The 56761-nt window shown below is 39.8% G+C and carries 54 protein-coding genes and 1 tRNA gene (1 of these 55 running past the window's edge); 17 read left to right on the top strand and 38 right to left on the bottom strand.

The genetic code is table 11. The features are described 5' to 3' along the window. Positions 1 to 47: 47 nt before the first annotated feature. Positions 48 to 254 carry a hypothetical protein gene (locus CBW18_RS15210; protein WP_088302167.1) on the top strand — a complete coding sequence of 69 codons (207 nt, stop codon included), beginning with the start codon at positions 48 to 50 and terminating at the stop codon, positions 252 to 254. A 103-nt stretch (positions 255 to 357) separates the two neighbouring features. On the opposite strand, the gene CBW18_RS15205 is transcribed toward CBW18_RS15210, so the two are convergent. The 4 genes from CBW18_RS15205 to pdxH form a co-directional block, all read right to left on the bottom strand. Beyond that, a complete protein-coding gene (locus CBW18_RS15205) occupies positions 358 to 1866 on the bottom strand; it encodes a carbon-nitrogen hydrolase family protein (protein WP_088302166.1) in 1509 nt (502 codons plus the stop codon). Positions 1867 to 2502: 636 nt separating this feature from the next. Beyond that, positions 2503 to 3525, bottom strand: a complete 1023-nt coding sequence (gene ruvB / locus CBW18_RS15200) for a Holliday junction branch migration DNA helicase RuvB (protein WP_088302165.1) — start codon at positions 3523 to 3525, stop codon at positions 2503 to 2505. Between the two features lie 31 nt (positions 3526 to 3556). Continuing rightward, on the bottom strand, positions 3557 to 4471 hold the full coding sequence (locus tag CBW18_RS15195) for a 3-hydroxyacyl-CoA dehydrogenase family protein (protein ID WP_253249055.1): 915 nt from the start codon (positions 4469 to 4471) through the stop codon (positions 3557 to 3559). A gap of 93 nt (positions 4472 to 4564) precedes the next feature. Beyond that, positions 4565 to 5215, bottom strand: coding sequence for a pyridoxamine 5'-phosphate oxidase (pdxH, locus tag CBW18_RS15190; RefSeq protein ID WP_088302182.1), 651 nt, complete (start codon positions 5213 to 5215; stop codon positions 4565 to 4567). Positions 5216 to 5261: 46 nt separating this feature from the next. Here pdxH and CBW18_RS15185 point away from each other — a divergent pair, with 46 nt between their 5' ends. Continuing rightward, on the top strand, positions 5262 to 5825 hold the full coding sequence (locus CBW18_RS15185; protein ID WP_088302181.1) for a YqgE/AlgH family protein: 564 nt from the start codon (positions 5262 to 5264) through the stop codon (positions 5823 to 5825). On the opposite strand, the gene CBW18_RS15180 is transcribed toward CBW18_RS15185, so the two are convergent. From CBW18_RS15180 to CBW18_RS15170, 3 genes are all read right to left on the bottom strand, one after another. Beyond that, entirely contained in the window at positions 5822 to 6955 is a 1134-nt protein-coding gene (locus tag CBW18_RS15180; RefSeq protein WP_088302164.1) for an acyltransferase, read from the bottom strand. The genes CBW18_RS15185 and CBW18_RS15180 overlap by 4 nt on opposite strands. A gap of 17 nt (positions 6956 to 6972) precedes the next feature. Beyond that, the gene (gene purE, locus CBW18_RS15175; RefSeq protein ID WP_088302163.1) at positions 6973 to 7455 is read right to left on the bottom strand and encodes a 5-(carboxyamino)imidazole ribonucleotide mutase; all 483 of its coding nucleotides are present in this window, start codon (positions 7453 to 7455) and stop codon (positions 6973 to 6975) included. A gap of 76 nt (positions 7456 to 7531) precedes the next feature. After that, a complete protein-coding gene (locus CBW18_RS15170) occupies positions 7532 to 8671 on the bottom strand; it encodes a 5-(carboxyamino)imidazole ribonucleotide synthase (protein WP_088302162.1) in 1140 nt (379 codons plus the stop codon). 15 nt (positions 8672 to 8686) lie between these two features. On the opposite strand from CBW18_RS15170, the gene CBW18_RS15165 reads away from it, so the two are divergent. After that, complete coding sequence (locus tag CBW18_RS15165) at positions 8687 to 9916, top strand: NAD(P)/FAD-dependent oxidoreductase (protein WP_253249054.1); 1230 nt, start codon at positions 8687 to 8689, stop codon at positions 9914 to 9916. Positions 9917 to 9931: 15 nt separating this feature from the next. On the opposite strand, the gene CBW18_RS15160 is transcribed toward CBW18_RS15165, so the two are convergent. Then, a complete protein-coding gene (locus CBW18_RS15160) occupies positions 9932 to 10627 on the bottom strand; it encodes a hypothetical protein (protein ID WP_172406544.1) in 696 nt (231 codons plus the stop codon). Between the two features lie 419 nt (positions 10628 to 11046). Here CBW18_RS15160 and CBW18_RS15155 point away from each other — a divergent pair, with 419 nt between their 5' ends. Further along, a complete protein-coding gene (locus CBW18_RS15155) occupies positions 11047 to 11730 on the top strand; it encodes a Crp/Fnr family transcriptional regulator (protein ID WP_088302160.1) in 684 nt (227 codons plus the stop codon). Continuing rightward, positions 11731 to 12306, top strand: coding sequence for a molybdenum cofactor guanylyltransferase (locus tag CBW18_RS15150; protein WP_088302159.1), 576 nt, complete (start codon positions 11731 to 11733; stop codon positions 12304 to 12306). It abuts the gene before it with no gap. Here the strand turns inward: CBW18_RS15150 and CBW18_RS15145 are convergent. From CBW18_RS15145 to nirD, 5 genes are all read right to left on the bottom strand, one after another. Then, a complete protein-coding gene (locus tag CBW18_RS15145) occupies positions 12291 to 13781 on the bottom strand; it encodes a rubredoxin (RefSeq protein WP_088302158.1) in 1491 nt (496 codons plus the stop codon). The two genes, CBW18_RS15150 and CBW18_RS15145, sit on opposite strands and share 16 nt — an antisense overlap. Positions 13782 to 13785: 4 nt before the next feature. Continuing rightward, on the bottom strand, positions 13786 to 14289 hold the full coding sequence (locus CBW18_RS15140) for a nitrate reductase associated protein (RefSeq protein WP_088302157.1): 504 nt from the start codon (positions 14287 to 14289) through the stop codon (positions 13786 to 13788). Positions 14290 to 14299: 10 nt separating this feature from the next. Further along, on the bottom strand, positions 14300 to 17845 hold the full coding sequence (locus tag CBW18_RS15135) for a nitrate reductase (RefSeq protein ID WP_216359248.1): 3546 nt from the start codon (positions 17843 to 17845) through the stop codon (positions 14300 to 14302). A gap of 24 nt (positions 17846 to 17869) precedes the next feature. Next, positions 17870 to 19165, bottom strand: coding sequence for an MFS transporter (locus tag CBW18_RS15130; RefSeq protein ID WP_253249053.1), 1296 nt, complete (start codon positions 19163 to 19165; stop codon positions 17870 to 17872). 215 nt (positions 19166 to 19380) lie between these two features. Next, a complete protein-coding gene (nirD, locus tag CBW18_RS15125; RefSeq protein WP_088302155.1) occupies positions 19381 to 19728 on the bottom strand; it encodes a nitrite reductase small subunit NirD in 348 nt (115 codons plus the stop codon). 531 nt (positions 19729 to 20259) lie between these two features. Here nirD and CBW18_RS15120 point away from each other — a divergent pair. Beyond that, the gene (locus tag CBW18_RS15120) at positions 20260 to 20487 is read left to right on the top strand and encodes a hypothetical protein (protein WP_088302154.1); all 228 of its coding nucleotides are present in this window, start codon (positions 20260 to 20262) and stop codon (positions 20485 to 20487) included. A 288-nt stretch (positions 20488 to 20775) separates the two neighbouring features. Continuing rightward, entirely contained in the window at positions 20776 to 21210 is a 435-nt protein-coding gene (locus CBW18_RS15115) for a DUF983 domain-containing protein (RefSeq protein ID WP_088302153.1), read from the top strand. A 120-nt stretch (positions 21211 to 21330) separates the two neighbouring features. Here CBW18_RS15115 and infC read toward each other — a convergent pair whose 3' ends face one another. From infC to CBW18_RS15090, 5 genes are all read right to left on the bottom strand, one after another. Beyond that, the gene (infC, locus tag CBW18_RS15110; protein ID WP_088302152.1) at positions 21331 to 21900 is read right to left on the bottom strand and encodes a translation initiation factor IF-3; all 570 of its coding nucleotides are present in this window, start codon (positions 21898 to 21900) and stop codon (positions 21331 to 21333) included. 186 nt (positions 21901 to 22086) lie between these two features. Then, positions 22087 to 23064, bottom strand: coding sequence for an MlaD family protein (locus tag CBW18_RS15105; protein ID WP_088302151.1), 978 nt, complete (start codon positions 23062 to 23064; stop codon positions 22087 to 22089). A 2-nt stretch (positions 23065 to 23066) separates the two neighbouring features. Then, positions 23067 to 23840, bottom strand: coding sequence for an ABC transporter ATP-binding protein (locus tag CBW18_RS15100; protein WP_088302150.1), 774 nt, complete (start codon positions 23838 to 23840; stop codon positions 23067 to 23069). Positions 23841 to 23847: 7 nt separating this feature from the next. Next, positions 23848 to 24648: an ABC transporter permease gene (locus CBW18_RS15095; protein ID WP_088302149.1), complete on the bottom strand. Its 801-nt coding sequence runs from the start codon at positions 24646 to 24648 to the stop codon at positions 23848 to 23850. Then, entirely contained in the window at positions 24645 to 25001 is a 357-nt protein-coding gene (locus CBW18_RS15090; RefSeq protein WP_088302148.1) for a hypothetical protein, read from the bottom strand. Before CBW18_RS15090 ends, CBW18_RS15095 begins: the two co-directional genes overlap by 4 nt. A gap of 347 nt (positions 25002 to 25348) precedes the next feature. On the opposite strand from CBW18_RS15090, the gene CBW18_RS21440 reads away from it, so the two are divergent. Next, positions 25349 to 25528 (top strand): hypothetical protein, encoded by a 180-nt coding sequence (locus tag CBW18_RS21440; RefSeq protein ID WP_029288744.1) that lies wholly within the window; start codon positions 25349 to 25351, stop codon positions 25526 to 25528. A gap of 123 nt (positions 25529 to 25651) precedes the next feature. Here CBW18_RS21440 and CBW18_RS15080 read toward each other — a convergent pair. Then, positions 25652 to 25723 (bottom strand) — tRNA-Cys (locus CBW18_RS15080). 445 nt (positions 25724 to 26168) lie between these two features. Then, positions 26169 to 27953 (bottom strand): glycoside hydrolase family 15 protein, encoded by a 1785-nt coding sequence (locus tag CBW18_RS15075; RefSeq protein ID WP_088302147.1) that lies wholly within the window; start codon positions 27951 to 27953, stop codon positions 26169 to 26171. Positions 27954 to 28221: 268 nt separating this feature from the next. Between CBW18_RS15075 and CBW18_RS15065 the strand changes: the two genes are divergently transcribed. Beyond that, positions 28222 to 29640 (top strand): glycogen synthase, encoded by a 1419-nt coding sequence (locus CBW18_RS15065; RefSeq protein WP_088302145.1) that lies wholly within the window; start codon positions 28222 to 28224, stop codon positions 29638 to 29640. A 2-nt stretch (positions 29641 to 29642) separates the two neighbouring features. After that, positions 29643 to 30911 carry a glucose-1-phosphate adenylyltransferase gene (locus tag CBW18_RS15060; protein ID WP_088302144.1) on the top strand — a complete coding sequence of 423 codons (1269 nt, stop codon included), beginning with the start codon at positions 29643 to 29645 and terminating at the stop codon, positions 30909 to 30911. A 170-nt stretch (positions 30912 to 31081) separates the two neighbouring features. Here CBW18_RS15060 and cobA (CBW18_RS15055) read toward each other — a convergent pair whose 3' ends face one another. From cobA (CBW18_RS15055) to CBW18_RS15015, 9 genes are all read right to left on the bottom strand, one after another. Beyond that, on the bottom strand, positions 31082 to 31876 hold the full coding sequence (gene cobA / locus CBW18_RS15055; RefSeq protein WP_088302143.1) for a uroporphyrinogen-III C-methyltransferase: 795 nt from the start codon (positions 31874 to 31876) through the stop codon (positions 31082 to 31084). A gap of 517 nt (positions 31877 to 32393) precedes the next feature. Beyond that, positions 32394 to 32858: a hypothetical protein gene (locus CBW18_RS15050; protein ID WP_088302142.1), complete on the bottom strand. Its 465-nt coding sequence runs from the start codon at positions 32856 to 32858 to the stop codon at positions 32394 to 32396. 168 nt (positions 32859 to 33026) lie between these two features. Continuing rightward, positions 33027 to 34277: a sulfate adenylyltransferase subunit 1 gene (locus tag CBW18_RS15045; RefSeq protein WP_088302141.1), complete on the bottom strand. Its 1251-nt coding sequence runs from the start codon at positions 34275 to 34277 to the stop codon at positions 33027 to 33029. A gap of 82 nt (positions 34278 to 34359) precedes the next feature. Further along, complete coding sequence (gene cysD, locus CBW18_RS15040; protein WP_088302140.1) at positions 34360 to 35265, bottom strand: sulfate adenylyltransferase subunit CysD; 906 nt, start codon at positions 35263 to 35265, stop codon at positions 34360 to 34362. An 81-nt stretch (positions 35266 to 35346) separates the two neighbouring features. Beyond that, positions 35347 to 36090 carry a phosphoadenylyl-sulfate reductase gene (locus CBW18_RS15035; protein ID WP_088302139.1) on the bottom strand — a complete coding sequence of 248 codons (744 nt, stop codon included), beginning with the start codon at positions 36088 to 36090 and terminating at the stop codon, positions 35347 to 35349. A 2-nt stretch (positions 36091 to 36092) separates the two neighbouring features. Beyond that, complete coding sequence (locus CBW18_RS15030) at positions 36093 to 37601, bottom strand: TSUP family transporter (RefSeq protein WP_088302138.1); 1509 nt, start codon at positions 37599 to 37601, stop codon at positions 36093 to 36095. Next, positions 37585 to 38355, bottom strand: coding sequence for a uroporphyrinogen-III C-methyltransferase (cobA, locus tag CBW18_RS15025; RefSeq protein WP_088302137.1), 771 nt, complete (start codon positions 38353 to 38355; stop codon positions 37585 to 37587). Before cobA (CBW18_RS15025) ends, CBW18_RS15030 begins: the two co-directional genes overlap by 17 nt. 114 nt (positions 38356 to 38469) lie before the next feature. After that, on the bottom strand, positions 38470 to 40560 hold the full coding sequence (locus CBW18_RS15020) for a HEPN domain-containing protein (RefSeq protein WP_088302136.1): 2091 nt from the start codon (positions 40558 to 40560) through the stop codon (positions 38470 to 38472). A 559-nt stretch (positions 40561 to 41119) separates the two neighbouring features. Then, positions 41120 to 41566, bottom strand: a complete 447-nt coding sequence (locus tag CBW18_RS15015) for an Rrf2 family transcriptional regulator (protein WP_088302178.1) — start codon at positions 41564 to 41566, stop codon at positions 41120 to 41122. Positions 41567 to 41792: 226 nt separating this feature from the next. Between CBW18_RS15015 and CBW18_RS15010 the strand changes: the two genes are divergently transcribed. Then, positions 41793 to 43010 (top strand): metallophosphoesterase, encoded by a 1218-nt coding sequence (locus tag CBW18_RS15010; protein WP_088302135.1) that lies wholly within the window; start codon positions 41793 to 41795, stop codon positions 43008 to 43010. Between the two features lie 73 nt (positions 43011 to 43083). Next, positions 43084 to 43710, top strand: coding sequence for a M23 family metallopeptidase (locus tag CBW18_RS15005; RefSeq protein WP_088302134.1), 627 nt, complete (start codon positions 43084 to 43086; stop codon positions 43708 to 43710). 13 nt (positions 43711 to 43723) lie between these two features. Here CBW18_RS15005 and CBW18_RS15000 read toward each other — a convergent pair whose 3' ends face one another. After that, positions 43724 to 44842, bottom strand: coding sequence for a DUF808 domain-containing protein (locus CBW18_RS15000; protein ID WP_253249052.1), 1119 nt, complete (start codon positions 44840 to 44842; stop codon positions 43724 to 43726). A 29-nt stretch (positions 44843 to 44871) separates the two neighbouring features. Here CBW18_RS15000 and CBW18_RS14995 point away from each other — a divergent pair, with 29 nt between their 5' ends. Beyond that, the gene (locus tag CBW18_RS14995) at positions 44872 to 45060 is read left to right on the top strand and encodes a hypothetical protein (RefSeq protein WP_140418690.1); all 189 of its coding nucleotides are present in this window, start codon (positions 44872 to 44874) and stop codon (positions 45058 to 45060) included. A 176-nt stretch (positions 45061 to 45236) separates the two neighbouring features. After that, entirely contained in the window at positions 45237 to 45674 is a 438-nt protein-coding gene (locus CBW18_RS14990) for a hypothetical protein (RefSeq protein ID WP_088302132.1), read from the top strand. A 47-nt stretch (positions 45675 to 45721) separates the two neighbouring features. Here CBW18_RS14990 and CBW18_RS14985 read toward each other — a convergent pair whose 3' ends face one another. Continuing rightward, positions 45722 to 46324, bottom strand: coding sequence for a hypothetical protein (locus tag CBW18_RS14985; RefSeq protein WP_088302131.1), 603 nt, complete (start codon positions 46322 to 46324; stop codon positions 45722 to 45724). Positions 46325 to 46553: 229 nt separating this feature from the next. Between CBW18_RS14985 and CBW18_RS14980 the strand changes: the two genes are divergently transcribed. Beyond that, on the top strand, positions 46554 to 47168 hold the full coding sequence (locus CBW18_RS14980) for a ferritin-like domain-containing protein (RefSeq protein ID WP_088302130.1): 615 nt from the start codon (positions 46554 to 46556) through the stop codon (positions 47166 to 47168). 82 nt (positions 47169 to 47250) lie between these two features. On the opposite strand, the gene CBW18_RS14975 is transcribed toward CBW18_RS14980, so the two are convergent. Further along, positions 47251 to 48216: an SDR family oxidoreductase gene (locus CBW18_RS14975; RefSeq protein WP_088302129.1), complete on the bottom strand. Its 966-nt coding sequence runs from the start codon at positions 48214 to 48216 to the stop codon at positions 47251 to 47253. A 194-nt stretch (positions 48217 to 48410) separates the two neighbouring features. On the opposite strand from CBW18_RS14975, the gene CBW18_RS14970 reads away from it, so the two are divergent. Next, positions 48411 to 49589 (top strand): M23 family metallopeptidase, encoded by a 1179-nt coding sequence (locus tag CBW18_RS14970; RefSeq protein WP_172406542.1) that lies wholly within the window; start codon positions 48411 to 48413, stop codon positions 49587 to 49589. Positions 49590 to 49689: 100 nt separating this feature from the next. On the opposite strand, the gene CBW18_RS14965 is transcribed toward CBW18_RS14970, so the two are convergent. Continuing rightward, positions 49690 to 50271, bottom strand: coding sequence for a Crp/Fnr family transcriptional regulator (locus CBW18_RS14965; RefSeq protein ID WP_088302127.1), 582 nt, complete (start codon positions 50269 to 50271; stop codon positions 49690 to 49692). A 201-nt stretch (positions 50272 to 50472) separates the two neighbouring features. Between CBW18_RS14965 and CBW18_RS14960 the strand changes: the two genes are divergently transcribed. Continuing rightward, entirely contained in the window at positions 50473 to 51540 is a 1068-nt protein-coding gene (locus CBW18_RS14960) for an SDR family oxidoreductase (RefSeq protein ID WP_088302126.1), read from the top strand. 100 nt (positions 51541 to 51640) lie between these two features. Here the strand turns inward: CBW18_RS14960 and CBW18_RS14955 are convergent, their stop codons facing one another. The 5 genes in view from CBW18_RS14955 to CBW18_RS14935 are tightly spaced (at most 41 nt apart) and all read right to left on the bottom strand, a layout consistent with a single transcriptional unit that may run on beyond the window. Further along, positions 51641 to 52015 carry a hypothetical protein gene (locus CBW18_RS14955; protein WP_088302125.1) on the bottom strand — a complete coding sequence of 125 codons (375 nt, stop codon included), beginning with the start codon at positions 52013 to 52015 and terminating at the stop codon, positions 51641 to 51643. Between the two features lie 41 nt (positions 52016 to 52056). Continuing rightward, the gene (locus CBW18_RS14950; RefSeq protein WP_088302124.1) at positions 52057 to 52845 is read right to left on the bottom strand and encodes a hypothetical protein; all 789 of its coding nucleotides are present in this window, start codon (positions 52843 to 52845) and stop codon (positions 52057 to 52059) included. After that, the gene (locus CBW18_RS14945) at positions 52842 to 54341 is read right to left on the bottom strand and encodes a hypothetical protein (protein WP_088302123.1); all 1500 of its coding nucleotides are present in this window, start codon (positions 54339 to 54341) and stop codon (positions 52842 to 52844) included. The genes CBW18_RS14950 and CBW18_RS14945 overlap by 4 nt, the downstream gene beginning before the upstream one ends. Positions 54342 to 54348: 7 nt before the next feature. After that, the gene (locus CBW18_RS14940; protein WP_140418689.1) at positions 54349 to 55104 is read right to left on the bottom strand and encodes a hypothetical protein; all 756 of its coding nucleotides are present in this window, start codon (positions 55102 to 55104) and stop codon (positions 54349 to 54351) included. Positions 55105 to 55107: 3 nt separating this feature from the next. Continuing rightward, positions 55108 to 56761, bottom strand: partial view of a hypothetical protein gene (locus CBW18_RS14935; protein ID WP_088302121.1) — the 3' end only. 1985 nt of this gene lie beyond the right edge of the window; only the last 1654 of its 3639 coding nucleotides appear in the window; its start codon lies off the right edge, out of view — the gene reads right to left on this strand; the stop codon is at positions 55108 to 55110.

The raw sequence follows: 56761 nt of genomic DNA, 5'->3' as shown, positions 1-56761 counted from the left end.
AATGAATCAGAAATGAAGATTTAAGGGGTTTACTCAATAAACTAAATATGGAAAATATAGATCCACAACATACGGAATCAGGAGAAGCTCCTAAACCGATTGAGAAAGATTATGAAAATCATAAAGAAGATCCCGGACCAGCAAAGCCAGCTGTGACGGAAAAAGATGAGAATGGCGCAGGTTCTGTTTTAAAATGGATCCTACCGATTGCTGTAATTATCGGATTGATCGTATGGTTTGCTTTAAGAAAATAAGTAGCTTTAGATTAAATTGAATGCCGGTTGTTGATGCAACCGGCATTTTTTATGATGTTTTTTTAGGTTCAGATTAAAGCAGAACGTGAACCTGCAAAAAAAATTATTTTAATAATTTGGTTTGGTATAAGTCTGTTCTTCTGTCTTTAAGGACTTTAACCGTTCCATAATGGTGTAACTCATCCAGTAAATGTAAGTCCACGTCAACTACCAGTACCATTTCTGTATTGGGTGTAGCTTCAGCCTTTACTGCATTGGTTGGAAAAGCAAAATCAGATGGTGTAAAAACAGCTGATTGCGCAAATTGTATATCCATGTTATTTACTTTCGGTAAATTCCCTACACAACCTGCAATGGCTACATAACATTCGTTCTCTATGGCCCTGGCCTGTGCGCAATGCCTTACCCTGGTATAACCATTTTGTGTGTCGGTTAAAAATGGTACAAAGAGGATTTGCATCCCCTGATCCGCATAAATTCTGCTCAGTTCAGGAAACTCCACATCATAGCAAATCAAAATTCCGATTTTACCACAATCAGTATCAAAAACCTGTACTTTATCTCCGCCGATCATTCCATAATATTTCTGCTCATTTGGGGTGATGTGTATTTTCCGATACTCATCTATTTTACCTGTACGGTGGCATAAATAGGTGGCGTTGTATAGTTTGCCATTTTCCAGTAAAGGCATACTACCTGTAATAATGTTGACATTATAACTTAAGGCATATTCATGCATTCTGTCAACAATTTCCTGTGTTTTTTCGGCCAGCTTACGCATGGCTTCAATTTCCGGAAGGTGGTTATAAGGTTGAAGGAGCGGGGTATTAAACAATTCGGGGAACATGATGAAATCAGCTTTATATCCGCTCAAGGCATCCACAAAAAACTCTACCTGCTCATAAAATACGTCCATATCCGGAAACAAACGCATTTCCCACTGAACCAAACCAAGCCTGATCGTCATGGCCGAACGGGCAGAGGCATCTACCCCCTGATAATAGATGTTGTTCCATTCAATTAAGGTGGCAAACTCCTTTGATTCTTTATCCCCGGGCAGGTAATTCTTTAAAACCTTTCTCACGTGGAAATCATTGGAAATCTGAAACGTTAAGGTTGGATCATAAATTTCTTTCGCCTTTACTTTATCAATGTATTGCCTTGGTGTCAACGTCTGGGCATAGGTATGGTATCCGGGGATTCTTCCGCCGGCAATGATACTTTTTAAATTTAAACTCTCGCAAAGTTCCTTTCTGGCTTCGTATAGTCTTCTTCCAAGTCTTAATCCGCGAAAATCAGGATGAACAAAAATTTCGATACCATAAAGCGTATCACCATTTGGATCATGTGTTGTAAAAGAATAATCACCTGTAATAAGTTTGTATGTATGCCGGTCGCCATATTCATCATACTCTACAATAATGGAAAGTGAACAGGCTACCACCTTATTATCAACGGCGATACAGATTTGTCCTTCAGGAAAGATATTCAGGAGTTTGGCGATACTGGTTTTTGGCCATATAGACCCGCCCATACTATCATAGGCCTGCAACATGGATTCTTTTAAGTCGGCGTAATCTTCTAGCGTTAGCTTACGTAATTCAATATTCATAATTTGCTGGTTTTACCCTAACTGAACGGATGGAAGCACTAAATGTTTGGTTAAACAATAATTATAATATTAAAACAGATTCAAAAATGTAGCTCATATCCTTTTCAGGATATTTTACTGATGGTTAATTGATTTGCGAGACCTTTTGAGTGACAGTATTTTCATATTCTCCCGCAGATTTTCGAAGATAAACGCAGATCTTAAGTGATGTTTGGGCATTAACAATTTCAATCAGCGAGAATCCCTATTAATCAGCGGGAACCATCACCATTTATATTCTCCCGCAGATTTTTGAAGATAAACGAAGACATTAAATGATATTTGGGTATTAAAAATTTCAATCAGCGAGAATCCCTATTAATCGGCGGGAACCATCCACATTTATATTCTCCCGCAGATTTTGAAGATAAACGCAGACATTAAATGATATTTGGGTATTAAAAATTTCAATCAGCGAGAATCCCTATTAATCAGCGGGAACCATCACCATTTATATTCTCCCGCAGATTTTTGAAGATAAACGCAGATCTTAAATAATACCTTCAATCAGGGATAAATAATCCTTACTGATCAGCGGGAAATTATTCTGCATAGCATCATTATTATTAACATGCAGCTATAGTGTATATGATGAGGTTAGAATAATTTCCCGGTTTGTGCCGGATAATTCTTTTTCAAGTGTTTGTAGGCAGCTTCTGTTACTTCTCTTCCACGTGAAGTACGCATGATAAATCCCTCCTGGATCAGGAAAGGTTCATAAACTTCCTCAATGGTACCTTCATCTTCTCCAACAGCCGTGGCAATGGTTTTTAAACCCACCGGGCCGCCCTTAAATTTATCGATAATAGTAGTCAGTATTTTATTATCCATTTCATCCAAGCCATGTTCATCCACATTTAGTGCATTTAAGGCATAGTTGGCAATTTCAGGATCGATGCTGCCTGTACCTTTAATTTGTGCGAAATCACGGGTTCGGCGCAACAGGGCATTGGCAATACGCGGCGTACCCCGGCTTCGGCGAGCAATTTCAAAAGCACCTTCATCACTGATGGGGGTATTTAAAATATCTGACGAACGAAGAACAATGGTGGTTAGTAATTTGGCATCATAGTAAGCCAAACGGCAGTTGATTCCAAATCTTGCCCGAAGCGGTGCAGTAAGCAAACCAGATCGGGTGGTGGCACCAACTAATGTAAAAGGATTAAGCGAGATCTGAACAGAACGGGCATTTGGGCCGGTTTCCAGCATGATGTCAATCTTAAAATCTTCCATCGCAGAATATAGGTATTCTTCTACCAAAGGTGATAAGCGATGGATTTCATCAATAAAAAGGATATCGCCTTCATCCAGGCCGGTTAAAAGTCCGGCTAAATCTCCCGGTTTATCCAATACCGGGCCTGAGGTAACCTTAATTCCGGCGCCCATTTCATTGGCAATAATATAAGAAAGTGTGGTTTTACCCAAACCCGGCGGGCCGTGCAGCAATACGTGATCGAGTGCTTCACCACGTAGTTTGGCTGCCTGAACGAAAATGCGCAGATTTTCCATCACCTTTTCCTGGCCCGTAAAATCTTCAAATGCCTGTGGCCTCAGTACCCTTTCAATGTCACGATCTGCAGGTGAAAGCTGGCTTGGATCCGGATCAAGATTTTCGTTCATATTGCAAATATAAAATAAAATACTAAAAAAATTAGGATTTAATGAATTTGTCAGCAACAACTAAATCTTTTGAACCGGCATGATATTTATAAAATCCCTCACCTGATTTTACACCTTTTTTGCCAGCAGCAACCATATTAATGAGTAACGGGCATGGTGCATATTTAGGATTTCCAAATCCCTCATGTAGTACTTTCAGGATGGCCAGACAAACATCAAGCCCGATAAAATCAGCCAGTTGAAGCGGGCCCATGGGATGAGCCATACCCATTTTCATAACGGTATCAATTTCATAAACGCCAGCAACTCCTTCATATAAAGTATAGATGGCTTCATTAATCATGGGCATTAAAATCCGGTTAGCCACAAAACCGGGGTAATCGTTTACTTCAACAGGAACTTTTTCAAGCTTTTCGGAAAGCGACATGATGGTTTCGGTGGTTTCATCACTGGTTTGATAACCCCTGATTACCTCTACCAGTTTCATCACCGGAACCGGATTCATAAAATGCATTCCAATAACCTGTGCTCCGCGATGTGTAACCGACGCGATTTGTGTAATGGAAATGGATGAAGTGTTGGATGCTAAAATGGCACCGGCAGGCGCATAAAGATCAAGATCCTTGAATATTTTTAATTTCAGATCCACATTTTCAGTTGCCGCTTCCACAATTAAATCTGCATGAGCCACGCCTTCACTGATGGATGTAAAGGTTTTGATGTTTTGGAGGGCACTTGTTTTCTGTGCAGGAATTAATAATCCTTTACTCACTTGTCTGTCCAGATTTTTATCAATGGTTCTTATGGCCTGTTCAAGTGCAGATGCATTGATATCGATCAGGCTAACCTGGTAATCAAACTGTGCAAACAAATGTGCAATACCATTTCCCATCGTTCCAGACCCGATTACTGAGATGTTTTTAATCGTTTTGGCTGTTTTGTTCATATATACACTTCCTTTGAAATTATAGCTTATGATTTGAATTAAAGATAGAGATCTTGCCGGATGGGAGATCTCCATTGTATTTTAGATAGATTATTATGGTGCCAATCGGTTTCTAACCCATTCATTTTTAATCCATTCAAAATTCACGCGGTCGTGCAGGCGACTTCTTCTGCCTTGCCAGAATTCGATGCGAGTAGGTTTAACGATATAACCACCCCAATGTGCTGGTTTTACAATGGCTTTATCTTCACTTTTGGCTTTTAAATCCTCAAATTTTTCCTCTAAAAAAGATCTGTCTGGAATCACCTGGCTTTGGGGTGATGCAATGGCGCCAATCTGGCTTGCTACCGGACGGGTATTAAAATAAGCTTCTGAAGTTTCCTTATCCAGCTTTTCTACCGTTCCTTCCACTCTTACTTGTCTTTCCAGCTCTGGCCAGAAGAATACCAGTGCGGCATAAGGATTTCTTTTTAATTCTTTACCTTTTGCACTTAAGTAATTGGTGTAAAAGCGAAATCCATCATCATCCACTCCCTTTAATAGCACAATACGGGCATCTGGTCTTCCTGATTTATCAGCAGTAGCCAGGGTCATCACATTCGGCTCATAAATTTGCGCTTCAACTGCATGGTCAAACCATTTTTTAAATTGTGTAATAGGATTTTTATCTACGTCAGACTCATCTAACGTGGCGCTTTTATATTCTTGGCGCAGGTTTTGTAGATATTCATTAGTAACTTGCATAAAACAAAAATAGGCATCTTTTATGGTGCTACAAATGATTATCATCATGCTTAACAATATAAAACCAAAAACAGGTCGTTTATTGATCTCTGAACCCTTTATGTCTGATCCTAATTTTAAGCGGTCTGTGGTATTATTGTCTGAGCATGGCAACGACGGTTCTGTGGGTTATATTTTAAATCAGGTGGCGAATGTTATTTTGAAAGATGTGATGCAGGATCTATGGGAAGCTCAAAATCATATTTATTTCGGCGGACCTGTTGCTGCTGATACCCTGCATTTTATCCATAGGGCTTATGATAAACTACAAAGCGGGGAGCCCATTGGCAATGGCTTGTATTGGGGCGGTAATTTTGAAACGCTTAAAGTTTTAATCAATACCAATGCCATCGATGAGCATGAGGTTAAGTTTTTTATGGGTTATTCTGGTTGGGATAACGGGCAGCTGGACAGAGAATTGCAACAAAATGCCTGGATGGTAAGCGAAGTATCTGATCTCAATCTTATTTTTGGTAATGATGATGAAAAACTCTGGCGGGATGTAATTGTAAATCTCGGACCCAAATATGCACATGTAAGCAATTTTCCGATTGATCCGAGTTTAAATTAGGCTCTAAATTTTTTCAGGAATTTCTTCTGCAACCAGTTTCGAACGGGTTCATCGTAATATTTCAAACTTAAATAGGCAATACCAATACTTCCTGCAAATAATAATAAGCCCATTGGAAGTCCTCTTTCCACTGGAATTTTATGGTCAATCACCCAGGCCGTGTAAACGTAAATAAGTGGATAATGGGTGATGTAAAGCGGGTAGGAGATATCGCCCAGAAATTTACATATTTTCTGGCTGGTTTTTCCAGCGATATGGCTTCCGGCACCAATAGAAACAATCAGTGGGAAAATAAAAATAATTACAACTGATTCATATAATCCATTCATCCAAAGCTTTTCTTGTCCACCCAACCTCGGAAAGGATAATACCGTAAGCAATAAAACGGCACAGATCCAAAATCCACCTTTTATATGAATGAGTTTCCCAAACCTGCATAACAGCACACCTGCAAAAAAAGGAAATAATAACCGGGTAAAACCTATGGTAAGTTGTTCAGTATTCACAGACCAGCCGCCAATTACATCGCCCTGCTTCCCCAATACGGTGTGGTAAATTAATAAACAGGCAGCCAATAAAACCAGAATGGATAATGCGGTTTTAGAAAATTTTCTTACCAGTAGGGCATATAAAATATTACCAATGTATTCGAAAAATAAGGACCATGCCGGACCATTTAATGGATGCATTTCCTGCCAGCCCCTGATATCCATAGAAGGTAATACGGGGATTACAGTAAAACCAACTAACATAGTTAATATCAGCTGCCAGACAGGCGTTTGCGCAATGGGTGGGAATGTTGCTCCTGCGCCCTGATAAAATAAAACGGCACCAATAATCGTCCCGATGATGACCATGGGCTGTAACCTGATCAGTCTCCGTTTAATGAACGCCCATTTTGTTAATTTTTCCCAACGGTCATCATAAGCATAAGCAATTACAAAACCAGATAACAGGAAGAAAAAATCAACGGCCAGATAACCATGGTTTAACAGCTGTTCGAAACGGTTGCCCATCGCAAATGCTTCCATAATATGAAACATCACCACAAAAAAAGCGGCTACACCACGTAAACCATCCAGAATCTGATAATGGTTTTTAGCATTGAGTACTTCAGTTTGAGCGTTCATGAAATGGAAATAGGGGATTACATGCTTTCAGCGCTTTCTTCCACTTTTCTTTTCAACTCATCTTTGTAGGCCTGCATTTTTAAGGTTAAAGATTCATCTGCCGTAGCTAAAATCTGAACAGACAGTAAGCCGGCATTCTTCGCGGCATTAAGTGCAACTGTGGCTACCGGAATGCCATTAGGCATTTGCAGGATAGATAAAATACTGTCCCAGCCATCAATGGAGTTGGAAGATTTTACCGGAACGCCAATTACAGGCAATGTGGTAATAGAAGCCACCATTCCGGGTAAATGAGCTGCACCGCCAGCTCCGGCGATGATTACTTTTAAACCTCTGGCATGGGCATCCTTCGCATAATGAAACATGCGTTCAGGTGTTCTATGCGCAGATACTATGGTGATTTCATAATCAATCCCAAATTCCTTTAACACATCAGCGGCATCCTGCATAACAGGTAAGTCTGATTTGCTGCCCATGATTATTCCTACTTTTGCACTCATGATATTTATTTTATCGCTTATTGTCCTTAATCCTTAGTCTTTGCTCTTTAATCTTTGTTCCTTGCTCTTTATTTATTTAAGCAATTACTTTAAGAGTCTTTTGTACATATCTTGCTTTTTCAATGGCCTTATCCCTGTCGATGTCAACAATGGTTACGTGTCCCATCTTACGAAAAGCTTTGGTATATTTTTTTCCATAGAGGTGAACAAAAACACCGTCAATAGCCATTATTTTTTCCAAGTTTTCGTATTTGGCAACGCCTTCTGAACCTTTTTCGCCCAACAGGTTAATCATTACGGCATTGGTAATGCTGGTGGTATCGCCCAAAGGCAAATTATAGATAGACCTTAAGTGCTGCTCAAACTGAGAAACATAATTGCCCTCTATGGTATGGTGACCGCTATTGTGTGGTCGCGGGGCAACCTCGTTTACCAGGATTTCTCCATCGCTGGAAACGAACATTTCTACCGCTAAAATTCCGGTAATGTTCATGGCTGATGCGATGTTTTTAGCAATGTTTTCGGCTTTCTGCTGTAGACTTTCAGCATAAGTAGAAGGGGAGATCAGAAACTCAACCAGGTTCGCTTCAGGATTAAATTCCATCTCTACCATTGGAAAGGTTTTCATGTCGCCTTTTGCATTTCTGGCTACAATAACTGCAACTTCCTTTTCAAAATCGACCAGTTTTTCAATAATGCAGGGGGCATCAAAGGCATTTTTCAAATCATCTGCACTGTTTATTCTCATTACGCCTTTACCATCATACCCGTCTTTGCGCAATTTTAAAATATATGGAAAAGGAATCTGGCTGTTTTCAAGATCTTCTCTGGTATTCACAATCTGAAAAGGAGAGGTTGGAATATCATTTTCCTTAAAAAACTGTTTTTGTACACCTTTATCCTGAATCAAACGGATTACCCTCGATTGGGGAAACACTTGCTTGCCTTCTTTTTCCAGTTGTTCTAAAGCTTCAATATTAACTTTTTCTATTTCGATAGTGATGATGTCAGCCTTTTTTCCAAAATTGTAAACGGTGTCAAAATCTGTAATGGAACCATTTTCAAAATAGTTTGCCAGGTGCTTGCAGGGCGCATCCGGATCCGGATCCAAAACCAAACTGGTTACATTATAGTTAATCGCCTGCTGAATCAGCATCCTGCCGAGTTGTCCACCACCTAAAATACCTAATTTTAATTCGCTGATCTGTTTTGCCATGAAGGGTTGAAAATTATGCTAATTTTGTACAAAAGTAACAATTTAGGTTTAATGATGGATGCAGATGCGATTATTATTGGTGCAGGTGCCTGTGGATTAATGTGCGCAGTACAGGCAGGCTATCTCGGTAAAAAGGTCATCGTACTGGAAAAGAATGAAAAACCCGGTGCTAAAATTTTAATCTCCGGTGGCGGGCGCTGTAATTATACCAATCTGTTTGCTTCAGATGAGCAGTTTATTTCTGCAAATACTCATTTTATCAAATCTGCCTTTAATCAATGGACAGTTGATGATACTATTGGTTTTTTCGAGACTTATGGTATTCAGGGAAAAGAAAAAACGCTGGGGCAATTGTTTCCTGATGATAAAAACGCCAAGGATGTGGTGGATGTGTTTACCTCGGTCTGTGCCGATTTTGGACAGGAAATCAGAACCAAAGCTGATGTGAAGGAAATTGAAGTTTTGCCAGATGAATTTAAAGTAACCTACGAGAAACACGGAAAAATAATCTCACTGCGTGCGGAAAAATTAGTGATTGCCACCGGAGGCTTACCAATTCCGAAAATGGGTGCCACTGATTTTGCCTTGCGTTTTGCGAGGAAACATCAGTTAAACATTGTAGAAACTGCCCCGGCTTTGGTTCCTTTAACCATCACAGGAAAAGATGAGGAATGGTTTTCACAGCTTTCCGGCAATTCGGTTTTTTGCGAAGTGAGTAATGAAGCGATATCTTTTGAAGAAAATATTCTTTTTACACACTGGGGATTGAGCGGTCCGGCGGTTTTGCAGATTTCTTCCTTCTGGCGCAAAGGTGAGGTGGTGAATTTAAATCTTCTTCCCGCAGAAAATATCCTTCAATTGTTAGATGAGGCGCGTAAACTCAATGGCCGAACTTTAGTTTCTACTTTGCTGAACCGTTTTTACACCAAAAAGCTGACGGATGCCTTAGGGAAGTTTTTGCCACTAAATAAACCTGTTGCTGCCTTAACCAAAATGGAAATGGAGCTAATAGATCAAACAATACATCGTTTTAAAGTAAAGCCGGCAGGAGATAAAGGTTATGATAAGGCAGAAGTAATGCGTGGGGGAATTGATACGAATGAGATATCTTCTAAAACGCTGGAATGTAAAAAAATTCCAAATCTCTTTTTTGGTGGTGAATGTTTAGATGTGACAGGCTGGCTTGGGGGATATAATTTTCAATGGGCTTGGGCCAGTGGCTTTGTCATAGCACAGCAGATTTAATTTATAAAGCTTATTTCATAAATAAACATTGGGCATGATTTCCCATGCCCATGGCTTTTTAAAAGTTTTGAATGTTCTCAGCTGACTGAAAAATAGTACCTCACTGGTTTTTTGATTGGCGATGTCGCGCTGATGCAGATTGCCTATGGTAGTAAAGAGCTGGCGGCTATTGAAATCGTAAATCCGCTCTGTCATATCTCCAGTATTCTGGTTAAAATAAAGGTTAATTGCACTGGTAAGAAACCAATCCTTTTGCTGGAATTTAAAAGTGTAACCCAATTCCCATCGCCACTCACTACCCCCTCTGAATCTTAAAAATAGCTGCTGATCTTTAATCTCTACCTGTTGTAGTGGATCTCCAAGTTTTCCGCCTTCTTCAGATCTTAGGATAAAATCGTTATTCTGGGTTGATAAATGATAATTACCCGTTGTTTTATCTTTAAAATAAATGGCTAAAATACGTGGTTTCTGTGTTTCTTTAATAATTTCGGAATTGTTATCGCCATAGGTTCGTGTTTCCTCAATGGTTTGGTTTGATTCAAAAACCAATGCCAGATCTGCTGCCTGGTCGTTATTTAAATCGCCCTGAGCTGTTTCAATAACCGTCCAGTTTTTCAGTTGAAGTTGTTCAACAGCAGAACCTTGCAGTTTTACTTTAGGAAACACAAATGATTTTTGAGCGGAGGCGATCTGAGAAAATAAAATTGTCAAAATAAGGGGCAAGAATTTCATTCGGTATCATAAAGTGGATGTATGTATAAAAACGTTGATTAAAGGGTTTAATTACATTTTGTATGTATCAAATCTGTAGTAAGCCTTAGCTGATAGAGATATAATTTAAGCGATCTGATTTGTTAGGCTAAAACATTATCTATGTAGAATACAGTCATTTCGCGATGAAGGTACTTCCCTGTTTTATTTCTATTCTTTAGGACTTGTATCAAGTAAAATGGAATTTAGTTTTATTCAACAAGCTAAAGGAGGTTGAATTTGAAGAATGAGTTTTTTGAAAATAGGAGTCACATCGTTCTTTTCTTTTTAAGGAAAGATACCCACAGGACTTCTGCTACATCATATTTTATAATTAAAATCAATGATGATTGATTACTTTTACCCTATACGTTGAAATTATGAAGAAGGATAGTGCTTGCGACCTTAATACCTGTATGATGTGCCAGCTGGCATTACCTGAATGGCAACCTGCCATTGCGCACCACAGAAAAAACTTTATTGCCAAAAGAGGCGAATCGATTTTTAGTGAGGGTGAACCAGTTAAAGGGGTATATTTTGTTACCTCCGGTAATGTGAAAATCCATAAAAAGTGGGGTGATAAAGAACTGATTTTGCGTTTCGCAAACCGTGGTGCCATTTTTGGGCACCGGGGCATTACCTCAAAAATAGATGCTTACCCCATTTCTGCCACGGCTTTAGAAACTACGCATTTTTGTGTTGTGGATATTGAATTTTTTAAAACCACGCTGAAGGTTAATCATGAATTTTCTTACCAGATGCTGATGTTTTATGCAGATGAGTTACATGCTTCAGAGAAAAAAATGAGAAACCTGGCTTTAATGTCAGTTAAAGGACGCTTGGCTGTGGCCTTGCTGGAGCTGAAAGCACAATTTGGTTTAGACCAGGATGGCTATCTCTCATTGGAGCTAAGCCGGCAGGATCTGGCAGCCTTTACAGGTGCCACTTACGAAACGGTATTCCGCACCATGAATGAATTACTGGCAGAACAGCTGATTAAAGTAAACGGGAAAGCCCTGGGCATTATGAACGAAGCCGGATTAATTGAACTTGCTTCGAAATAAATGTTAGGCATCGTTTGCTGCGGGGGAAAAAGCACCAGGATGGGAACCGATAAGGGGCTGATTCCTATGGGGAATGGCAACTGGGCTACACATGCTTTCCAGAAGCTGAAAGGCCTGGGTATTCCAGTGGCAATATCGGTTAATGAAAGTCAGCGCGAAAATTACCTTCCATTCTTTAAAGAAGAGCAATTCATTTTTGATGATCCATCATTGGATATAGCCGGCCCGGTGCTGGCACTTTTATCGTCACATGCGAAACACCCGTTGGCTGACCTATTGGTGCTGGCCTGCGATTTACCCCTAATGGAAACCAGCCTGTTAACACAATTACTGGGCGCAGAAAATAAATTACCCGCTAAGGAAGCTTTTGTTTTTAGCCATGCCGGAAACCCGGAGCCACTTTGTGCCATTTATAAAGCCGGAAGTTTAGCCAAAGTTATGCTTGAACTAAAGGGGGGCAGGTTAACCAGGCACAGCATGAAACATGTTCTAAGTTTGCTGAAGGTTTGCGAACTCATCATCCCTGAAGGTAAAACAGGGGCTTTTAAAAATTTCAATACTTATGATGGAGTATAAGCAAGGGCGGAATGGCTGATTTTGATAAACTCATCTTTCGTACCTTCACATACCGGGCAACAATAGCTTTCTCCAAGTTGCTGAAAGGCCGTATGTGGCGGGATGTTTGATTCCATTTCGCCAATGGCTTCGTTGTAAATGGTAAAACACCGGCTGCATTGATAAAGGTTTTCTTCTTGCAATAAAGGAGTATTTACTTTAGCTGTGGGCGAAACAGCTTTTTTATACTGGCTGGTTTCCTTTCTGAAAGTATAAAACTTCATAATAACCCTTCTCAACTGCTCGGGCAGCATGGCTTTCAGGTTGCCACTGCTAAAAATTTCTTCTGTACGTTCATTCGGATTAAAATCTTTTGCCCTGAGGATGTCGTAAACGGGGAATAGTTTGATGCCCATAAAATGGACGAGGTAACGTTTGCGAATTAGAATGCTGCTGAATATTTCACTTTTTTTCCTGGTTTTAATACCAACGCAAATCCCGAAAGTACGGATATCATCTATGCTGAGGTATTTCACCAGGTAGTTTTTTAGCTGCAGGCCTTCCATACAGTTATCTTCTACCTGAAAATTCAGTTCATTGGCTGCATGGCGCATGTTGATGTTAAATTCTTCCAGCAAATTGTTCCAGCGGATTTTATCTTGTTCAGCAATACCTTTGATAACGATGCTTTTCCATGAGGTGCAGCAAATTTGTCCCACTTTCGTATCTGTACATAACAGGCAGAGTTTTTTTAAGAAAGCCACTTTAAACAATTCATCCCGCCGGTAAATGCCAAGCCAGTATTTGTTATTGTAGCGGTTAAGACCTTCATAATAGGGCAGGTTAAATGGTACAGTGGAGACCGGTTGTGTGGCTTTTTTTAAGATGTAATCATCGGTTTGCATCAGGCTGAAAAGTTCCGCTCCGCTGGCTTGTATATTATCGATAAAATCTGCAGGCTGTGAAGTAATCAGGGCTTCAATTTGCCTGGTTAATCTGGAAATGCTGTTGGTGTAACATAGCTGATCCCACTCATAAACTACATTGGTTTTAGGGAAGCGGATAATGAGGTGCCAGTAATGTTCGGCCGCTGCAGAAGCGATCCAGTTGATATTGCCGGTGAGCATGGGCGTGAAACTCTGGCTATGATCGCAGATGTTTACCTTTAAGCTGGGTTTAAAATCTATAGCAGCCAGCACATCCTGGTAAACCCCTTCGGTAAGCCAGGAGTTCCGGATAAAAATTTCTTCACCAGGGTAGGAGCTTACGATATTGGGATATTGGCTCTGGTCAATTTCATAATCAATGGCGAGGCGGCTGAGTTCACCAGTAAATGTTGCTGCGTTATAGCTGATGGTATCCAGGTAGAGCTGTTGCCTTAGTCCAAACCTTACATATTGGATTTTTGCCCTTGTGGCCGCCACGAGGATGTTATACAGGTTTCCGGGTGAAATAATCCCGCCGGGAAAATTAATAATAACGGTGAGTGGCTGCATACTGTTAGTTTAATAATCCAAATTCTACAGCAGCCTTAGGGAAGTTTTTATTTTCATGGCCGGGTCTGCAGAGTTTTAGTAAGGCAAACCGCTGGATATCAGTTAGTTTTTTCCATTGTTCCAGTGAAAGGTTCAGTTCAATTTCTGCTGATTTTTCCAGTAACATTTCCGGAATCTGCTGCACATTGGCCCAGGCGGGTGCAGGGTCTATTGCCAGCTTTGTAGCTGTATTGTCCGTGTATTTGGTAATCAGGGCAATCAGGTATTGATGGTAGCGTTCGGTCACTTCGGCGTTATCAATAGACATTAAAGCCAGTTTTACCCGTTCAGTTGCGTTAAATTTACTCCATTCGCTTAACTTTAACTTAATCCCGCAGGCATCCATTTTAAAACGGACAACCATAGGGATGCAACGGATGTTATCTTCCATAAAATCTTCTTCAAAACGGAAATATTCGATGCCCTTTATGTTAATGAATTCTGAAGGACTGGTGGTTTTTCTGCTCATTTTACTTTGATTAATCTTGTTCAACAGGAATTAATGGTTTGGCTTCCTTTGGGATATTGATGAAAGCATCAAGGATGTTTTTGACCTCTGGCCTGCAGCTGCCACAACCCATACCTGCACCGGTTAGCTGGCAGAGCTGCAAATGATCTTTGCATCCTTCTTTTATTTTATTGATTAAATTACCTTCACCCACATTATTGCAGCTGCAAATGGTTTTACCAATAAGCGGCTCAGCCATTTTTCCGCTTCGCAGCAACTGAAGCCTTTTTTCACTTAGCTCCATTTTGGTTTCAATTAAATTCCTGAATTCGAGGAACTCACTTTTATCGCCAATGAGGATGGCACCTACCAGTTTATCCTGGTGTACAATGCACTTTTTATAATAGCGTTTCGCCTTGTCTACAAAAATAATTTCTTCATAACCCTTTCCATTATTCGGAATTTCTGCCAGCCCAAGTGAGCAAAGCGCCAGACTGTGCATCTTCAGGATGTTCATCAGTAAACTTCCGGTGTAATACTTGCCGATGTCGCCACAGAGAAACCTGGCCACTACTTCGGCTTGCTGTTCGGCAGCGGCAGTGATGCCATAAAGCTGATCTTCAAATTCTGCAATTTCGCCAATGGCGAAGACGTCTTTTGCATTCGTTCTTAAATATTCATCCACCACCACGCCCCGTTTACAATCAATACCGGCTTGTTTGATCAGTTCTATATTCGGAACGGTACCAATGGCAATAACCAGCGACTGGCAGGCAATCATACGTCCGCTTTTTAATCGAATGCCTGCTATTTCCTTTTCTCCTAAAAAGCGGTCTACCTCATCATTATAAATGATATCAATGCCTTTGCTCAAAATTTCTTCGTGAAGCAGCTGGCTGCCCATCATATCCAGCTGGCGGCCCATTAAGCGCGAAATTCTTTGTATAATGGTTACCTGCGCACCTGTTTCCTTAAGAGAGGTCGCCAGTTCAATACCCAGTAAACCTCCGCCCACAATAACAACCTCCTTATTGGTGTTCGCCAGGTGTGCTTTAAACTGATCGGCATCTGTTCTGCTCCTCATGGTAAATATCCCTCTCATGTGGGGCATATCTTTCAGTACGAAAGGTCTGCTGCCCGTGGCCAGTATTAAAATGTCATATTGGTGAATAATGCCCCGGCTATCGGTAACGGTTTTTGCTGCGGTTGAAAGGTGGCGGATTTCTATACCGCGGTGTAGTTTAATGTGGTAATGATTTTCTTCATCATCACTCATTTTGATGAGGTTATGCCAGGGCAAAGTGCCTGTAATGTAATCGGGGAGGAGTACCCTGTTGTAAAATGGAAAGTCTTCCTTGCTGAAAATTTCAATATCATCATCCATATTTAAGGTCCGGTAGCTTTTTACAAAACCACAGGCACCCGCACCAGCGCCCACTACGATGATTTTTTGTCTGGGCTTCTGATACAATTTGACTTCAACGGCGCTGTATTTAAAATCAGGTTCCTTACTGATGGGATCAACCAGGTTATTGGTGAGGTTATTGACCCGGTGATGGTCATAATGGTTGATGATGCCCCAGTGCATGGGCATGAACACCACGCCTGGTTTAATGTCCTCATTGTATTTGGCTTTCACCCGTACCTCGCCGCGTAAGCTGGTCACTACTACCAGATCCTGGTCTTTAATTTTTCGCTTAGCGGCATCTGCCGGATGAATTTCTAAAAAAGTTTCACCAAGGTGCTGGTTCAGCTTCGTTACTTTACCGGTTTTGCTCCGGGTGTGCCATTGATCCCTAATTCTTCCCGTAGTGAGGATCAGCGGATGTTCAGGGCTTAAAGGTTCAGACTGGTTTTTATCTGAAAAGGAAAGAATGTTTGCCCGTTCATCAGGCGTATGAAATTTATAGTCGGTGAATAGCCTGGAGGTGCCCGAAGTATTGTTTTTTGGATATGGCCATTGAACGGCCCTCTGCTTTTGAAGGATCTCATAATCCAATCCACTGATATCAATGCTGGTTCCGGCGGTAAGTGCCGCATGTTCAAGGTAAATGGCTGAAGGGTTTTGGAAATCAAAGCCGGCATAACCCATTTTTTTTGCGAAGCGGCAAATGATTTCAGCATCAGGCAAAGCTTCTCCAGGTGCATCAACCATTTGATTTAAATGAGAAATGTAACGGCCTGCATTGGTCATGGTACCTTCTTTTTCCGCCCAGGCGGCGGCAGGCAGAACCACATCAGCATACTTTAACGTTTCAATTTTATTACTGATGTCCTGAACCACTACAAAGCGGGCATTTTTAAGTCCGGCTTCAGCCATTTTCACATCAGGCAAACTAATCAGTGGATTGGTACATAAAATCCAGATGGCTTTGAGTTTGCCCGTATTTAGTTCATCAAACATTTCCGTAGCCGTAAGCCCCGGTTTTGGATTAATACTGCCTAACGGAATATTCCAGAAAGTTTCCACTTCATTCCGGTCTTTTTCGTCAGCCAGGTTGCGGTGTGCCGGCAGCAAATTACTGAGTCCGCCAACTTCCCTGCCACCCATAGCATTGGGCTGCCCGGTTAGTGAAAACGGACCGCTGCCGGGTTTTCCGATGTGTCCGGTAATGAGGTTAAGGTTAATGAGCGAAAGGTTTTTATGGGTACCCACCACGCTTTGGTTCAGGCCCATCGTCCACATGGTGAGGAAGCCTTTGGCATGGCCAATAAGCGAAGCAGCCGTCCGAATATCGCTTTCTGTGATTCCGCAAATTATAGCTGCATCGGCGATGGACGTACGCAATACATTTTCACGATAGGCGGCAAAGCCATTGGTGTGCTGCCGGATAAAATCAGGATTGGTTTTGCCATCAGTAATTAAGCAATTTGCCAGTGCATGATGTAACGTAATGTCGGTTCCTGGGTTTATTTGTAAATATACATCAGCCAGTGCACAGGTTTGAGTCTTTCTTGGGTCGCTGACAATGATTTTAAGCTTTGGGTTTTTCGCTTTAGCAGCTTCTACCCTCCGCCATAAAATGGGATGGCACCAGGCGGGGTTAGCTCCGGCTACGAAAATGCAATCTGCCAGTTCAATATCATCATAACTGATCGGCACACTGTCTTCTCCCAAACTCATTTTATAACCAACAACCGCACTGCTCATACATAAGCGGCTGTTGGTATCGATATTATTGCTACCGATAAAACCTTTAATCAGTTTATTGACCACATAATATTCTTCCGTTAAACATTGTCCGCTGGCATAAAATGCCACACTGTCCGGACCATGTTTTTCTATTAAAGCCTTAAAAACAGCCGCGGTTCGTTCAAGTGCAGTGTCCCAGCTTACCCGCTGTAAAGGCATGTTTTTATTGTAGCGCATCTGCGGATAAAGCAAGCGGTCGCTTTTATCATTAACCGTATAATGCAGATTCATCCCTTTACTACATAACATGCCGCGGTTAACCGGATGTGTTTCATCACCCGCAACTGTGAGGTTATCCTGAGCATCTTTATGTACAACAATACCACAGCCCACGCCGCAGTAGCAGCAGGTAGTGGTATTTGATATATGTTTTCCTGGTTCCAAAGGATGGTTGAGATGGTAAATGAATTATTTTGAAGGATTAAAAACAAGCTCATTGATATTTCGCTGTTTTTGTGCCATAACAGTTCTGAAAATGAATACTGCAATGCCTATGGTCAGAATGATATAACCCAGTAGTGTAAAAGCACTGGTGTAATCAATTAAATCTTTATGTAGGACATGATCTCCGGTCAGGTTTTTAGACAAATGATTGGCTTTTGCTTTAAACATAAAGGCAATGAGCATGGCACCAATGTTTCCTCCGGCACCTACAATGCCGGCTACGCTTCCCACGGCTTTAGGATTAATAAAAGGAACCAGGCTATAGGTGGCTCCATTAGCCATTTTTAAACTCAGGCCGAAAACAAACATCATTAAAATAGCCATGCCGATATTTCCGGATTTTGCAAACCAGATTAAGCCAATGCCTTCTATCAAAAGTAAGGAAGCCAATAACAGTGTCTTTCCATCAAATCCCCAGGTTTTGCCAATTTTATCAGCAAGGATGCCACCCACAGGTCTGGCGAATATATTTATCCAGCCAAAAATACCTGCCACCATTCCGGCGACTGCTATGGTGGCACCGAATGAATCGGTAAAAAAAATGGGCGCAAAATTATCAACTGTAATTTCTACACCGAAGCAGGCCGCATAGGCAATGGTTAAAATCCAGGTACGGTAATCTTTGGCGGCAAGCAAAAAAGTGTTTTCCTTATTTTTCTTGCCCATATCAAGGTTTTTAAAGTCCCCCGCCGGACTGTCTTCGGTATATCTATGATAAAGGAATGCACACAAGAGCAGCATGATGCCCGGAAAAATCATGGCATAGCGCCAGCTGTCAGCCGAGGTACAAAGCCCGATGGCACTAAGCCCTGATGCAATAAGTGGCATGAAGAAGTTGGCCGCACCTCCGCCGGCATTTCCAAAACCACCTGCCGTAGCATTGGCCGTTCCTTTAATGTTTGGCGCAAACATAATAGAGGTGTGAAATTGTGTAATGACAAATGAGGCGCCAATTACGCCGATGGCCAGACGGAAAATAAGAAAAGACAGATAAGACTGACTGGTGCCAATGAAGATGACCGGGATGGCACATAACACGAGTAACCAGGTATAAATGCGCTTAGGACCGAATTTATCAATGATCCTGCCGATCATCAGACGGGCAAGTATGGTAGCGGATACCGATGCAATCTGGATATTCCCTACCTGGTCTTTAGTCAGGTTTAATTGTTCTCTGGCCATTTTCATAAGCGGGGCCATCCCGAACCAGGCGAAAAAGCAAAAGAAAAAGGTAAGCCAGGTAATGTGAAAGGTTTTCATCTGAACGCCTTTCAATGAGAATATATTGAGTTTGCTAAGGGGTTGATTAGTTGAGTTCAACATTTTAAGGTTTGTTTGGTTTGCATGATTAAATTATATGCCTTTGCCTGGCCAATGATCCGCGCTCCACGTGATTCCATCCAATGAATAAAGCATCCATTTTATTATAGTCTTGCTGCTATCGCTTCATCTGATATTGATGTTCAATCAGATCATTATTTGGGATTAATGCCAATATAAACCGTTCCGTTTTCAATTTTAACAGGATAGGTTTTAAGGGCGCATTCATCGCCGCTTAAGCATTCACCGGTTTTTAAGGAGAAGTTTTTCTTATGAAATGGACAAGCTACCTTAGGTTCATCGGTAGCAGTACCAATCATTCCGCGACTTAAAGCCATTTGTTTACGGTGCGGACATTCATTTTGTGTGGCGTACCACTCATTTCTTCTGGTAAAGTAAAATAATGCGATTTGATCATCACCATTTTTTACACATACCCCACCATTTTCTACCGCATCCTCCACCCGACAAGCGGCTAACCAATTATTTGACGTTTCTGTCATTTTATTTGGGTTTAAATTTAAAAATTGAACAATTAATATATTTGGTTAGTATATGTCTTGAAAAAAATATAAATCTTCTTTTTTTTTATGATAATTAAATTAATATATAGAATAATTGCTTTTTAATATGATAAATGATAGTCAAATATAGTATTTAAAGTTATTTTAATTAGATTTTGTATATTAATTATCATTTAATTTGTGTTTTATTTAAAATATTTAATATTTAATTGTGTTTTTCGTTTAAAAATTTAAATTATGTAGTTAAATAATTGCTATTTTTTGACTTTTTTATAATTTAAAACTGAATTTATTTGTTTTTTTTGGTTGTTAATTTTGGTTTTGGTTCTTTTTGAATAGTTTTTTATCGTTTTTAGAAGCTATAGGTTGATTTATTGATTTATAATATATATCTGACTTATTTACAATGGGGATATAGCTGAATTTTTTGAATACCGGGCGTTGTAAGAAATTTATCTTTTTTCTAAACAATTATGGACTGAGCATGCTTATTAATGCAAAATATATTAAATGAGCACACAAAGACCAATAGCAAAAGATTTGCAGAAGTTTATAGATCGTTATGAACCTACAAAATTTAAAGTAATGCGTTCAGGCATAGAAATCAGAGGGGTAAGTAATATTCACCAGGCCATCCAAACGGCAAAAGATATTATAGAAAAGCTTAAGTTAAACTTAAATATTGCGCACAGTGCGGATATGGTAAGCTACGGCGGTTTTGAAGTGAATCTTCGCTAATAAAACTTCAGGAAACTGAGTTGAGTAGATTTGCTGCTCAGTTTCCAATAATTATGACTTCATTAGTTCAGAGATAGCGAAAGTGCTATTCCTTTTCGGATAACATATTGTATTTTCCGATTACCTTTTAAAGGGTGATTTTCTAAAATCAATAGTATAGGATAATAATTGCCAGATTTGAGTATTCCTGATTTCCTTTTGGATACTCGTAAATATTATAAAAAACCAACCGTGATCTTTACTGTTCTAAAATGGTATTCAGTTTGAATAATTAATCATTTTATTAATATGGAGCATACTCAGTTGGAAAAACAAAACAGTACAGAATTTCGGGTTTCTGAATGGTCTGCATTCATCCATGCCAAATGCCCGAGGTGCCGCCGGGGTGCTATATTTACCGGTGCAATGTATGGATTTAAGATTCAGAAGATGAAAGAGGTTTGTGATGTTTGTGAGCTGAAGTTTGAGCGGGAACCCGGATATTTCTACGTGTCCATGTTTGTAAGCTATGCCATGAATGTTGCCGAAATTATTTTTTTAGGCGTGGCTGCTTATGTATTGGGCTTAGATATTGTTTACGAAAACTTATGGTATTTTGTAACCATTATTTTTGCAGGTGTATTACTCTTTTCTCCCTTAAATTACAGGTACTCCCGTTTGGTATTATTGTATTGGCTATCTCCCGGACTTCATTATGATCCTTCCCGAATCAAAAAAACATAATTGAAGTAAAAGATAAGTTTTGTCGTTCTTATTAACAACAAAAGGGTATGGAATACGTATAGATCTGATGCCAGGCTATCAGGCATCAGATCGAATAGTATAAGAAAAACCTGTTGATTATTATTTCTTTCCAGCCTTGGGTGCCAGTGTCAGGAACATTCTTTTTCCCTCAAGCTTTGGAAGCAGTTCTACCTTTCCAACATCTTCCAGTCCCTGAGCAAACCTTAATAATAAGATTTCTCCCTGGTCTTTATAAACGATTGATCTTCCTTTGAAATGTACAAATGCCCGGACTTTTTCTCCGCTTTCAAGGAATGATATCGCGTGCTTTAATTTAAATTGAAAATCATGATCATCCGTGTTCGGACCAAACCTGATATCTTTAATGATGGTTTGCTTGGCTTTAGATTTGATTTCTTTCTGTTTCTTCTTTTGTTCATAAAGAAACTTACTGTAATCTACGATGCGACAAACGGGGGGTACTGCATTAGGCGAAATTTCAACAAGATCGAGTCCTTGTTCATCTGCCAGTTTTAATGCTTCGGCAATGGGATAAATTGCCGTTTCTACATTTTCTCCGGTTAATCTGACCTCCGAAGCGGTGATTAGCTGATTAATTTTATGTTCTGCTTCTTTCTTTCTGAAGGGTAAGCGTGGCCCTCTGTTAAATCCTGCTTTTTTTAATGCCAAATTTTTAAAGTTTTAGTGAATAATAAATTTTTGAGAACAGTTAATCTGAGGTTTTCGATAATATACAACATTCGGTACTGTTGTGCAAGTTTTGTTTATGATCATGACTTTGAACTGAATTTCTATAAAATGAAAATGCATCCAATTCCTATGTAAAATTGAATGCATTTCTAACAATTGATTTGTTTACTGCTGCTGTCTTTTAAGCGAATCTTTTGCTCTCTTTTTAAAGAAACCCCGCAACAGGAAGTTGCTTTGCAAAGCTTCCAGATCTTCATCCAGCTTTTTACTGCTCTTCTCCAGGTTGACCATGATTGATCGTACCTGCTGTGCGGTGGCCGCATCATTTAATAATAATCCGGCAGCATTATCCGAAGTTTTAAGCTTACCGGAGGCGGCTTCCAGGTTAGCAGCCATTACGGATGCCGATTGGGTAAGTTTTTGCAGGCTCTGAGTTGATCTTTCCAGCTTTGCAAAAACAGCAGTATCCGTCATCATCTTATTCACCAAACCATCCTTGTTATTTAAGGTCCGACCAAAGGTATTGAGTTCCAAAGCCATTTTTGAGGTTGCCATTGAGGTTTTATTCAGGTTAGCCACCATAGATTTGAAATTATTTGCCAATTCTTCATCCGACAGGAGTGCACCTGCAGCACCTTTTCCATCTACCAGGTTACGGGAAAGCAGTTTAAAATCAGAAGTTACGTCTACCAGGTTTTTATTGTTTACCTGAAGTGTTTTCATGATATCATCAGTAGATAACGAACTGTTTACCTTTAGCATATCGCCATCTTCCACAAATGGAAATTTTGGGTTACCACCGGTAAGTACAACGATTTTATTGCCAATTAATCCATCCGCTCCGATGCTGGCCCCGGCATCTTTATGGATATATTTATGCATGTCTTCTTCAATGCTTAGCGCAACTTTTACTTGTGATGTGCCAAAAAAATCAATTTTCTTGATTGTTCCGATTTTAACACCTGAGAACCATACATTATTTCCCTTTTTTAAACCCTGTATATCATTAAATACTACATTAAGGGTAAAGCTTTTTACAAAGGTTTTTTTCTGGCTGCCGAGGGTGAAAATCGCCACCACAAATATCAGTATGCCTATGGCAATAAAAATGCCGACTGTTATTTTCTTTTTGTTATCGTTCATGGTTATTGTATAAAATTATAATCAAAAAATGGTTGTGCCAGCTGATCGCCTGAATTAAATATCTGCTCAAAACTTCCCTGCCGTTCAAATCGCCTTTCCATTAGCATGGCAACACGATTGCCCACTTCCTTGGCACAGGTTAAATCGTGAGTAATGATTATGGCACTGGTATGGTATCGTTCCTGCACATCATTAATCAGTTTATTAATTTCTTTCGAAGTAATTGGATCTAAACCTGCGGTAGGTTCATCATAAAGCATAATTTCTGGCTTTAAAATTAATGTTCTTGCAATTCCAATCCGTTTCCTTTGTCCACCGGATAATTCTGATGGCATCTGATTAATGGTTTGAGCCAATCCTACAGCATCCAGCATTTCTTCAATCAGGGCATTCACTTCAGATTTTGTGAGGTCTTTCCGGTTTCGCACCAAAGGAAACTCGAGGTTATCCCGAACAGTCATGCTATCATATAAGGCACTGTTTTGAAATGAGAAACCTATCCTTAAACGGAGGTCTAGTAATTCCTGGTAAGAAATTTCATCTACTTTCTGGCCGAGTACATTTACTAATCCACTATCCGGACGAAGCAGGCCGACAATTATTTTAATCAGCACTGATTTACCCGTTCCGCTTTTTCCAAGTACTACGAGGTTTTCGCCTTTATAAAGATCAAGGTTTGCACCTTCTAAAACCTGGTAAGATCCGAATGCCTTATCCAGTTCCTTGATTTCAATTACTTTTTCTGCACTGAAATCGGTCATGTTTTTTGATGTCATATTTCAGTTATGTATTAAAAAGACTAAAAATCTGAACACAAACCACTTCTTCAACAAAAATAAGGAACATCGCCGTTACTACTGCTGAGTTAGCTGCCTTTCCTACACCTTCTGTACCTTTTGACGAATGATAACCCTGATAACAACCTACAATGGCGATGGTAAAACCAAATATTATCGCTTTAATTGTACTCGCAATGATATCCAGGAAAGTGATGTTTTCTAATGCGCTCTGAAAAAATGTGGTGGCACTGGTACCTTCGTTTACCGAAACATTGAGCAGTGCGCCCAGCATGCCGACCATTGCGGTATAAAAGGTAAGAATAGGCATGGTGATGGTTGCGGCCAGTACCCGTGTAGCTACCAAAAACTTAAACGGATTTGTGGCACTTACCTCCATGGCATCAATTTGCTCGCTAACTTTCATCGAGCCCAGTTCTGCACCAATGCTTGAGCCTACTTTCCCGGCTGCGATGAGTCCGGTAAGTAGTGGCGCGAGTGTTCTTAATAAAGCAATTCCCACCAGGGAAGGCAACCATGAGGTGGCACCAAATTCTGATAAAGAAGGTCTTGATTGTTTTGTAAATACCAATCCGGTAATGAAGCCGGTAGTAGAAATCAGTAGTGCCGAGCGATAACCAATTTCATAACACTGCCTCATCAGTTCTTTAAATTCATAGGGTGGAAGAAAAGCTTCCTTGAAAAACCGGCCTATAAATCCAAATACATGGTACAAAGTGATAAAAAAATTGCCAAGCTTGCTCACAGGCTTCGGTGTATCAGCTGGTTTTTCTTGTTCTATGCTCATTGTTGAATTTTTGTTTTGTTGATAGAATCCTGGAGCATTTCTTTTTCTTTCAATAACCTGTGTTTGTAAATCTCAAGCGTATCTGCCGGAGACAAGCTATTGAATAATACCTTATAAGTCGCCATTAAGCTATTGTTCCTTTCCTGAAAATGATATTGATTGATTTTTCCATTAAGGTATTGATTCTTTAGAGCAACCTGTTGATTAATAATGGCTTTTGCTGAATCAACTATGCCTGAACTGGAAAGAGAAATTTGCCGGTCAACTTTTTTCCCGCCAGAACCCTGTTCAGGGTTGGTATTATGGCAGGCAACAACCAAGAGTATAACAGGCAGCATGAATGTTATTTTCATGCTAACAATACATATTAAGCTGTTAATTGTTTGTTTGACTTAACATTTATTTTTTAGTATATATTTAAAGGTGAAGATGGTAATAGAGATGGCAGCAAGAATGGTACATGCTATATTTAAAAATTGAAATATCAGCATGCCAAATGAGACTAAAAATATGGAAATAGCCATACTGATCTGCTGATAATTTTAATAAAAATAAACAAATCAGATAACCTTTCAATTCTGAAATGAAAGTCTTTGATAGATTTTTTTTGTAATCTGATGGGATTTATTAGTTTTGTGAGCCCCAAAAGAGGGTTAAAACAATTTACAGGTGGATTTATTCATCTTAATTATTCATAAATATGGAAAAATTCAAACAGGTACAAGAAGTTATCGCTTCAGTAGAAGCTGATATTGCTAAATTCTATGATGGTGGAAATGCAGCAGCCGGAACTCGTGTTCGTAAAGCAATGCAAGACTTAAAAGTATTGGCTCAGGAAATCAGAGCTGAAGTTACAGAGAAAAAAAACAGTGCTAAATAAGCATTTGTGAATTTTTTTAAAGCCCTTGGTATTTCAGCTGAGGGCTTTTCTGTTGAATAGTACTATACTAAACAATCAATACAGATTAAAAGAAGCTGTATAGCGTTCTTACCGGTGCTATAGACGTCATGGGCGGATTCGAACCGCCGTAAAAGGTTTTGCAGACCTGTACCTCAACCACTCGGCCACATGACTATTTTTAATTCAATCATTGATTTAATAATTGAATCAGGTACAAATATATAAAAATATATTTCGTCAGGCTCAATGTGACAATGACAAAAAATCCCGCTGATTTAAGAAGATCATCGCAGAAACAAATCAGCGGAAATCTTCTAAAATATCATTTTGTTAGGCGCAATGTGGCAATGACAAAAATCCCGCTGATTTAAGAAGATCATCGCGGAAACAAATCAGCGGAAATCTTCTAAAATATCATTTCGTCAGGCTCAAGGTGGCAATGACAAAAATCCCGCTGATTTAAGAAGATCATCGCTGAAACAAATCAGTGGAAATCTTCTAAAATATCATTTCGTCAGGCGCAATGTGACAATGACAAAAATCCCGCTGATTTAAGAAGACCATCGCGGGAACAAATCAGCGGAAATCCTCTAAATCTGCGGGAAAATTATTTTCATCATTATAAAAATATCGGCCTGTCTAACTTAATCGCGATGCGGTGTGCAGCGTTCATTAGACCAACATGGCTGTAAGCTTGCGGAAAATTCCCCCACTGGCTACCAGTTTTGGCATCAACATCTTCACTGAAAAGCAACAAATGATTACAGTATTTGATAATGTTTTCAAATTCTTTAATTGCTTCATCAACCCTACCCACACAAGCCAATGCTTCCACATACCAGAAAGCACAGATTAAGAAAGTCGTTTTAGGCTTTCCAAAATCATCGGCATGCAAATACCTGTAGAACAAGCCATCTTCAGTTTTTAACTCCTTTTCCAAAGCAATTAAATGATCTTTGGCACGGTCAGAAGCTGGGTCAAGATAGTTCATCATAATCAGTTGTAACGTACTGGCATCTAAATACGGACTGCCAACAGCATTGGTATAAACCTTTCGTTCAGGATCATAGCAAGCTTCAATATGAGCGGCAGCTTTATCTATTAAAATTTGTGCCCGCGCTTCAAAATCAGGATTACCAATGGTTTTGGCCATTTTTAGTGCTGCATGTGCCCCGGCCCATTGAAACAGATTACTATAGCAATGCACATTGGCAATATTTCTGAATTCCCAAATACCAGCATCTTTTTCATCTATTGTTCTTTCAATTTTAGAAAGTACGCTTTCAATCCATTTTACAGAATCACTTCGCTCTGAAAACACAAAACGATGATCAGTGTAAAGCGGTAACATTGAAGTTAAAACCTGTCCATAAATATCGTTCTGAATATGTTCATACGCCTGGTTACCAATCCTGATGGGTTTCTCGCCTTTATAACCTTCTAAATGATCGAGTGTGGTTTCAATGATTTCCCTTTCTCCTGCTATGCCATACAGGGGCTGATAACGTTCATCTTCATTGTGCGAAATATCAGAAAGGTAATTGAAATACTTCTCCATTTCTTCAAAATGACCAATATGATTTAAAGAAGTCAGCACATAATGGGAATCTCTCAACCAGCAATAACGATAATCCCAGTTTCTGGTACTACCCGGAGATTCCGGCAAACTGGTGGTGCTTGCTGCAATGATGGCACCCGTATCCTCATACTGATGAATTTTCAACACGAGGGCTGAGCGGATAACAAGAGGTTGATAGAACCCAGCGATGGTAGAATGTTTGATCCACAACCTCCAGTAGCCAATGGTTTCACGAAGAAAATTTTCTGCCGTACTTACAATAGGTGCCTCGAGGTTTTGTCCGTAGGTCATGACAAGATATTTTGTCTCATTGAGTACAAATGCCTTTTCATCAATAATATAAGTAAGAGAAACATTGGTACTCAACCTGATATTTTCATCACAGCCTAAATAATCAATATGATTGCTTCCGCGGCTGGCCCGCATCCTGCCTTTACCATAATCACATACCGGCTGGCATTTAATGGTTATCCGTGGGTTGCCTTCTAATGGTTCAATTTTCCGGATGAACATCAGGGGTTTAAAGTACCTTTCATGCAATCTAAAACGCGGCGCAAAATCTGTAATGCGGTATTTTCCGCCTTCAGTCGTGATTTCCGTTCTTAATACATTGGTATTTTCGATATAATATTGAGTAGAACTATATTCACCCTGTGGAAGAATTGAAAATTCACCCCCCTTATTTTTATCCAGTAAACTTCCAAATACAAAAGGACTGTCAAAACGAGGCCAACATAGCCAAGATATATCAGTATTCTTATTAACATGTGCCATAAATGCACAATTTCCTATTATTCCGGTTTGATAAAGGTGCTGTTCAGCCATAAGCTATTTTAAGTGTTTATCAACAAACAAGCTTATGCCTAAAATGTTGGCAGGAATGTGAAATACCTGTTTTCTAATAACTATAATGTGCAATTGGATTAAAATAATATTCACATTTAAGGCTTTCTGTTTTTAAAAATATTTGCTCAAACCACTGGCTCACAACAGGCAATGGAAAATCATCTTTTCCAACCCAAATAAATTCCTCAATATTTTCAAATCGGAAAACAATTACTAACTTAACACAGTTATCTACACCAAATATTTGATGGAAATTATACATATAAGCGCCGAGTGTTACCCTGCTGCTAAAGTTGGCGGATTAGCTGATGTAGTTGGGGCTTTACCAAAGTACCAGAACAAAATAGGCCACATTGCCAAGGTGGTTGTTCCTGCGTACGATACTAAATTTATCCGTGAAAGTGAATTCGAAGTAACTTATGATGCCTGGTCTAATTACGGTAATCACCATTTTCAATACCGCATTTTAAAAGAAAAAACCAATAAATTAGGATTCGATTTATATTTAGTCCATATCCAGGGACTTACAGACCGGCCTAACGTTTATGGTTATGAAGATGATACGGAACGTTTTGTCGCTTTTCAGATTGCTACATTGGATTGGATTGCGCAATGGGAGCATCGCCCGGATGTCATTCACTGCCATGATCATCACACCGGACTGGTTCCTTTCATGGTGGCCAACTGCCTGAAATATCAATCCATCAGCAAAGTTCCTACCGTCCTAACCATTCACAATGCACAGTACCAGGGGCAGTTTGGCTGGAATAAGCTTTACTATCTTCCTGCTTTTGATTTATGGAAAGGTGGATTACTGGGCTGGGAAGATGCCATCAATCCCTTAGCTTCTGCCATTAAATGTGCATGGCGGGTAACTACGGTTTCGCCAAGTTATCTGGAAGAAATGATGGGTAATGCCCGCGGACTCGAGAGTTTATTAAGACAGGAACGGTGGAAATCTGTCGGGATACTGAATGGCATCGACAGTGAAGTCTGGAATCCGGAAACAGATCCGATGCTTAAAAAAGGTTACAATTTAAAAACAGTAGAAAGTGGAAAAGCCGCAAACAAAAAAGCGCTATGCGATGTTTTTCAGTTAGATTCTTCCAAGCCACTATTCACCTTTATTGGAAGATTAGTGGATGAAAAGGGTGCAGATTTACTTCCGGATATTTTTTATTCCGCTTTACATCAACACGGTGACAATATTAACATCCTGGTTTTGGGCTCTGGAGATAGTTGGGTGGAAGGAAGATTAAATCAAATTAAAGATTACCACAGTAGAAATTACAACGCATACATTGGTTACAATGAACAGGTTTCTCACGAAATATATGCAGGTGCAGATTTTCTGTTAATGCCATCAAGGGTGGAACCCTGTGGTTTAAATCAACTTTATGCCTTGCGGTATGGAACAGTACCTATTGTGCGTAGGGTTGGCGGATTGAAAGATACAGTTGTTGATATTGGTGATGGCGGTTTCGGAATTTGCCATGACCAAACCAGTGTATGGGATGTAACCCATGCTATAAATCGAGCTGTTGAATTATATACTGATAAAAAAGCTTTTAAAGCCGTTCGGAAAACCATGATGAAAATTGATCATTCATGGGATAAGGCTGCTACAAATTATATAGAATTATACCAAATATTAAAACAAGCTTAAACATGACTGACAAAGTTTTAGGCGTTATCCTTGGCGGTGGCCAGGGCTCTAGATTATCGCCACTTACACAAACACGTTCTAAACCTGCAGTTCCAATTGCTGGTAAATATCGTTTGGTAGACATTCCTATTTCAAACTGTCTGAACTCAGGGATTCACCGCATGTTTGTGCTTACACAGTTCAACTCGGCATCCTTAAATAAACACATTAAAAACACTTATCACTTTAGTCACTTCAGTACGGCTTTTGTTGATATTCTGGCTGCTGAACAAACCGTTCAGAATGCAGGCTGGTTTCAGGGAACGGCAGATGCAGTACGTCAATGTATGCATCATATTGTTTCTCATGAGTTTGATTATATCCTGATTCTTTCCGGTGATCAATTGTACCAGATGGATTTTAAAGATATGATTGAGAAACATATCGAAGCAAATGCAGAAATTACCATTGCCACCATTCCGGTAACAGCAAAAGATGCGACGGATTTCGGCATTTTAAAAGCCGATGAGGAAAACATGATCACTTCCTTTACTGAAAAACCTAAAGTAGGTTTGGATGCCTGGGTTTCAGATACAGGTGCAGAAATGCAGGCCGAGGGCCGTAATTTCCTAGCCTCTATGGGGATTTATGTTTTTAACAGGGAATACTTAATCAATATCCTGAACGAAAACGAAGATGAAAAAGACTTTGGTAAAGAAATTTTACCAAGGGCAATTACTGAAAGCAGGGTATTGAGTTATCAATATGAAGGTTACTGGACAGATATTGGTAACATCTCTTCATTTTTCGAAGCAAACTTAGGCTTAACGGACGAAATTCCGAAGTTTAACATGTTTGATAGCAACCACACCATCTTCACCAGAGCGAGGATGTTGCCTCCATCAAAAATTTCAGGCACGACATTGGAGAAGGCCATTATTGCTGAGGGTTGTATTGTACAGGCCAGCAGAATTGAACATGCTGTTTTGGGAATCAGGGCCCGTATCGGAAAAGATACTGTTGTAACCAATGCTTATGTGATGGGTAGTGACCGTTATCAAACCCTGGAAGAAATTCAGATGGAAACAGAAATGGGAAATTCCCTTATTGGTATTGGCGACAGATGCTATATCAATAATGCCATCATCGATAAAAACTGCCGCATTGGCAATGATGTAAAAATTAATGGTGGTGCTCATTTAGAAGATGGCGACCATGAATTATACGCGGTTAAAGATGGAATTGTTGTAGTGAAAAAAGGTGCAGTATTGCCCAGCGGAACCATTATTTAAAGTAAAACTTTGTTATAATAATAAGACCAGTATCGGATAGCCAATACTGGTCTTGTTTTTTACAGCCAATTCTAAATAAATGAGATTTATTTAAATCTATACACATGAAAAAACCGCAATGCTTTCGCACGCGGTTTTACAATAAAACAAATAGTTGGTTATAGTTGATATTAATACTCTTCAGCCATGATTTCATAAAAATCCCTGATGGGTTGAAACTGGGGATGTAAGGAAACCACATCACCAAACACCAGTAGTGCCGGCGCCTTAATTTTTTTATCTTCTACCACTTCTGCAATGGTATCTACAATTCCGATTGCAATTTTTTCATCTTTTGATGATCCATTTTGAATAACGGCCACAGGCAATAATCCTTTGTTTTCACCCTGAAAAATCGCAGCGATTTCTTTTACCTTTTCTATCCCGTTTAAAACGACAATCGTAGCTTTAGTTTTTGCGGCAATGTACAAATCTTCAGAAATTTCTCCTTTTGAGTTGGTTCCGGTTACCGCCCAGAAACTTTCGCTCAAATCTTTATAAATCATGGGTATTTTCTGCAGACTTGGTGCACCGGTTGCACTCGAAATACCTGGAATAATTTCAGTAGGAATACTGTAAGACTCTGCGGCATCGATTTCTTCGTAACCTTTCGCAAAGAAAAACGGGTCGCCGCTTTTTAAACGAACCACATGACCGTAATTTAAAGCATAATCTACAATGAGTTTATTAACCGCCTCCTGCGAGAAATCTTCATCATCGGTACGTTTACCAACATAAACTTTCGGAATACCCTCTGGCGCATGACACAGTAAAGCCTCGTTTACATTTGCATCATACAAAACAACATCAGCTGTTTTTAATGCTTTAACACCTTTTAGACTGAATAAATCCGGGTCTCCGGGACCAGCACCTATTAATGTAATTTTTGGTTCAATGTTCGCTTTTTCTACTTTACTTAAAATCATGTCAGAAAATATTAGCTCGTGATCATTATGATTAATTACACAAATATATAAAGTCTATAGATATTGTAGTAATTTATTTTAAAATATTTTTATTCACTGTTTAATAACTGATTATAGCATTAAGAAATATTTCAATCACCTACATTCAGGCAGTTATTCAAGATGACAAATTATTAAAATATGGATATGAAAACATTATGAGTACAGGAAACTCAACTGGCATGATTCAAAATCTAAAATTGCAGATTTATGCAGCTATAGCAGTGAGATTGCTTATTACCTCGCAATGACGGCAAGAGGTGTCGTCATTGCGAACTAGAGGGCAGGGCTTAGTAATGGCGTGAAGCAATCTGATTCGCGAAAATAGATTGCTTCGTCGCTGAAAAAGCTTCTCGCAATGACGATGAGGCGAAGAGTTCATTTTCTTCTTTCGTTCATCGTTGATTATTTTAAGTTTGCTGCTTCAGATTCGTTTTTCCAGCATTCAGCTTTGTCTTTAAGCTTTAGTCTCTCACTTCTATTTACAAGGCACTTCTATAAAAGTAAATTTTCCCGCATCGTAATTGATGGGTTTCCCTTTTACGAAGTAGGATCTGCCCAATGTAGTCTCAATTTGCGCGACGCCCATGATCAGTTTACCATCCTTTTTCAAAAATGCCAGTGGATTGGTGAATGCTTTGGTGGTATCCTTACCCGTATTAAACCGATAGTCGACTAAAAGTGTATCCCCATGAAACTTACCATTTATTTCGCCCTTATTCTGAGGCTTTTCTGCATATTTTACCAATAATGAACCAGTCACTTTTCCAGAAGCCATTGTTTTTACAATCATGGCTGCACTGTCTTTTTCAAATGATGAGGCATAACAGGTTTCATTTATAACGGAATCTTTCTTTGCTGAATCAGCTTTTTTCTCAGACTGGTTACAGGCAAAAATAAATGGAACCGCAGCGAAGGCGATGTATAAAAGATTTCTTTTCATAATTATAAATTTAAAGTTTCTGAGTAAATTATACTAATCTGATGAAAACTTTTAAGTATTTCCATAAGCACTGACCTTAAAATAAAAAGCAGGCCCATCTTAAAAGATGTCCTGCTGAAAATATGTATCTGAAAGACAGAGTCAACCTATAACATGACGGCAACAAAGTTATTCCACTGCTGCCCTGAACATTAAGGCACCAACGGTCAGATTGGTACGGCTATCTACCAAAATGGCTGAACCATTTGCACGGTTATCATCATATAGATCAAAAGCCAAAGCGTCAGCCGTTTTAAGAATTACCCTTCCGATATCATTCAGTCTGAATTCATCTGCGGGGTGTTTTTCCAAGGTATTGATATCTACTTTGTGCAGGATTTCACTGATTTTACATTTTGTAACCTTACTGTTATGTTGAATCAGGTACATGACAGTGGTATCCAGGGCGCGTCCATCCATCCAGCATAAATCGGCTTCAATTAATTTAGTATCCTGCGGCAATGCCGATGCATTTACAATAGTATCTCCCCGGCTGATATCCACATCATCTTTTAAATGAATCGTAACCGACTGTCCCGCATGTGCGGCATCCGGTGCCTGATCGAAAAATTCAATTTTTTCGATGGTTGAACTTGCTCCTGAAGGCAATACTGTAACTTTATCATTCAGGTTAAATGTTCCACTCAATACCCTACCTGCGTAACCACGGTAATCATGAAATTCATCTGTTTGCGGACGGATGACCCATTGTACGGGCATACGCGCCAGCTGAGATTTATCCAGGTTATCCGTATCTACCTGTTCCAGGAAGTGCAATAAACTCTGGCCGCCATACCAGTGCATATGCTCCGAATGCTGAACTATATTATCGCCTTTTAATGCACTAACCGGAATATAGGTTACATCCTTTAATTTAAGCTGCTGCGCTAAAACCTTATATTTTTCAATGATGGAATTATAAACGGCTTCATCATAATTAACCATATCCATTTTGTTGATGCAAATCACAATATGTTTGATCCCCAGCAAAGAAACCAGGTAAGAATGACGGATGGTTTGTTCTACTACCCCATTCCGTGCATCAATTAAAATGATGGCCAGGTTCGCGGTAGAAGCCCCGGTAACCATGTTTCGGGTGTATTGGATATGTCCGGGTGTATCTGCGATGATAAACTTGCGCTTCTCCGTCTGAAAGTATTTATAGGCAACATCGATGGTGATGCCCTGCTCCCGCTCGGCCCTTAAACCATCTGTTAAAATGGCTAAATCTATTGTTCCATCATCATTTTTACGGTTAGCGCTTTGCAAAGCTTCCAACTGATCAGCTAAAATAGAATCTGTATCGTATAACAAACGGCCGATTAAGGTACTTTTACCATCATCAACACTGCCTGCTGTGAAGAATTTTAATATGTTCATGTTTTTTAGATATGAGATAATAGATGTGAGATATTAGACAAATGCGAGGTTCTTAAATCTCACATCCCAATATTTAGCTCTCTTAAAAATAGCCTCCTTTTTTTCTGTCTTCCATGGCGGCCTCAGAAACTTTATCATCCAGACGTGCGCCACGTTCAGAGATTTTTGAGGCACTGATTTCGTCAATAATGTCATCAATCAGTGTCGCTTCTGATTCAACTGCAGCCGTACAAGACATGTCTCCAACAGTCCGGAAGCGCACCTGTTTATGGAAAACCACATCTTCATCATCCATGTTTAAGAAGGGAGATGCCGCCATTAACTGACCATTTCTGGTGATCACTGCCCGTTCATGTGAAAAATAAATACTTGGCAATTCAATTTTTTCTCTCCGGATATAATTCCATACATCAAGTTCAGTCCAATTGCTGATTGGAAACACACGAATGTTTTCTCCCTTATGGATTTTACCATTGTAAATATTCCACAGTTCAGGTCGCTGGCGTTTAGGGTCCCACTGTCCGAATTCATCCCTGACAGAGAAAATACGTTCCTTTGCCCTCGCCTTTTCTTCATCTCTCCGCGCCCCGCCGATACAGGCATCAAACTGGTGTTCGGCAATGGTATCCAATAATGTAACCGTTTGTAAAGCATTTCTACTGGCATTTTTACCGGTTTGTTCTATTACTTTACCCTGATTTATGGATTCCTGAACGGAGCCTATAATTAAGCGTTCGCCTATTCTTTCGATCATTTTATCCCTGTAGGTAATGGTTTCTTCAAAATTATGCCCCGTATCAATGTGAACCAATGGAAAAGGAAATTTTCCCGGGCGAAAGGCTTTCTCTGCTAAGCGTACCAGGGTGATGGAATCTTTGCCACCAGAAAACAGCAAGGCAGGCTTTTCAAATTGCCCGGCCACTTCACGTAATATATGAATGGCTTCAGCCTCCAGTTCATCTAAATAATCAAAATTATATGTGCTCATTTATTAAGTTTTGAATTTTGAATGATAAAATGAGTGACAGTAATTTCTGTAGGTACTCATGTTATTATTCAAATGTTATATTCATTTGTTGTTAGTAAAGCTTTCCGCTTTAGTCTTTAAGCTAGCTTCAGTTGCATGCAACCCACACTCCTTTTTGCTTTGGTCTTCCCACCACCATCTGCCTGCTCTAAAATCTTCGCCTGGCTGTACCGCTCTTGTGCAAGGGGCGCAACCAATACTGGGAAAACCTTTATCGTGCAAGGTATTGTAAACGATGTTATGCGCTTTAATATAACTTTTTACCTCGTCCAATGTCCAGTCAAAAATAGGGTGAAATTTTATTAATTGATTTCCTTCATCCCATTCCAGATCATGCATATCTTCACGATTTGGACTCTGCTCAGCCCTGATTCCGGTTATCCAGATCTCATTCCCTTTTAATGCCCTTTTCAGCGGTTCAATTTTACGGATATAGCAGCATTCTTTTCTATTGTCTACAGAATCGTAAAAACTATTAGGTCCTTTCAAACCTACCATCTCCTGCAATAATTCGTGTTGAGGATAATAAGCATGAATGGGTTTCTGATATATTTCCAGTGTGCGGTTCCATACATAATATGTTTCCGGAAAAAGCCGCCCTGTTTCCAGCGTAAAGACTTTAATTGGAATCTGATTTGAAAAAATGATATGCGTAATGGCCTGATCCTCCCAACCAAAACTGGTAGAAAAAATAATCCTTCCTTCAAACCGGCTGGCCAGGTATTTCAATTGATCGATCACCGTTAAGCCCGTAAGTTCCTGTCTGATCTCCGCTAAATGCTCCATCACTAAATTAATTTTAAAATAAATACGATTACACTGCGCAGGCTAACCAGCATAACGATAATTCCAACTGCCACCATAATGGTTTTGGCCGAAATTTTATTGGACACTTTTGCCGCAATCGGCGATGCGATGGCACTACCAATAATTAAGCCTACAACTGCTTCCCAGTGTTTTCCACCCAGCATCGTAAAAAAGGTTAATGAACTTAAAGTCGCAATAAAAAACCGGCTGATTTTGACCGTTCCCAGTGAAAACAACGGATGGCGGCCACCTGCTATTAAGCTGGATAAAACGATAGAGCCCCATCCGCCGCCAAATGCAGCATCAATAAATCCACCGACAAACCCCAAAAGACCGATTTTTTTAATTTTTTCATCAGCCTTTTTTCTTTTGATATTGAAAGCCTTCATCAGGATTACACCACCTAAAAATAAAGTATAAACCGCAACAACAGGTTTTACGTAAGCAGCGTAATGTTCTAAAGAAGATAAGATATAAGCACCCAAAACCGCCCCGATAACCGCCGGGATGATCAATAGTTTAAACAATTTCCAGTTGACGTTCCCCATTCGGTAATGCATCCAGCCTGCAATTCCATTGCTCATGACTTCTGAGATATGGATGGCCATGCTCGCCGAGGCGGGAGGCAACCCCATTGCAAGAGAAAATGATGCAGTGGTTACCCCATAAGACATACCTATGGCGCCATCGATTAATGCAAATAAAAATCCAGCCCCTAGAAACCAATAAAATAAGGGGTCGATATGAATTAAAAACGACTGAAATTCGGGTTCCGTATTCCATAAAGAAATACCAATAGCGCCAATCAGTAAAATGGAAGCCAGCCAGATTAACCACTTTATATTGCGCTCAGCGAAACTCTTTTTAGGGTTAATCAAACTTTTGGTCACCTTATTCAGCTTTTTGACTTTTGCTGAAAAATCGCCGGTTAAAGTTTGGCGCAAGGCACTCATGTTCTGTAAAGTCTCATCCAGTTCTGCCGGAATGCCTTCATTTAAGATCTGCTTCAAACGCTTGGCAATGGTTGGGGATTTACCATTAGTTGAAATGGCAATTTTTAAATCACCTTTCTGAACAATAGATCCCAGGTAGAAATCACATAGTTCAGGTTTATCGGCTACATTGATCAGTAAACCTTTTTCATGCGTTACTACCCTGATTTCCTCATTCAGGATATAATTATTAGTGGCCGCAAAAACAATATCAATATTTTCCAGATCGGAAACATCAAAGCTTTTTTGCTTCACTTTTATATGAGGATAGTTAGCCACCAAAGCATAAACCTCAGCGGAAACTGTTTCTGCAACTATTGTAATTTTCGCCTGCTGGCTGTTATTTACAATTGCCGTTAATTTCTCCAGGCCTATATTTCCGGCACCAATCAATAACGTACGCAGCTTGTTCAGTTTAATAAAAACCGGAAAAAGCTGGTTACCTTTTTCTTCTGAAAAAGACGCTTCACGATCTGACGGATTAGGCAATACTTGCATATTGTTTTACTAAGTTTTTAAATGACGGATGTAAGGAAACCACTTCACCAAAAATCAACAGTGCCGGTGCTTTGATATTTTCCTGTTGAACCAGACTTTCAATCGTTTCCACCACACCTACAATTAATTTTTCATCTGCTGATGAGCCGTTTTGAATCACCGCCGCCGGTAAAGCATTTCGACCTGCAGCTTTAAAGATCTCAACAATTTTAGCTAATTTTTTCAAGCCCATCAATACTAAAACGGTTGCATTTGATTCTGCAGCCTGGTAAATATCTTTAGAAACCTCTCCAAAGGTAGTGGTGCCTGTAATTACCCAGAAACTTTCGCTCAGGCCACGGTGGGTTACCGGTATTTGTTGCAATCCTGGAACACCGATTGAACTGGAAATGCCGGGAATTACATCAACCGGAATGCTATAGGATGCCGCATAATCCAGCTCCTCATATCCCCTGCCAAACACAAAGGGATCGCCACCTTTTAAACGCACTACATGGCCATAATTCAGCGCATAATCAATCATGAGTTTGTTGATGGTTTCCTGCGGATAAGAATGTTCACCAGAGCGTTTCCCCACATATATTTTGATTGCTTCTGCTGGTGCATGCGCTAACAATGCCTCATTTGTTAAGGCGTCATATAGCACTACATCTGCAGTTTGCAAGGCCTTTACCCCTTTTAAGGTCAGTAAATCCGGATCTCCTGGACCTGCGCCTAAAAGTGTAATTCTTGACGCTTTATTTTGATTTAACATAATTTTGAATTTGAATGAGCTTTTTAATTATTGAATTTTCAATGATAGATTGAGTGAATGTTTTACCAGCGATTGCACTATGAAATTCTCTCATTCTATAATTCTTTCATTCTGTCATTTTACTAAAGCTGCCCTTTTTTCTTTAATCTGATTGAGAAACGCATCTGCTTCGCTGAAATATTGTTGAGCAAATTCAGCCGTAGGCTCATTTTTATTAATTTGAAGTACCAGATCTGAAAAGTTTGCAGACAAATTAAACTCCCCGGTTTCCACATAATGATGATCAAATTCCCTGATCACTCCAACTTGAGTGCTGCTGTTTACGCCTTTATCTAAAAGCAATGATTTTGCTGCACTGACAAATGTGCTGTAAGTGTGATAAATGGCATCTGCATAAGCACCTTTCTCTACATTCTGTTTTGCCCATTCAAATTTTTCATCGGCTTCCAAAAGTAAAGTTGCAACTAAGTCAATTACCACTCCAGCACATTCACCTACGCCAATTGCTGTAACAAATTGCTCTACATGGCCCCAGTCTACAAATTCTTCCTGCTGCAAATTTGTTAAATCAGCCAATGGTTTTAACAGCTGATAAAAATGGTCTTTACCTTTACGATCATAATATTGATGAAAGTTTTCATCTGCTTCATTATTCGCTTTGAAATCATTTAAAATGAAATGCAAGACACTCGTTGCTCTCTTTGAAGGCACTTTAATAACGCGTTCTGCCACACGACCTACGCCATTCCCGACTGTTCCACCTCCAAGCATCACCTGAACTGCCGGAACAACCTTCCCTTCTGCTTTGACAGAACTGCCATGAAAACCAATTTCTGCTAAACCATGCTGTCCGCAAGAGTTCATACAGCCGCTGATCTTGATCTTGATATTCTTTTCATAAATAAATTCAGGGAAGTCATGGTAAATCACATCTTCCAAAACCTCGGCTAAAGTCATGGAATTGGAGATTCCTAAATTACAGGTATCTGTTCCGGGGCAAGTGGTAATATCAGCCAGGCTATCAAATCCGGCGGTGGTAAAACCAATGGTATTCAAGGCAGTATATAATGAAGGTAAAGCTTCCTGACGAACGAATTTCAATAACAGCCCCTGATTCTGGGTGATCCTGATTTCATCTGCAACATAAGGTTTAATGGCTTCCACAAATGCCCTTGCCTTATCCGTTTTAATATCGCCTACCTGTACTTTAATATAAACGGCATAGAAACCGGTTTGCTTTTGTGGTACCACATTCGTAGCATGCCAGTGCTTATAATGCTGTTCATTCAGTATTTCGACAGGCTGATAATCTTGATGGGCCGGTGCTACGGGCTGTGGAACAGCTTCGCGATCGATGGTAAAGGTTTTTACCTTATTGGCCACACGCTCTTCGGCAACCAAACGTAAAACTTCTTCTAAACCTAATTTTTGTACTAAATATTTTAAGCGAGCTTTATTCCTGTTACTGCGCTCTCCATAGCGATCAAATACCCGGAGTACTGATTCGGTAAAAGGAATTAACTGATCCTCCGGCAGAAATTCATGCACCGGGCTGGCTAAAAATGGCTGAGCACCCAAACCTCCTGCAAACAAAACCTTAAATCCTCGTTCCCCATTTTCATTCACTTTGGGAATAAATCCCAGGTCGTGAATGTAGCTGAAAGCGGTATCCTGATCACTGGAAGAAAAGGAAATTTTAATTTTCCTGCCCATTTCCTGGCAAATTGGATTGCGTAAAAAGTATTTGAAAACCGCATGTGCGTAAGGAGAAACATCAAAAGGCTCATCTTTGTCGATACCAGCATTTGGTGAGGCCGTAACATTACGTACGGTATTGCCACAAGCTTCACGAAGGGTAATGTCGTCTTGTTCCAGTTTTGCCCAAAGTTCTGGTGTTTTGTCTAAACTCACATAATGCAATTGAATATCCTGACGAGTGGTCAGGTGTAAATTTCCGCTTCCGTATTCATCTGCAATATCTGAAATGCGCAGCAATTGTTTGAAAGTCACCTTCCCGAAGGGCAATTTAATGCGAATCATCTGCACACCAGGCTGCCTTTGTCCGTAAACACCACGGGCTAAACGCAGGCTTCTGAATTTTTCATCGTGAATCGTTCCATCGCGAAAAGCTTTAATCTTATTCTCTAAATCAATGATGTCCTGCTCGACAATATTGTTTTCGAGTTCTGTTCTGAAACTTTGCATATGTGTTGTTAGCTTTATTCAAAAAATGCTTCCCGTTTTAATGAGAAGCATTCAATATTTATATCTATAAATTTAAAATACCTCTTCTACCTTGTTTTACAACAATAGCACATCATTTGAGCACGGGTATTTTTAACTGTAGACCTGAAGTTCATCTTCCAAATATATAAAGTATATAGGAATAGTAGTAATTTTTCTCGAAAAAATTTATGTATTGGTGGTTGGTTTTAGGAAAATAGATCTAATGTATTGAGTAGCCGTTGTTTTTATCCTGTCAATGGTAGGCAAAAAGCATCTGGATTATATAAAAGGTCAAGCATCATTTACCGAATGGCATCACATCCAGCTTGCAACATTTCGATGTTATTCTTATCCTGGCCGGACGGGCTTATTTTCTTTGGCGCTAAAAGAAACAAAGGTGGTCTTTCTTTTAAGAAACTACCATTAGTATTTTCATCAATTGAAGCAATCTTATTCTTGATATGGCATAAGCAAAAAGAGAATACTTCTATTTAATAGATGTTGATTTGTATAGAATAAATAATATAGAAGTCAGAAATTATAAACTGTCTATCCCCAATTTCAGAGTATCTTCACGACCAATGACATCAGCGATGCTGGTTTCACTCAGTACTTTTAGTGTAGCATCTCTTACATCAATAAACGCACTTCGAATGCCACAGGTTTTTTCATCTTCACATTCATCACATTTGTGATAAAAATTTAAACTGGCACAAGGCACCATTGCAATTGGTCCATCGGTAACACGCATTACATGTACCAGCAGAATATCCTCAGGTTTTTTATTCAAACTGTAGCCGCCCCCTGCTCCTTTCTTGCTATACAGGAAACCCGCATTACGCAGATCCAAAAGAATTTGTTCCAGGAATTTTTTAGGAATATGCTCCTCTTCCGCAATCTTAGAGATTTGCATCGGTGGTCTTTCTACATTTTTACCAAGTGCAACAAGTGCTTTAATGGCGTATTTGGTTTTTTTGGATAGCATATATCTTACAAAGCTACTAAATAATGTATAATTATAAAATATGCCCACGGCTGCCATCATATTTATGCTGAAGCTGCAAACAATAAATCAAAATCATCCTTCCGGAGTGGCTACATTTAAAATCCGATGCCTTTAATCAACGTGAGGTAAAATTAAGTACTGACTGAAACACAAATCAACAGATGAGGATTTAAAATTTAACTTTGCCACCGTTTGTACATTCAGAATGAAAAGAAGATCTCCCCTGCTCCCCATCTTAATCGTGATTATCCTGTTCTTTGCGCTGAGTGCATATGTGTTATCCGGCTTTAATACCATCAATCACTGGGAAGGCCTGGCACCTGCATTCTGGACTGTAATCATCAGCCTGGGTATGGCAATTATTTTTGCCATTTCTCAGATGCGGAAGGGCAGAAATATATTTTTCACTGTTGTTGGTCATATCTTTCTGATTGTACTTGTTGCTGAAATGGTGTTCGCTATTTTTTTATTCATTGGTGATCTTTATCGGGTGGTGAGTTCGATTTCGACAAATTTTCAGCCACAGGGTTATGAAATAACCGGTAGAAATGATTACTGGGTAGATTTTGCTTTTATCATGTTTTGCCTGACCGTATTGCTTTTTGCATTTGGAATAACCAGGGGAAAATATGCATACCGGGTGATTAAACATACCTTGTATTTTGATGATTTACCACAGCATTTTGATGGATTCACCCTCACACAAATTTCTGATATACATGCCGGAAGTTTTACCAAACCCAAAGCCGTGCAAAAAGGCATTGACCTAATCAATGCACAAAAAAGTGATTTATTTGTATTTACTGGTGATCTGGTTAATAATGCTGCATCTGAAATTGTTCCTTACATTCCTCTATTTTCACAGATTAAAGCACCATTTGGGCAGTTTTCCGTTTTAGGAAACCATGACTATGGCGATTATGTCAAATGGCTCTCTGAGACAGATAAAATCAAAAATTTAAATCAGTTAAAAGCTTACCACAAGGAATTAGGATTTAAACTTCTTTTAGATGAACATGTGGTACTGGAGAAAGGCGGGGAAAAAATTATCCTCGCAGGCATTGAAAATTGGGGTATCGGTTTTGGCGAGCGGGGCGATTTAAACAAGGCACTTCAACATACTGAAGCTAAAGATTTTAAAATTTTGCTCTCGCATGATCCTTCACACTGGGATGCGCAGGTTAAAAACCACCCATCAAAAATTCAGCTTTCACTGGCCGGTCATACCCATGGGATGCAGTTTGGCATTGAGGCTTTTGGGATAAAATGGAGTCCTGTAAAATACCGTTATAAACATTGGGCAGGCATCAAAACAGAAAATAATCGCCACCTGAATGTGAACAGGGGATTTGGTTTTCTAGGTTTTTCTGGAAGAATCGGCATCTGGCCAGAAATTACTGTAATCGAGTTAAAAAGAAAATAACCTAGCAGATTAGCATAACTATATTAGTAGTTCTAGAGAAATTTTTCTTATTTTGATCTTTTATACAATGATAATGAAAATTAGCCTGATCCTGTTCTTATGCCTCTCCTTTTTACAAAATCCAACAATTGAAAAAGATAAAGATCGTTGGAAACCTTACTATACAGCTGCATCACCAAGTCAGATGGCAGATAGCTGGTATTTGCCATTTAAAGGCAGTGACCGAAAGAAAATAGCAAACATTAAGATCATCAGTATTTTTGGCGATCACCGCAACAGCTATTATAAAGGCCACATTCATACGGCTATTGATATCAATCCATCTGCATCAAAAACAAAGCTGATAGAAGTGTATGCCATGGCCAATGGGGTGGTTTGTTCCATCCACCTGGGTGAAAATCAAAAAACGGTGGTGGTAAAACACCAGCTGAAGAATGGCACCATGATGTTTACCAGTTACAAACACCTCCGCGAAGTTTATGTTAAAAATGGTCAGCCTGTAAACCAGGATACTAAACTTGCCCGTCTATTTACAAAGGAGGAAAGTAAAAAATATGGTGGAGATTATCACCACCTGCACCTCGAAATCAGAAAAAAATTTGATGATTACGGCTGTGCCAGCTGGTTGACCATGAACAAATCACAGCTTGATGAAAGATTCTATAACCCGCAGGCATTTCTAAAAACTTACCTCAGGTAAATAGAATAGCCGGTTAATTTTTAAATAAGGGAATCAGTTTTTTCACTCCTTCCGCTATACCAACAGCTATTAACCCTGCTATCAGCCCGATGGCAAATTCTTTAATCGTTGACATTAAATCAGGCAGGAAATGGTGCAAGAAATCAATATTATGCACGAAGATACCACCAGAAACCAATATTAAGGCAATGGTACCCGCAAAGCTGAGCACCTTTATAATTACCGGTAAAGATTTCACCAGTACATTGCCCAATGCCGAAAGGAATCCTTTATCATTGGAATATTTTACCAGCTTGTATCCGGCATCATCCATTCTTACAATTAGCGCTACAATGCCGTAAACGCCTATGGTAGCTAAAATAGCCACAACAGACACCGTAAGGATCTGGATAGTGATGCTTTTATCCAGTACAGTACCAAGGGCAATGATGACAATTTCTACAGAAAGAATAAAATCAGTGGTTACTGCTGATTTTATTTTGGCCTTTTCTGCTGCCTGATCATCCTGAACAACATCTTTGGCTGCCCTGCCATGCTCATGGCGATGAAAAAGAAACTCAATGATTTTTTCAACCCCTTCATAGGCCAGGTAAAACCCACCCAAAATTAAAATAAACTTAATGGCTATCGGGAAGAAAAAATTCAGCAGCAGTGCCACGGGCACAATAATAATTTTATTAATCAAAGATCCTTTGGTGATGGCCCAAAGCACTGGCAACTCTCTGGAAGAGAGAAAGCCGGTCGCTTTTTCAGCATTTACAGCCAGGTCATCTCCTAAAATGCCAGCGGTTTTCCTGGTGGCAATCTTGGCCGTTACTGCCACGTCATCCATTAAAGCACCTATATCATCTAAAATTGCGAAAAATCCTGAAGCCATATTGATCTTATCTTTTTGAAGCCTGCAAAATATACATTCAATTTTACAATACCTCGAAAGCATAAAGAGATAATTGGCAAAAATTGTTTTAAATTTCGTTTCTGGCGCTGGCTCTAACGTAATATCCATTACATCAGGAAGATTGCAAAGCCTGTTTAAGAAACATGCAAATCCGAATAATTTTTGAGCCTTTTTAGTTTCACTTCCCCATGAAAGCTGAACAATCTGATTTAAACTAAACTTTGCTTGTTGCATACTGTTGTATTTATATATAAAAGATGATCATGGAAAACGAAAAAAATAAAGCAGAAGAATCGAAAGAAAAAAAAGTTGGCGTAATCCCGGCTGATGAGATTAAAGGCAGCGATGCTGATGGTGCCTATACCGGCGATGAAGAAAGCCCCGAAGAAATGGCAAAACAACAGATCGCTACAGACGCGGCTGAAGATGATCAGAAAAGCAAGACTAAATAAGTTGCTGTCTTTCAGTTTATAAAAACGGAGTAACTGGATCTTATTCTGTTTCATTCGAAAAACAAATGCCTATCTGTTGAAATCATTTAATGCTGTTTATTTCCTGAAACATTATATTGATGAATCCTATAAAAGGGGCTTAAATAAGTGAGTAATAATTGCTACATCTATTTCATATGGACAAAATAAAAAATTTAATAGCAGGATTCGCAGGTGCTCTTGCCCTCAACATTTTACACGAAAGTTTAAAAGATAAAAGTTCAGATGTGCCCCGGATTGACCGTTTAGGGGAAGAAGCTTTAGGGCACACACTTGACTTTCTGGGCATTGGTGGTAAACGCGGCGAAAACTTATATGGCGCTACACTTGCAGGTGACTTAATCAGCAATACCATTTATTATAGTTTAATAGGCAGCGGCAATACTAAAAATGTATTCAGCAGAAGTATTGCATCTGGCTTAGCAGCCGGACTTGGAGCGGTAACGCTTCCAAAACCTATGGGACTAAACCCTAAACCTGTCGCTAAAAATAATCAGGTAAAAATACTTACTGTAGCCTATTACCTGGTTGGGGCTTTGGTTACCGCAAGTGTGATCAAAGTGATTAAGAAATAATCAACTACCGGCCGGTTAGTGGTTTTACCGGCCGATATCAATTATCTTCAAGCCATTATGCCCTTCACCAGCAATTTCCATTGCGGATAAGAGAAACCCAATCTGGCTGCGCCACCCACTAAAAAATTTCGAACATTATCAAGTGTATTTTCTGTATTTGTATTCGCCATTTCATTCCGGCCATGTTCTTCTGCCTGAACTTTTAGCTGCAACCTGCGTACAATAAAAGTTGAAGTGGCCGCATCCTGTAAAAAGTGTGCGGGTGAAGCTTCTTTTGAAAGGGGCTTTACACTCGGACGCACCTTAATGGCAAGAAAATCATCTTCTATCTGTTGTCGACTTGCAATTTCTTCGATTTTTACCCAATCGTAACCACCACCGGATGGCGCTCCTGGACCAGGAATATCAATCCGGATGTAATCTCCCTCCTGCGCTTTACGGTGAACTTCTTTTCCATATCCATCAAAAAGCTGGAACCCTGACATACCAGATCTATTGCCCCAATCATTCACATTCAATAACCGGTTACAGGCCGTAGCGAAAAAAGCAGAAGCTTCATCCATTGTTTCAAAAGTACGGCGCTCTGTTACATCAATTTCACTTCCCTCCTGCTGATCCGGGATAAGATCATCGTGCTCATTTACTTTCATATTAAATTATTTTAAGTGCTACCATGGATAAAACAACCTTTAGGAATGAAAGGTTTAATATTTTCAGGAGGGCATGCCAGTTCAACATCCCGCTTCAATAAAATAGTGAATAATTATTGGTGTATATCAATGCCTTTTTTAAGCAATCAGATTAAAATAAGATTAAAATAACCAAAACCTTATTCCAATTTAGGCAGTTCTATTTGTACATCATACTATATAAAAAACTATGGCAACTACAAAAACAACTGCTAAAAAAGCAAGTACAGGTAAAACAGCAACAGCTGCTAAAGCACCAGTCACCAAAGCTTCAACCAATAAAAAGTCAGCTTCTAAAACTGGTAAAATGGAAGATTCAGAATTTCATGAATTTTTTGTTGATGAATTAAAAGATATCTATTGGGCAGAAAAACATTTAGTAAAGGCACTTCCAAAGATGAAAAAGGCTGCAACAAGCGAAGAACTTATTGCCGCATTTGAAAAACATACTGAAGAAACACAACAACACATCCAAACGCTTGAACAGGTTTTTGAACTATTGGGCGAGAAAGCAGTGGCAAAAAAGTGCGATGCCATGGCTGGATTATTAGAAGAAGCTGAGGGCATCATTTCAGATACAGATCAAGGCACAATGGTTCGTGACGCAGGTTTAATTCTGGCTGCACAGAAAGTAGAGCATTATGAAATCGCTACATACGGTACCCTTAAAGTATTTGCTGAAAACATGGGTCATCAGGATGTGGCAGATTTACTTGATCAGACATTGGAAAATGAAAAGGCTACCGATGTGGCTCTGACTGAAATTGCTGTAAATTCTATTAATGCTGAAGCAGCAGCAGAATAATGAAAGCTTTATAAATTAGAAAAAACGGCATTTCTTTATCGAATGCCGTTTTTTTATTAAACCAGATTTCTAATGATATGTGTTATTTACCAAATATCTTAATCAAGGCGAGCACAGCAAGTGAAGCAGCCATACCTGCAATATATTTTCGATGTGCCCTGGGTTTACCTGGAATTCCCCAGCCGCCATGAACCGCATTACCAAACGGAACAGGTGCGAAGATATTTCCATTGGTGGTTGGTATTGGATCTGCCCTCTTCAGGTAACCCTTAATGACTGCGCCTGCAACAAATTGTGTGAGTGTGGGAAAAAGCCCTGCTGAAAGGCGCAGTAAAACCGATACACTTCCCACCATTTTTTCTTTTTTTGGCTGATCTGCCAGTTTAACAATGGCTTGCGCCAGGCGCTCCGGATCGTAAACCGGCGGGGAAGGTTTCAGGTATTTGCCGGTATAATTGGCTGCGTGCTGTATGCCGGGACTGTCCAGAAAAGCGGGGAAAGCATCGCAGACATGAATATCAGGATAAGCAGCCAGTTCTGCCTTAAGTGCCTGCCCAAAACCCCTTAAGCCAAACTTACTGGCCGAGTAGGCAGCACCCATCGGTACCGCTAAAAAACCACCTATAGAAATGTTATTGATTAAAATTCCTTTACCCTGCTTTTTAAAGTAAGGCAAAACAGCATGTGCGCCGTGCATGTAACCTAATAAATTGGTTTTTAATACCTGCTTTGAAACTTCCATCGGGATTTCATCAAAAGCACCTACAGCCAGTACACCTGCATTGTTTACCCAGATATCAATTCCATTTCCAAATTCATCAGCTGCAGCGGCCAGATTGATGACAGCATGGTAACCGGTTACATCTACTTCCAGGCATTTTACCTCCGCACCAAAAATTCTGCATTCTTCGGCCACCTCTTCCAGCATCTTCATATTTCGTGAAGCCAGTATTAAACGGTCTGCCCTGCGGGCAAATTGTAATGCTATTGCCCTGCCTGCTCCGCTTGAAGCGCCGGTAATGACAACGGTTCGTTTATTTATCTCCATATACCAATAACCTGCCCGGGAAAGGGATTGTTTTTGAAACCTTAAAGATGGCTGTCAAATTGATAACCAGCACAATCTCTGCCGGATGAATAGCGCTTGCCCTAAACCTCTTATGACTGAATTATAAAAAAAAGCGGATGTTGTAACCTCTTATCAAAAGATGAGGTCACAGTATAATATTTCAAATCATGATTATGCTAAACCGTAAAATTTTTTTCTTCGCATTAATGCTTTTAACAACGGTGCATTGGGATAAAATTAAAGCTCAAACCTTAGCTACAGCAGAACTAAGCCCTCCGGCCAGGCCATTTTCTTTTCCGATACAGCTGGAGATGCGCGTACCTTTTGCCCCAACTGCTTTTCGAAGCGGATCGTACAACCATTTGATTTACGAACTATACCTGACAAACTTCAGTTCAACCCCTTTAAAATTGCATCAGATAGCACTCATTGACCCCAGAGCCAGCAAAGCCAAGCCGATCATAACCTTTGATACGGCACAATTGCAGCCAATGGTTAAGCCATTAGGCGCTACGGATTCTGATAAACTTATGCTTGCAGGTGGTCAGACCGCAGTTATATACATAGAAGCCATTACAGATTTAAGGCACCCCTTTCCCGAAAGTTTGGCACACCGGGTAATAACCACGACTGATTCGCTGGAGGGTGCCATAATTTCAACCCACCAGTCGCATTTACAGGTTTTAGGCCCTCCCTTGCAGGGCAGTAGCTGGACGGCAGTAGATGGCCCCGGAAATCATGAATCCAATCACCACCGCCGTGGAAACCTTATTTTGGGCGGGCTGGCAATCAATTCCCGCCGTTATGCCATCGATTGGAAAAAATTCCGGAATGGTGTTTCTTTTGCAGGCGATTCAAGAGATGTGCATGCCTATTTTTGCTATGGTGAACCCGTATTTGCCGTTGCGGATGGTCGTATTGTAAATGCAAAAGATGGCCTTCCGGATAATATTCCGGGGCATGGTGCCGCGTTTCATCCCGCTGTTCCCTTAACTTTTGACGGGCTTGCAGGAAATACCATTGTAATTGATTTGGGTAATGGGCAATATGCACATTACATGCACCTCCAGCCCAAAAGTTTACGCATCAAAACAGGTGATTACGTCCGTAAGGGACAAATGTTGGCTAACATCGGCGCTTCAGGAGATGCCCGTGAACCGCACCTGCACTTTGAGGTTACCACCTCTGCTCATCTTCTTGTCGGAGAAGGTATACCCTATTTAATCAGCCGATATCAATTAAGTTCAGCCGGAAAACGACCTGACCAGATGCATACCAATGAACTTCCGCAAGATGGAGAAATGATAGATTTTGAGCAGCGCAAAGCTGCTCATGATAGTTCCTATAAGTAATATAATTTTGACGGTATAAATAAGATTTATTTAATTAAAATTTACATGTGGAAGGCCATCAAGCCGCTCAATCTGCCTGGCCGGTCATTCAGCTTGAAAATTACTTTCTTAAAGCCAGGTTCTTTTTAATCCGGCTAAGTGTTTCAGGTGCAATCCCCAGGTAAGAAGCAATCAGGTTTTGAGAAAGGCGTTCTGCAATTTTTGAATTTGATTCCATCAGTTCCAGATATTTTTCTTCAGCCGTGTGCGTTACGGAACTCATCAAACGGCGCTCTTTCGTAACGATGCTGTTTTGGTAAAGAATTCTAAAATACCTGTCCATTACAGGTACAGCCAATGTCAGTGCTTCATAATCTGCTTTCGAGATTAAAAGCAATTCGCAATCTTCAATGGCATCAATATTAAATACGGCAGGTTCTTCTGATAAAAAGCTGTTAAAATCAGAGATCCACCAGCCTTCCCAACCAAAAACATTCATATGTTCGTTTCCCTTCCCATCAACATTATAGGTTCTTAACAAACCTTTCACCACAAACGCCAGATATTTACAAACTTCACCTTCCTGTAAATGATATTGACGTTTTCTTAGTTTTTTAGGAGTAAAAAAACGAGATATAGCCAATCTATCCGCTTCTGTGAGCGAAACTTTTTCCTGAATATGGTTAAAGAGTATATTGAACATAGGTGATGATGTTGAAGAATGACAAAGATAATTTTAAACGCTCAACAATATGCTAAGATCATACTGAAAATAGATTTGATCCAAATCAAGGGTGTTTTTTGATACAGGTCATCGTCGTTCTGGCCACATTGATCTAAATTTGTAGAGCACAAAATAAGACCTTGCAAAATAGATCGGTCAATAAAATTTAAACAAAAAATTATGGAAAATATAGCTTTGGTAGTAGGTGCAAGTGGCATAACAGGAAGCAACCTGGCCGAAAAACTTCTTTCAAAAGGCTGGAAAACTTATGGATTGGCCCGTAACCCGAACAATGAAATTAAAAACCTGAAACCTGTTGCAGCAAACCTACTGGAGATTGATAGTCTGCGATTAGCATTAGCTGATATCAGCCCGACTCACGTTTACATCACCACCTGGATGCGAAATGAAACAGAAGCCGAGAATATTCGGGTGAATGGATTAATGGTGCGCAACATTCTGGATGTTTTGGCTGAAAAAAAATCGGTAAAGCATGTAGCATTGGTTACCGGTTTAAAACATTATTTAGGTCCGTTTGAAGCCTATGCTGCGGAAGGTTTTTTACCTGAAACGCCTTTGCGTGAAGAGCATCCGAGGTTAGCTATAGAGAATTTTTATTATGCCCAGGAAGATGAGGTTTATGCGGCAGCGGAAAGAGATGGCTTTACCTGGAGTATACACAGGCCACATACTGTCATTGGGCAAGCTGTTGGAAATGCCATGAATATGGGTACAACCCTGGCCGTTTATGCCACTATCTGCAAAGAAACAGGACGCAAATTTACCTGGCCAGGTTCGGCGGCACAATGGAACGGCTTATCGGATGTGACGGATGCCCGCATATTGGCGGAGCAATTAATCTGGGCATCAACTAACGAGGCTACTCAAAATGAAGCATTTAATATCGTGAATGGAGATGTTTTTCGATGGAGCAGACTATGGAACAAAATAGCCGATTATTTTGGTGTAGAGGCCATCGGATTTAATGGCGAGATCCACCCGTTAGAGAAAGAAATGGCCAATGATAGGGAAAAATGGCAGGAAATTGCTCAAAAATACGGACTTAAAGAAGCTTCATTAAACAGATTGGCAAGTGCATGGCATACCGATCTAGACCTTAGCAGGCCAATTGAAGTGATGACCAATATGTCGAAAAGCAGAAAATTAGGGTTCAACGTATTTCAGGATACAGAAGAAACTTTTTATGAACTTTTTGACAGACTTCGTGAAGCGAAGTTAATTCCTTAATGACCAGTTACCAATTCAATATGTTTAACGTTACCAACGCTACAGGCAGATGGCTCAATAGCGTTGGTAACTTTAGCTAAATACATGAACCTAATTGCTTTTACAAAGTTGTTCTGAATGACGTAACTGCCCCATAGGATGTGCCAGCTGAATTTACAGCATAAGCGCGAACGTAGTAAGTTGTGCCGCTAGTTAATCCGGTAAGTGTACTACCCGCAGCACTTATTCCGGAACCGTTATTGGTATAATTCGCATTTGAAACGGTAGGCACAGATGTACTTGCCGAATAGCATAAACCTTTTGATGTAATTGTACCTCCGCCATCCGTACAGCCATCAGGAGATAGCAGGTATTCTATTTCAATATGGATATTTTTATCAGCATATAGCGTGCCCTTTGGTTTCCATTGGTTTTGCGCGAGTAGTGTACCGGCAAATAAAACTAAAGAAAAGGTGAGCGGAATGTATTTAGACATGTATTATTGTTTATTATTTTTTCATTTTTATTTAAAGCCACTTAGTAAGTATCAATGGAAAGTGGCCCATTGCAAAGCGATCTGCTAAAAGGATCGCTGGATGATCTTGTGGCTACGGACTTAGCCTCATAATAATATTGGATTCCATTAGCCATGACCTTGCCGCCTGATCCGGAGAGGGCATATTGACCGGGTTGTGGAATAAATATAGATTCCCAACGGCTCCATTCACCACCGTTTTCCTGGGTGGTACGGAAGAAAAGCCTCACACTATCTGATCTTACCGTAACACTAACCCCTGTCCGTTTTTCCTCACAGCTTTCGCGTTTTGGGAGATTTTGTTGCGCTTTCGGCAGAACTTTCTTGTTAAGCAGTTGTGATCTTTTTTTGGTTTGAATCTGAGTTTTAGCATTAATACTCAACTGACTTGAATCTATCGGCTGATCTTTATTTTCTTCTTTAGCCGCAAGTTCCTCCGGTCTGGGGCTCACCTGTCCATAGGGTCCGGATGCAAGTAAAAGTCCAAGAATTAAAAGGGTTAAAGGAATGCCTGCAAAAAGACTAATCTTTTTATCAAGCTTGAATTTTTTTGTAGCCACTACCGTTCCAATCGCAGCGCCCATCAGTAATCCGAAAAAGCTCCAAATAAATACCGGAGCATTTGCGCCAGATAGACTAAAAGCATTATCGATCAATACAAAGGCATTATAAGCTACCGCAGCGAAGAAATGATGGAAAATAAGTAAAAGCATACCTGCAATTATATATTTCCATGCATGTTTGTCTTTTTTACTTTCGGGTATAATAAATGGTCTTACCGGAGGTTTCATATTTGTTCTATTTTTTTAATTCTTGGCCAGGCCAGTAATGGAACTAAAATGGCGATGATAAATATCAGGATATAAACCAGGTGATTGGAGGGAACCTGCGCACTGATGTTATTCCAAACCAGCTGTGGTTTAAGCCAGCCATTTCCGTTATAAGCCCAGGAAATTAGTAACCTGATGATGCATAAAAAAATTGTTCCTAAGCCACCATATCTTAACAGGCAAAGCATAAATGCCCGCATCGGGAATACGGTTTTAATAGCAAGCGGAATATGGATGGATTGGTAATCGGTTTGAATTTGAAGCGAAATTGTATATAAGTGATCTTTGATTAGCTTAGAAGGATCTACATTTAAATGGAAGGTAACAGACTCCTTTCCTCCCAGATCAGATAAAGTTAAATTTTTAGGAGAAATCCAGACTCCGGGAACATCCCGATCAAAGCCCACTGTTGCACGTACAAATCCTTTATTGTTCAGGCGAACGACAATTGGGTGAAAAAGTGCTTTGTTCTGAATATTAAGAAATGAGAGTTCTTCTGCAGCAACTGATAAATCCGGAATTTCCATGTCTGGTGCCAATGCTTCCAATAGTTTTTGCACCAGATTCCGGGAAAGCTCTTCACTCTTTTTTTCTGCTGCCCGAAGTTCTGTAGCGTAATTTTTAAACTTTGAAATGATTTCACCCATCCCTCTTCTTTCGAGCCAGATGGACAATAACCCATGATCAAAAGTAGCCAATAGTGGTAACCAAAAGTTAGCATCTCTTCTTGCTCTTGTTACTAAATCTCCTGGCTGTAAGAAGAGCTCGTTTTCTACATAGAAAGGATAATCCGGATCAATTGTATATACAAAATAAAGAAAATCACGAAATGATTCGCCTGCAGGTAATATATTAATGAGATCAATAAAACAACGATGGATCCAGATTTGCAGGTGCCCGGCAGCAAATGTATTGTAAATCTCACTAAAAAAGTCTTGACCTACCCAACCACGATCCAGAAGTTCTTTCACGGTAGAGAAAGACTCCTCTCCTACTTGAAATGGAAGGTTTGCATTTAACTGGTAACATATTTTAAGAAAACGCTTTTCGCTATTCCGCTCGCTGCCATGAAGTTCCATCATTTCCATGGCCAAATCAACGTTCTGATGACTGAGGTAGGTTACATTTTCTTTCAGAAACACGGCATCTTCCAGGTATTTCAGGGCTTTAACCCGGTTTTTATAGAGTACTTCGCCAAGCTTTTCCAGGCTCCTTACTTCTATTCCAAAAATATGGATAGGTCTTACCACCCGGTCCTTTCCCTGCCGTTCATCCCTTAAAGCATCCCAGTTGATGCTCAAATGAATTTCCTGTAACAGCGCACCAAACTGACGGTTATCTAAACCAAGTGTTTGTGCCTGTTTTTTTAAATGGCTTTGATCAGAATCAGTCAGGATGCCGATTTTTTCAACCAACAGGTTTCTGATGGTCTTTTTAAATGCGCTAAGTTCTTCCATTTTTAACTTATCTGAATGAAATTCTTGCCTGTTCTTTAATTTCCCACTTTCCGCCAGATAAGGTTAATAAACCCGGTGATTCATTAATGATGTTGCCAGAGGGCAGTGTATCATAATGGCAGGTTGGTTCGAGAAAATAATCAGCATTGCTTAATGCATATTTTTGTGCTGCCGGGTTGGCACTTACTTTAAAACTGGCCTTATTGGCTGAAAGGATGGTAATCTCGAAAATGGTATCATTACCTTCCCTGGTTAATAATTCTGAAGCAGAAAAACCATCTGCCAGATCTGCATAACGGCTGTAAAAGGTTTCCTGGATTTTTTGAGGTGCTTCTGGCTTATCCCAAATAACGGTGTTGCCGGCAACTTCTTCTTCAGCTTGTTTTGATAAGGCTAAGCTCATTTCTTCTTTTAACTTATCAATTTCAAATTTGTCTTCCGCTCTCAAAGAATTGCTTTCTTTTAGCTCATTTCTCAGATTTTCAATTTCATGTCTAAGCTGATTTCTTTCTTCCCTGATGCGTTTCAAATCTTTTGAAAGTTTGCCGCTTTTTTTTTGATTATTATTGTTTTTGAATAGCATAATGATGAGTAGAAGAACGATTACAGCCAACGCTCCATAGCGCATATTTGTGCTATAAAACCATGAGCTATTGGTAGAGAGGGTTTCTGCATCGGTTGTACGCTCAGTAAGTGTGAGTGCCTGTAACTGATATACTAACATCAAGAAAAAGCCTGCAAGTAGTACTATTTTTTTACACATAAGTTAAGATGGATTGGATTGCGTGATCGATTTAGACAAACGGTAAAGGGTATCTTTAAATGCATAGAAGAACAGCGATTCAGGAAGCGGCTGTTCATGATCCAGCTTGTGCAGGTCTTTCAGCACTTTTCTATAGCTGTCATACACTAATCCTTCCCCATCAAATACACCGCCATTCCATTTCAGTTCATTATAAACTGTTTTGGCATTTGTAATCTTGAAATCGCTCAGAAAGTCTACAATTTTTTTATTGGCAAGCGTACGTTCTACAAATTCATTTACATTTTTCAACACACCAATGTTGACCATATTATCCAATTCAAGGGTATCACTGATGGTTGTAGTCATGGTATCTGCATGGCCCGTTTGCAAATCTCCGGTCAGTACAAATTCCTGGTATTTTTTACGCGGATCAGCTTCTGCTGCAGAAAAATCTGCATCTCTGGGAATTTCTACGAACTGATCCTGAAGATCAGCACCAAAGTATTCGATCGTACCATTAGCTGTAATTACCTTAGGGTCTTCGTTTACATGAACCTGAAATAAAGACGGTATGCTCTGGCTGCTGTAAGCTTCAAAGAGCAATTTGGTGAAATTGTTAAGTTCTTTCTCACTTCCATTACAGAGTAATTTAAGGTATTGGCTACCTTTACCCGTGAACGATAAATACTGAGGTAAAGGATATTTTTTAGTTTCAATGATCTGGCAAATGTGGTAGATAATGGCACTATAATGTAAATACAACACAATAGATAAATTCGGATTGCCATTGGTGATGGATTCGCTAAAACCAAAGCTTTTATCGTACCTGAAAAGTAGGCTAATCAGATCATCAGAACTTAAATTGTTATCTCTCTGCGCATTCAGCAGATATTTATTATCCTTGGTTTCAATATTGTTTTCTTTCTGGAAGGTTTGATAATTGCGGATAAACCCATTGTCCTTAAGGTTTCCTTTGTAGCCACTCCCCCAAATGTCGTTTCCGGCAAAGCGAAAAGAGCTGGCTAAATACTTATCGTATCGTTTAGCGGTAGATTCCATAAACATCATGATATCTGTTGTGCCCCCGCCAATATCTACGTTCACTACATTTGCTCCGTCCTGAATGCCACTCCCATTTTTAGTCAGGAAGAAGTATGGTGCTACCGATTCCTTAATGGGCTCATCTATCGCATTAATCTTTTTCTGGTCAGCATTTGGAAATACAGATAGGTATGCTTCTTTTATAATTTTGGTGAGTTCGGTACGGGTTTTCCTGTCCATTGAAGATGGAATAGACCAGAGTACATTAAGTTCTTCAGGTTTGCAGAAATTTAGAATGGCTTTTGTTCGGATATGTAGCATAAGTTGCTTTAAAAACAGACTTACCCTGGCTTTATTGGCTATAATTTTACTTACCTCAAGGTTGTTTTCCAGAAGCCACTTTAAATTGGTGGTATATACGGCACTGTTATTTGTATTTTCTTCCCTTTCAATATTAAATCCGATATTGATGTGGCCAAAAAGCGCTGCAGCTTGTTTATCCATATTATTGAATGTAGAAACTTCACAAGTGGCTGTTTTAAAAGGGAAAGAAACGGTTGAATGTCCTTTTGATTTGATCACCCTTGGCATGAACTCTCTATTCACGGTTAGTTGGAGTGCAGCAAGTTGCCCA

It is taken from the genome of Pedobacter sp. AJM (genome assembly GCF_002197755.1).
Classification (GTDB): domain Bacteria; phylum Bacteroidota; class Bacteroidia; order Sphingobacteriales; family Sphingobacteriaceae; genus Pedobacter.
This window is presented reverse-complemented; position numbering and strand designations above follow the sequence as displayed.

Excerpts from the sequence above, each read along its gene's own strand:
- CBW18_RS15210 (WP_088302167.1), top strand. The coding sequence starts at position 48 with ATGGAAAATATAGATCCACAACATACGGAATCAGGAGAAGCTCCTAAA.
- CBW18_RS15205 (WP_088302166.1), bottom strand. The coding sequence starts at position 1,866 with ATGAATATTGAATTACGTAAGCTAACGCTAGAAGATTACGCCGACTTA.
- ruvB (WP_088302165.1), bottom strand. The coding sequence starts at position 3,525 with ATGAACGAAAATCTTGATCCGGATCCAAGCCAGCTTTCACCTGCAGAT.
- CBW18_RS15195 (WP_253249055.1), bottom strand. The coding sequence starts at position 4,471 with ATGAACAAAACAGCCAAAACGATTAAAAACATCTCAGTAATCGGGTCT.
- pdxH (WP_088302182.1), bottom strand. The coding sequence starts at position 5,215 with ATGCAAGTTACTAATGAATATCTACAAAACCTGCGCCAAGAATATAAA.
- CBW18_RS15185 (WP_088302181.1), top strand. The coding sequence starts at position 5,262 with ATGCTTAACAATATAAAACCAAAAACAGGTCGTTTATTGATCTCTGAA.
- CBW18_RS15180 (WP_088302164.1), bottom strand. The coding sequence starts at position 6,955 with ATGAACGCTCAAACTGAAGTACTCAATGCTAAAAACCATTATCAGATT.
- purE (WP_088302163.1), bottom strand. The coding sequence starts at position 7,455 with ATGAGTGCAAAAGTAGGAATAATCATGGGCAGCAAATCAGACTTACCT.
- CBW18_RS15170 (WP_088302162.1), bottom strand. The coding sequence starts at position 8,671 with ATGGCAAAACAGATCAGCGAATTAAAATTAGGTATTTTAGGTGGTGGA.
- CBW18_RS15165 (WP_253249054.1), top strand. The coding sequence starts at position 8,687 with ATGCTAATTTTGTACAAAAGTAACAATTTAGGTTTAATGATGGATGCA.
- CBW18_RS15155 (WP_088302160.1), top strand. The coding sequence starts at position 11,047 with ATGAAGAAGGATAGTGCTTGCGACCTTAATACCTGTATGATGTGCCAG.
- CBW18_RS15150 (WP_088302159.1), top strand. The coding sequence starts at position 11,731 with ATGTTAGGCATCGTTTGCTGCGGGGGAAAAAGCACCAGGATGGGAACC.
- CBW18_RS15145 (WP_088302158.1), bottom strand. The coding sequence starts at position 13,781 with ATGCAGCCACTCACCGTTATTATTAATTTTCCCGGCGGGATTATTTCA.
- CBW18_RS15140 (WP_088302157.1), bottom strand. The coding sequence starts at position 14,289 with ATGAGCAGAAAAACCACCAGTCCTTCAGAATTCATTAACATAAAGGGC.
- CBW18_RS15130 (WP_253249053.1), bottom strand. The coding sequence starts at position 19,165 with ATGAAAACCTTTCACATTACCTGGCTTACCTTTTTCTTTTGCTTTTTC.
- nirD (WP_088302155.1), bottom strand. The coding sequence starts at position 19,728 with ATGACAGAAACGTCAAATAATTGGTTAGCCGCTTGTCGGGTGGAGGAT.
- CBW18_RS15120 (WP_088302154.1), top strand. The coding sequence starts at position 20,260 with ATGAGCACACAAAGACCAATAGCAAAAGATTTGCAGAAGTTTATAGAT.
- CBW18_RS15115 (WP_088302153.1), top strand. The coding sequence starts at position 20,776 with ATGGAGCATACTCAGTTGGAAAAACAAAACAGTACAGAATTTCGGGTT.
- CBW18_RS15105 (WP_088302151.1), bottom strand. The coding sequence starts at position 23,064 with ATGAACGATAACAAAAAGAAAATAACAGTCGGCATTTTTATTGCCATA.
- CBW18_RS15100 (WP_088302150.1), bottom strand. The coding sequence starts at position 23,840 with ATGACATCAAAAAACATGACCGATTTCAGTGCAGAAAAAGTAATTGAA.
- CBW18_RS15095 (WP_088302149.1), bottom strand. The coding sequence starts at position 24,648 with ATGAGCATAGAACAAGAAAAACCAGCTGATACACCGAAGCCTGTGAGC.
- CBW18_RS15090 (WP_088302148.1), bottom strand. The coding sequence starts at position 25,001 with ATGAAAATAACATTCATGCTGCCTGTTATACTCTTGGTTGTTGCCTGC.
- CBW18_RS21440 (WP_029288744.1), top strand. The coding sequence starts at position 25,349 with ATGGAAAAATTCAAACAGGTACAAGAAGTTATCGCTTCAGTAGAAGCT.
- CBW18_RS15075 (WP_088302147.1), bottom strand. The coding sequence starts at position 27,953 with ATGGCTGAACAGCACCTTTATCAAACCGGAATAATAGGAAATTGTGCA.
- CBW18_RS15065 (WP_088302145.1), top strand. The coding sequence starts at position 28,222 with ATGGAAATTATACATATAAGCGCCGAGTGTTACCCTGCTGCTAAAGTT.
- CBW18_RS15060 (WP_088302144.1), top strand. The coding sequence starts at position 29,643 with ATGACTGACAAAGTTTTAGGCGTTATCCTTGGCGGTGGCCAGGGCTCT.
- cobA (WP_088302143.1), bottom strand. The coding sequence starts at position 31,876 with ATGATTTTAAGTAAAGTAGAAAAAGCGAACATTGAACCAAAAATTACA.
- CBW18_RS15050 (WP_088302142.1), bottom strand. The coding sequence starts at position 32,858 with ATGAAAAGAAATCTTTTATACATCGCCTTCGCTGCGGTTCCATTTATT.
- CBW18_RS15045 (WP_088302141.1), bottom strand. The coding sequence starts at position 34,277 with ATGAACATATTAAAATTCTTCACAGCAGGCAGTGTTGATGATGGTAAA.
- cysD (WP_088302140.1), bottom strand. The coding sequence starts at position 35,265 with ATGAGCACATATAATTTTGATTATTTAGATGAACTGGAGGCTGAAGCC.
- CBW18_RS15035 (WP_088302139.1), bottom strand. The coding sequence starts at position 36,090 with ATGGAGCATTTAGCGGAGATCAGACAGGAACTTACGGGCTTAACGGTG.
- CBW18_RS15030 (WP_088302138.1), bottom strand. The coding sequence starts at position 37,601 with ATGCAAGTATTGCCTAATCCGTCAGATCGTGAAGCGTCTTTTTCAGAA.
- cobA (WP_088302137.1), bottom strand. The coding sequence starts at position 38,355 with ATGTTAAATCAAAATAAAGCGTCAAGAATTACACTTTTAGGCGCAGGT.
- CBW18_RS15020 (WP_088302136.1), bottom strand. The coding sequence starts at position 40,560 with ATGCAAAGTTTCAGAACAGAACTCGAAAACAATATTGTCGAGCAGGAC.
- CBW18_RS15015 (WP_088302178.1), bottom strand. The coding sequence starts at position 41,566 with ATGCTATCCAAAAAAACCAAATACGCCATTAAAGCACTTGTTGCACTT.
- CBW18_RS15010 (WP_088302135.1), top strand. The coding sequence starts at position 41,793 with ATGAAAAGAAGATCTCCCCTGCTCCCCATCTTAATCGTGATTATCCTG.
- CBW18_RS15005 (WP_088302134.1), top strand. The coding sequence starts at position 43,084 with ATGAAAATTAGCCTGATCCTGTTCTTATGCCTCTCCTTTTTACAAAAT.
- CBW18_RS15000 (WP_253249052.1), bottom strand. The coding sequence starts at position 44,842 with ATGCAACAAGCAAAGTTTAGTTTAAATCAGATTGTTCAGCTTTCATGG.
- CBW18_RS14995 (WP_140418690.1), top strand. The coding sequence starts at position 44,872 with ATGGAAAACGAAAAAAATAAAGCAGAAGAATCGAAAGAAAAAAAAGTT.
- CBW18_RS14990 (WP_088302132.1), top strand. The coding sequence starts at position 45,237 with ATGGACAAAATAAAAAATTTAATAGCAGGATTCGCAGGTGCTCTTGCC.
- CBW18_RS14985 (WP_088302131.1), bottom strand. The coding sequence starts at position 46,324 with ATGAAAGTAAATGAGCACGATGATCTTATCCCGGATCAGCAGGAGGGA.
- CBW18_RS14980 (WP_088302130.1), top strand. The coding sequence starts at position 46,554 with ATGGCAACTACAAAAACAACTGCTAAAAAAGCAAGTACAGGTAAAACA.
- CBW18_RS14975 (WP_088302129.1), bottom strand. The coding sequence starts at position 48,216 with ATGGAGATAAATAAACGAACCGTTGTCATTACCGGCGCTTCAAGCGGA.
- CBW18_RS14970 (WP_172406542.1), top strand. The coding sequence starts at position 48,411 with ATGCTAAACCGTAAAATTTTTTTCTTCGCATTAATGCTTTTAACAACG.
- CBW18_RS14965 (WP_088302127.1), bottom strand. The coding sequence starts at position 50,271 with ATGTTCAATATACTCTTTAACCATATTCAGGAAAAAGTTTCGCTCACA.
- CBW18_RS14960 (WP_088302126.1), top strand. The coding sequence starts at position 50,473 with ATGGAAAATATAGCTTTGGTAGTAGGTGCAAGTGGCATAACAGGAAGC.
- CBW18_RS14955 (WP_088302125.1), bottom strand. The coding sequence starts at position 52,015 with ATGTCTAAATACATTCCGCTCACCTTTTCTTTAGTTTTATTTGCCGGT.
- CBW18_RS14950 (WP_088302124.1), bottom strand. The coding sequence starts at position 52,845 with ATGAAACCTCCGGTAAGACCATTTATTATACCCGAAAGTAAAAAAGAC.
- CBW18_RS14945 (WP_088302123.1), bottom strand. The coding sequence starts at position 54,341 with ATGGAAGAACTTAGCGCATTTAAAAAGACCATCAGAAACCTGTTGGTT.
- CBW18_RS14940 (WP_140418689.1), bottom strand. The coding sequence starts at position 55,104 with ATGTGTAAAAAAATAGTACTACTTGCAGGCTTTTTCTTGATGTTAGTA.